The organism is Halomonas sp. DP1Y21-3 (assembly GCF_019801245.1).
Lineage (GTDB): Bacteria > Pseudomonadota > Gammaproteobacteria > Pseudomonadales > Halomonadaceae > Halomonas > Halomonas litopenaei.
Window position 1 is genome coordinate 282439 of the sequence record NZ_JAHVJM010000004.1, and the last position, 57671, is coordinate 340109.

48 protein-coding genes (2 of these 48 only partly in view) are annotated in these 57671 nt (G+C 64.7%); 9 read left to right on the forward strand and 39 right to left on the reverse strand.

Going from position 1 to position 57671, the window contains the following annotated elements; all coding sequences use genetic code 11:
• From KUV74_RS13450 to KUV74_RS13485, 8 genes are all read right to left on the reverse strand, one after another.
• Window positions 1–901, reverse strand: partial view of a septal ring lytic transglycosylase RlpA family protein gene (locus tag KUV74_RS13450; protein ID WP_222516717.1) — the 5' portion only. It extends 140 nt beyond the left edge of the window; the window shows 901 of its 1041 coding nt (coding positions 1–901); its start codon is at window positions 899–901; its stop codon lies off the left edge, out of view.
• Window positions 898–1950, reverse strand: coding sequence for a lytic murein transglycosylase B (mltB, locus tag KUV74_RS13455; RefSeq protein WP_045992678.1), 1053 nt, complete (start codon window positions 1948–1950; stop codon window positions 898–900). The genes KUV74_RS13450 and mltB overlap by 4 nt, the downstream gene beginning before the upstream one ends.
• Window positions 1951–2080: 130 nt before the next feature.
• The gene (gene rodA / locus KUV74_RS13460) at window positions 2081–3238 is read right to left on the reverse strand and encodes a rod shape-determining protein RodA (protein ID WP_108132837.1); all 1158 of its coding nucleotides are present in this window, start codon (window positions 3236–3238) and stop codon (window positions 2081–2083) included.
• Window positions 3238–5124 carry a penicillin-binding protein 2 gene (mrdA, locus tag KUV74_RS13465; protein ID WP_108448861.1) on the reverse strand — a complete coding sequence of 629 codons (1887 nt, stop codon included), beginning with the start codon at window positions 5122–5124 and terminating at the stop codon, window positions 3238–3240. Before mrdA ends, rodA begins: the two co-directional genes overlap by 1 nt.
• A 33-nt stretch (window positions 5125–5157) precedes the next feature.
• Window positions 5158–5625, reverse strand: coding sequence for a 23S rRNA (pseudouridine(1915)-N(3))-methyltransferase RlmH (gene rlmH, locus KUV74_RS13470; RefSeq protein WP_108132839.1), 468 nt, complete (start codon window positions 5623–5625; stop codon window positions 5158–5160).
• Window positions 5622–5984 (reverse strand): ribosome silencing factor, encoded by a 363-nt coding sequence (gene rsfS / locus KUV74_RS13475; RefSeq protein ID WP_108132840.1) that lies wholly within the window; start codon window positions 5982–5984, stop codon window positions 5622–5624. Before rsfS ends, rlmH begins: the two co-directional genes overlap by 4 nt.
• A 117-nt stretch (window positions 5985–6101) precedes the next feature.
• Window positions 6102–6731, reverse strand: a complete 630-nt coding sequence (nadD, locus tag KUV74_RS13480; protein WP_108448871.1) for a nicotinate-nucleotide adenylyltransferase — start codon at window positions 6729–6731, stop codon at window positions 6102–6104.
• A gap of 47 nt (window positions 6732–6778) precedes the next feature.
• On the reverse strand, window positions 6779–8017 hold the full coding sequence (locus tag KUV74_RS13485; RefSeq protein WP_083970559.1) for a glutamate-5-semialdehyde dehydrogenase: 1239 nt from the start codon (window positions 8015–8017) through the stop codon (window positions 6779–6781).
• A gap of 176 nt (window positions 8018–8193) precedes the next feature.
• Between KUV74_RS13485 and KUV74_RS13490 the strand changes: the two genes are divergently transcribed.
• The 3 genes from KUV74_RS13490 to KUV74_RS13500 are packed head-to-tail and all read left to right on the forward strand — an operon-like array spanning window position 8194 to window position 11471.
• Complete coding sequence (locus KUV74_RS13490; protein ID WP_045994178.1) at window positions 8194–9057, forward strand: hypothetical protein; 864 nt, start codon at window positions 8194–8196, stop codon at window positions 9055–9057.
• Complete coding sequence (locus KUV74_RS13495; RefSeq protein WP_045994177.1) at window positions 9054–10004, forward strand: diguanylate cyclase domain-containing protein; 951 nt, start codon at window positions 9054–9056, stop codon at window positions 10002–10004. Before KUV74_RS13490 ends, KUV74_RS13495 begins: the two co-directional genes overlap by 4 nt.
• A gap of 60 nt (window positions 10005–10064) precedes the next feature.
• The gene (locus KUV74_RS13500) at window positions 10065–11471 is read left to right on the forward strand and encodes a bifunctional DedA family/phosphatase PAP2 family protein (RefSeq protein WP_124803700.1); all 1407 of its coding nucleotides are present in this window, start codon (window positions 10065–10067) and stop codon (window positions 11469–11471) included.
• Between the two features lie 93 nt (window positions 11472–11564).
• Here the strand turns inward: KUV74_RS13500 and KUV74_RS13505 are convergent, their stop codons facing one another.
• From KUV74_RS13505 to mpl, 3 genes are all read right to left on the reverse strand, one after another.
• Entirely contained in the window at window positions 11565–12188 is a 624-nt protein-coding gene (locus KUV74_RS13505; RefSeq protein WP_045994175.1) for a LysE family translocator, read from the reverse strand.
• A 120-nt stretch (window positions 12189–12308) separates the two neighbouring features.
• Window positions 12309–12950, reverse strand: coding sequence for a flavin prenyltransferase UbiX (locus tag KUV74_RS13510; protein ID WP_222516574.1), 642 nt, complete (start codon window positions 12948–12950; stop codon window positions 12309–12311).
• Window positions 12943–14325, reverse strand: coding sequence for a UDP-N-acetylmuramate:L-alanyl-gamma-D-glutamyl-meso-diaminopimelate ligase (gene mpl, locus KUV74_RS13515; RefSeq protein WP_222516575.1), 1383 nt, complete (start codon window positions 14323–14325; stop codon window positions 12943–12945). Before mpl ends, KUV74_RS13510 begins: the two co-directional genes overlap by 8 nt.
• Window positions 14326–14776: 451 nt before the next feature.
• Here mpl and KUV74_RS13520 point away from each other — a divergent pair, with 451 nt between their 5' ends.
• The gene (locus KUV74_RS13520; protein WP_124803704.1) at window positions 14777–16036 is read left to right on the forward strand and encodes a 6-phosphofructokinase; all 1260 of its coding nucleotides are present in this window, start codon (window positions 14777–14779) and stop codon (window positions 16034–16036) included.
• A 401-nt stretch (window positions 16037–16437) separates the two neighbouring features.
• Here the strand turns inward: KUV74_RS13520 and KUV74_RS13525 are convergent, their stop codons facing one another.
• Window positions 16438–18159 (reverse strand): bifunctional protein-serine/threonine kinase/phosphatase, encoded by a 1722-nt coding sequence (locus tag KUV74_RS13525; RefSeq protein ID WP_124803706.1) that lies wholly within the window; start codon window positions 18157–18159, stop codon window positions 16438–16440.
• Window positions 18160–18461: 302 nt separating this feature from the next.
• Here KUV74_RS13525 and ppa point away from each other — a divergent pair, with 302 nt between their 5' ends.
• Entirely contained in the window at window positions 18462–18992 is a 531-nt protein-coding gene (gene ppa / locus KUV74_RS13530) for an inorganic diphosphatase (protein ID WP_045993354.1), read from the forward strand.
• Between the two features lie 195 nt (window positions 18993–19187).
• Here ppa and KUV74_RS13535 read toward each other — a convergent pair whose 3' ends face one another.
• Together KUV74_RS13535 and KUV74_RS13540 are read right to left on the reverse strand one after the other, a co-directional pair.
• Window positions 19188–20462 carry an O-antigen ligase family protein gene (locus tag KUV74_RS13535; RefSeq protein WP_124803708.1) on the reverse strand — a complete coding sequence of 425 codons (1275 nt, stop codon included), beginning with the start codon at window positions 20460–20462 and terminating at the stop codon, window positions 19188–19190.
• Window positions 20463–20465: 3 nt separating this feature from the next.
• The gene (locus KUV74_RS13540; RefSeq protein WP_222516576.1) at window positions 20466–21479 is read right to left on the reverse strand and encodes an NAD-dependent epimerase; all 1014 of its coding nucleotides are present in this window, start codon (window positions 21477–21479) and stop codon (window positions 20466–20468) included.
• A gap of 852 nt (window positions 21480–22331) precedes the next feature.
• On the opposite strand from KUV74_RS13540, the gene KUV74_RS13545 reads away from it, so the two are divergent.
• Window positions 22332–24059 carry a nucleoside-diphosphate sugar epimerase/dehydratase gene (locus tag KUV74_RS13545; protein WP_315900805.1) on the forward strand — a complete coding sequence of 576 codons (1728 nt, stop codon included), beginning with the start codon at window positions 22332–22334 and terminating at the stop codon, window positions 24057–24059.
• Window positions 24060–24095: 36 nt separating this feature from the next.
• Window positions 24096–25382, forward strand: coding sequence for a Vi polysaccharide biosynthesis UDP-N-acetylglucosamine C-6 dehydrogenase TviB (gene tviB / locus KUV74_RS13550; RefSeq protein WP_108132849.1), 1287 nt, complete (start codon window positions 24096–24098; stop codon window positions 25380–25382).
• 261 nt (window positions 25383–25643) lie between these two features.
• On the opposite strand, the gene KUV74_RS13555 is transcribed toward tviB, so the two are convergent.
• The 25 genes from KUV74_RS13555 to KUV74_RS13675 all read right to left on the reverse strand — a co-directional run bounded on the left by KUV74_RS13555 (window position 25644) and on the right by KUV74_RS13675 (window position 55091).
• A complete protein-coding gene (locus tag KUV74_RS13555; protein WP_124803714.1) occupies window positions 25644–26837 on the reverse strand; it encodes a DegT/DnrJ/EryC1/StrS family aminotransferase in 1194 nt (397 codons plus the stop codon).
• A gap of 240 nt (window positions 26838–27077) precedes the next feature.
• Window positions 27078–28325 carry a glycosyltransferase gene (locus KUV74_RS13560; protein WP_222516578.1) on the reverse strand — a complete coding sequence of 416 codons (1248 nt, stop codon included), beginning with the start codon at window positions 28323–28325 and terminating at the stop codon, window positions 27078–27080.
• Window positions 28326–28467: 142 nt separating this feature from the next.
• Complete coding sequence (locus KUV74_RS13565) at window positions 28468–29604, reverse strand: glycosyltransferase (RefSeq protein WP_222516579.1); 1137 nt, start codon at window positions 29602–29604, stop codon at window positions 28468–28470.
• An 84-nt stretch (window positions 29605–29688) separates the two neighbouring features.
• On the reverse strand, window positions 29689–30612 hold the full coding sequence (locus tag KUV74_RS13570) for a glycosyltransferase family 2 protein (RefSeq protein WP_222516580.1): 924 nt from the start codon (window positions 30610–30612) through the stop codon (window positions 29689–29691).
• A gap of 30 nt (window positions 30613–30642) precedes the next feature.
• A complete protein-coding gene (locus KUV74_RS13575; protein ID WP_222516581.1) occupies window positions 30643–31590 on the reverse strand; it encodes an ATP-grasp fold amidoligase family protein in 948 nt (315 codons plus the stop codon).
• A complete protein-coding gene (locus tag KUV74_RS13580; RefSeq protein WP_222516582.1) occupies window positions 31574–32560 on the reverse strand; it encodes an ATP-grasp fold amidoligase family protein in 987 nt (328 codons plus the stop codon). Before KUV74_RS13580 ends, KUV74_RS13575 begins: the two co-directional genes overlap by 17 nt.
• A gap of 27 nt (window positions 32561–32587) precedes the next feature.
• On the reverse strand, window positions 32588–33922 hold the full coding sequence (locus KUV74_RS13585; RefSeq protein WP_222516583.1) for a lipopolysaccharide biosynthesis protein: 1335 nt from the start codon (window positions 33920–33922) through the stop codon (window positions 32588–32590).
• The gene (locus KUV74_RS13590; RefSeq protein ID WP_045994001.1) at window positions 33919–34512 is read right to left on the reverse strand and encodes a sugar transferase; all 594 of its coding nucleotides are present in this window, start codon (window positions 34510–34512) and stop codon (window positions 33919–33921) included. The genes KUV74_RS13585 and KUV74_RS13590 overlap by 4 nt, the downstream gene beginning before the upstream one ends.
• Window positions 34513–34514: 2 nt before the next feature.
• The gene (locus KUV74_RS13595) at window positions 34515–35756 is read right to left on the reverse strand and encodes a glycosyltransferase family 4 protein (protein ID WP_222516584.1); all 1242 of its coding nucleotides are present in this window, start codon (window positions 35754–35756) and stop codon (window positions 34515–34517) included.
• Window positions 35753–36961: a hypothetical protein gene (locus KUV74_RS13600; protein ID WP_222516585.1), complete on the reverse strand. Its 1209-nt coding sequence runs from the start codon at window positions 36959–36961 to the stop codon at window positions 35753–35755. The genes KUV74_RS13595 and KUV74_RS13600 overlap by 4 nt, the downstream gene beginning before the upstream one ends.
• A gap of 82 nt (window positions 36962–37043) precedes the next feature.
• Window positions 37044–38042: a hypothetical protein gene (locus KUV74_RS13605; RefSeq protein WP_045993990.1), complete on the reverse strand. Its 999-nt coding sequence runs from the start codon at window positions 38040–38042 to the stop codon at window positions 37044–37046.
• 92 nt (window positions 38043–38134) lie between these two features.
• The gene (locus tag KUV74_RS13610) at window positions 38135–39466 is read right to left on the reverse strand and encodes a DUF4910 domain-containing protein (RefSeq protein WP_222516586.1); all 1332 of its coding nucleotides are present in this window, start codon (window positions 39464–39466) and stop codon (window positions 38135–38137) included.
• 105 nt (window positions 39467–39571) lie between these two features.
• Window positions 39572–40555 carry a polysaccharide deacetylase family protein gene (locus tag KUV74_RS13615; protein ID WP_222516587.1) on the reverse strand — a complete coding sequence of 328 codons (984 nt, stop codon included), beginning with the start codon at window positions 40553–40555 and terminating at the stop codon, window positions 39572–39574.
• 94 nt (window positions 40556–40649) lie between these two features.
• On the reverse strand, window positions 40650–41513 hold the full coding sequence (locus tag KUV74_RS13620; protein WP_222516588.1) for an SDR family oxidoreductase: 864 nt from the start codon (window positions 41511–41513) through the stop codon (window positions 40650–40652).
• Window positions 41503–42402, reverse strand: a complete 900-nt coding sequence (locus KUV74_RS13625; RefSeq protein WP_222516589.1) for a Gfo/Idh/MocA family oxidoreductase — start codon at window positions 42400–42402, stop codon at window positions 41503–41505. Before KUV74_RS13625 ends, KUV74_RS13620 begins: the two co-directional genes overlap by 11 nt.
• A gap of 11 nt (window positions 42403–42413) precedes the next feature.
• Window positions 42414–43238 carry an SDR family NAD(P)-dependent oxidoreductase gene (locus tag KUV74_RS13630; RefSeq protein ID WP_222516590.1) on the reverse strand — a complete coding sequence of 275 codons (825 nt, stop codon included), beginning with the start codon at window positions 43236–43238 and terminating at the stop codon, window positions 42414–42416.
• Between the two features lie 58 nt (window positions 43239–43296).
• Window positions 43297–44010 (reverse strand): cytidylyltransferase domain-containing protein, encoded by a 714-nt coding sequence (locus KUV74_RS13635; protein WP_222516591.1) that lies wholly within the window; start codon window positions 44008–44010, stop codon window positions 43297–43299.
• 46 nt (window positions 44011–44056) lie between these two features.
• On the reverse strand, window positions 44057–45274 hold the full coding sequence (gene neuC, locus KUV74_RS13640) for a UDP-N-acetylglucosamine 2-epimerase (RefSeq protein WP_222516592.1): 1218 nt from the start codon (window positions 45272–45274) through the stop codon (window positions 44057–44059).
• Window positions 45275–45299: 25 nt separating this feature from the next.
• Window positions 45300–46364: an N-acetylneuraminate synthase gene (gene neuB, locus KUV74_RS13645; protein WP_108132863.1), complete on the reverse strand. Its 1065-nt coding sequence runs from the start codon at window positions 46362–46364 to the stop codon at window positions 45300–45302.
• Window positions 46365–46511: 147 nt separating this feature from the next.
• Window positions 46512–47135, reverse strand: coding sequence for a NeuD/PglB/VioB family sugar acetyltransferase (locus tag KUV74_RS13650; RefSeq protein ID WP_222516593.1), 624 nt, complete (start codon window positions 47133–47135; stop codon window positions 46512–46514).
• Between the two features lie 122 nt (window positions 47136–47257).
• Entirely contained in the window at window positions 47258–49066 is a 1809-nt protein-coding gene (locus KUV74_RS13655; RefSeq protein WP_222516594.1) for an ABC transporter ATP-binding protein, read from the reverse strand.
• A gap of 32 nt (window positions 49067–49098) precedes the next feature.
• Entirely contained in the window at window positions 49099–51363 is a 2265-nt protein-coding gene (locus KUV74_RS13660) for a polysaccharide biosynthesis tyrosine autokinase (protein ID WP_108448999.1), read from the reverse strand.
• Window positions 51364–51406: 43 nt separating this feature from the next.
• Window positions 51407–51847, reverse strand: a complete 441-nt coding sequence (locus tag KUV74_RS13665) for a low molecular weight protein-tyrosine-phosphatase (protein ID WP_045993980.1) — start codon at window positions 51845–51847, stop codon at window positions 51407–51409.
• Window positions 51848–51850: 3 nt separating this feature from the next.
• On the reverse strand, window positions 51851–53023 hold the full coding sequence (locus KUV74_RS13670) for a polysaccharide export protein (protein ID WP_052704453.1): 1173 nt from the start codon (window positions 53021–53023) through the stop codon (window positions 51851–51853).
• Between the two features lie 808 nt (window positions 53024–53831).
• The gene (locus KUV74_RS13675; RefSeq protein ID WP_222516595.1) at window positions 53832–55091 is read right to left on the reverse strand and encodes a DUF2333 family protein; all 1260 of its coding nucleotides are present in this window, start codon (window positions 55089–55091) and stop codon (window positions 53832–53834) included.
• Window positions 55092–55308: 217 nt separating this feature from the next.
• Here KUV74_RS13675 and dsbD point away from each other — a divergent pair, with 217 nt between their 5' ends.
• Together dsbD and accB are read left to right on the forward strand one after the other, a co-directional pair.
• Window positions 55309–57228: a protein-disulfide reductase DsbD gene (gene dsbD, locus KUV74_RS13680; RefSeq protein ID WP_315900807.1), complete on the forward strand. Its 1920-nt coding sequence runs from the start codon at window positions 55309–55311 to the stop codon at window positions 57226–57228.
• A gap of 180 nt (window positions 57229–57408) precedes the next feature.
• A protein-coding gene (accB, locus tag KUV74_RS13685; protein ID WP_045993976.1) for an acetyl-CoA carboxylase biotin carboxyl carrier protein crosses the window boundary here: on the forward strand, window positions 57409–57671 show its 5' portion. It continues 208 nt past the right edge of the window; only the first 263 of its 471 coding nucleotides appear in the window; it begins with the start codon at window positions 57409–57411; the stop codon falls past the right edge of the window.

Sequence of the window (57671 nt, forward strand, 5' to 3'; positions counted from 1 at the left end):
GATTCAACCGCGTCTCCAGATCCGCCTTGAGGTCTCGGGCGCTGTCCGCCGATCCCAGGGCTGCCACTTGAATATAGATGCCGGGAGTCCCGGCCGCGGGCGCCTGCGGGGCGCTCTGGCCTGCTGCCGGCGACGCGGCGGACGGCGCGCTGGGCGCCGCATTGGGTGCAGCACGGGCTGTAGTACTGGCTGTGGTACTGGCCGTAGTTCTGGTCCCAGTACTGGCCGCAGCGCTGACTGGCGCGGCGCGCACACCCCCGCTGACCGAGTCGCTCGACGCACCTGCGCCGCGACTGGCCTGCCACTGATCGGGATCGATCACGCTGACCCGCACCCGGCCCGTGCCATGGTCGAGAATATCGAGCCGCGCGGCCGCTGCGTAGGACAGATCGATCTCGCGGTCGTCGTGGAAGGGGCCGCGATCGTTGACTCGCACGATCACCGACCGCCCGTTGTCCAGGTTGGTCACCCGGGCGAAGGTCGGTAACGGCAGCGACTTGTGCGCCGCCGTCATCTTGTACATGTCATAGATCTCGCCGTTGGAGGTCGCGTAGCCGTGGAACTTCTGACCGTACCAGGAAGCGGTACCCTCGCGCTGATAGCCACTCGGGTCATCCAGCACATGGTAGGTCTTGCCCCACACCTCATAGGTCGAGCGGTTGCCGGCGCGTGAGCGTGGCTCGTCGCGCGGCACCGCGTCCGGCACCTGACTGACGTCCGGCGGCGTCTCGGGATAGGCGTCGCCGCTCATGGCATAGCGCCCACCCGCCGTCGCCCGCGAATCCTGAGGCGTCGCGGCCGCCTGCTGAGTGGTCTCCGGGGCGGTCCCGCCACCGCCGGCACAACCGGTCAGGGCCACCAGCAGCGACAGGGTCGGCAACAAGGGCGCGCGCAGGGTCATGAACTCACCTCCGTGTCCAGGGCATGCCACCACTGGGGCTTTCCCAGCGAGCGCACCTCGGCGATGGCCTCCGACAGTTCCGTGACCGCCATGGCGTAGAGGTGGCTGTGGTTATAGCGGGTGATCACGTAGAAGTTGGCCCCACCCAGGCGGTAGTGGGTGCTGCCGTCTTCCATGTCCAAAGCCAGCGGCACCACCTTGGCATCCCCCGGCAGCGGCTCCACCGGCTGGATGCCCTGGGCTTCCAGTTCGGCAACACGGGCGTAGGGCGGATCGGTGCGGTTGAAGCGAATCGAGGACGGCACCGAGCTGGGGCCTTCGGCCTCCCAGTACAGGGTGCCACCCGCCTGCCAGCGGTGCTCGGCGAAATAGTTGGCCACACTGCCGATGGCATCCACCGGATCGGTCCACAGGTTGCGCTGGCCGTCGTCGTTGAAGTCGACCGCGTAGGCCTGGTAGCTGGTGGGAATGAACTGGGGATAGCCCATGGCACCGGCGTAGGAGCCCTTCAAGGCTCCGGGATCGACGTTCTGCTGGTAGGCAATGTCGAGAAAGGCCTCGAGCTCCCCCTCGAAGAACTCACCGCGCCGGGGATGATGAAAGGCCAGCGTGGACAGCGAATCGAGCACCCGATGATCACCGGTGATACGCCCGTAGCGGGTCTCGACGCCGATAATCGCGGCGATTACCTCTGGCGGCACACCATAACGCGCTTCAGCGCGATCGAAGGCGTCACGATGGGCCTCGATAAAGGCCGCGCCCTCGTTGATGCGCTCTTCACCGAGGAAGATGCCACGATAGCGCTCCCAGGTCAGGTGATGCTCGGCGGCACCGCTCATGGCCTCCAGCACCGACGGCTGGAACTCTGCCCTGGCCATGGCGCGCTCCAGCCACTGGCGCGAGACGCCCTGGCGCTCGAGCCGATCCATCATCGCGTCGACCTCCGGCGAGGCGAAATCCTGCGCCTGGGCCGCCAGCGACAGCGAGGCCAGAAGCCCACACAACGCCGCGCCGAGGCCTTTCCTTCCCTGGACCAGGGGTACTGTCATCGATCTTCTCCCTTGGGGAACCCGCAGGCGCCGCCGCCCCTGCAAAGCCGGCAAGCGCTTCGCTCGCCGGCCCCACCGTGGCCACTGTCGCCGCCTCTCTCCGGGCTCCCGTTAGCCTGGTCGCCAACCCCTAGCGTGGCAGCAACCGGCGATGTGCATTGACCGCCATGAGAATACCGAAACCGGCCATCAAGGTCACGCTGGACGTCCCCCCGTAGCTCACCAGGGGCAGCGGTACGCCGACCACCGGCAGGATGCCGCTGACCATACCGATATTGACGAAGACGTAGATAAAGAAGGTCAGCATGATGCCGCCTCCCAGCAATCTGCCGAAGGTGTCCTGGGCGGCGCCCGCCAGCCACAGTCCACGTGCGACGATCAGCAGGTACAGCAGCAGGAAGGCCAGCATGCCGACCAGCCCGAATTCCTCGCCCAGCACGGCCACGATAAAGTCGGTGTGCCGCTCCGGCAGGAACTCGAGCTGCGACTGGGTGCCCTCGAGCCACCCCTTGCCCCAGACGCCCCCGCTGCCGATGGCGGTGGTCGACTGGATAATGTTCCAGCCGGCGCCCAGCGGGTCGCTTTCGGGATCGAGAAAGGTCAGCACGCGCTGGCGCTGATAGTTGTGCATGTTCATCCACAACAGCGGCAACGCTGCCCCCGCCAGCGCCACCATGACACCGATAAAGCGCCAGGACAGCCCCGCCAGCAGGATCACGAAGACCGCCGCTGCCGCCACCAGCAGCGAGGTGCCAAGGTCCGGCTGGCGCGCGATCAGGCCCACCGGCAGAGCGATCAGCAGCGCGCAACCGGCCAGCGCGCGCCAGTTGGGTGGCAGCTCGTGGCGACTGAGCCAGGCCGCCACCATCATCGGCATGGCGATCTTCATCATCTCGGAAGGCTGAAAGCGCACCACGCCGGGAATCACCAGCCAGCGCTGAGCGCCCATGCCGACGTCACCGAGGATCTCCACCGCCACCAGCATCACCAGGCCGGCCAGGTAGGCCGGCAACGCCCAGCGCATCAGCGTCGCCGGTGAAAACTGCGCCAGCACCAGCATGACCGCCCAGGCCACGCCGAAGCGAATCGCCTGGGCGGTGACCACGTGAACGTTCTCGCCACTGGCGCTGTAGAGCACCGCCAGGCCACTGCACATCAGCACCAGCAGCATGCCGAGCAACCAGGGATCGACGTGCATCCTTTGCCAAAACGAGGTGCGTCGGGCGATACCGCTGGCCGGGGGACGCACCGGGTGGCCGCGCAACGAGCGCACAAAATCGATGGCCATCAGTCTTCCTCCTCGGCGGCGGTCTCGTCGGTGCGCGGACGACCGGCGTTGTGGTCGAGAATCCAGGCATCGGCCATGGCCCGAGCCAGCCCCGCGGCGTGGGTCGACCCGCCACCGGCGTTCTCGACGATGACCGAAATGGCGATTTGAGGGTCCTCCACCGGCGCAAAGGCCATGAACAGCGCATGGTCGCGCAGACGCTCCCGCAGTTCAGCGGCGTTGTACTTCTGGTTCTGCCCCAGCGAGAACACCTGGGCGGTACCCGACTTGCCGGCCATGCGATACTGAAGGCCTGCCCCGGTGCGCCGTGCCGTGCCCTCGCGCCCGGACAACACCTTTTCCATGCCGTTGAAGACCCGGGTCCAGTAGTTCTCGGGGGCCTCGATATCCGGCGGCGTGTCGGGCAGATCCACCGGCACCGGCTGGTCGCCGATGCGCTTGGCCAGCCGCGGGCGCACCCAGTGGCCGCGATTGGCGAGCACGGCGGTCGCGGCCGCCAACTGCAGCGGAGTGATCTGCAGATACCCCTGGCCGATACCCACCGACAGCGTCTCGCCGGGATACCAGGGCTGATTGAAGCGTGCCTTCTTCCAGTCTCTGGATGGCAGCAGACCATCCCCCTGCCCGGCCACGTCGGCGGCGACCCGGGTGCCGAAGCCGAAGGCCCCCAGGTTCTCGTCGATACGATCGATGCCGAGCTCGTGGGCCAATGAATAGAAATAGGTGTTGTTGGACACCGCCAGGGCGCGTTCGAGATTCACCCGCCCATGACCCCAGCGCAGCCAGTTGCGGTAGCGCCGGTCGTCATTGGGCAGCTGATAGTAGCCCGGGTCGTAGATGACCTCGTCCGGGGTAACGGCCCCTTCGATCAGCCCGGCCATGGCCATGAACGGCTTGATCGTCGACCCCGCCGGATAGCTGCCCCGGGTCGCCCGATCGAACAGCGGCAGATCGATATCGCTCTGCAGCCCGCGGTAGGACTTGACGTCGATGCCGGTGACAAACTGGTTGGTGTCGAATCCAGGCACCGAGGCCATCGCCAGAATTTCGCCGGTCTGGGGCGCAATGGCGACGATGGCGCCGCGCCGACCATCGAGCAAATCCACAGCGAGCTGCTGCATGTCCATGTCCAGGGTCAGGGTCAGGTCCTGCCCCGGCTCGGGGTCGGTGTGCCCCAGCTCACGCAGCACCCTCCCCCGGGCGTTGGTCTCGACCTTTCTCAATCCCGCACGACCGTGCAGCTGATCCTCGTAGAAGCGCTCCACCCCGGTCTTGCCGATAAAGTGGGTACCGGCGTAGTTGCCCGGATCCAGGCTCTCGAGTTCTTCGGCGTTGATCCTGCCCACGTAGCCAAGCGCATGGGACATGATCTCGGCGTCGGGATAGAAGCGCAGCAGCTGGGCCTGCACCTCCACTCCCGGCAAGCGGTGGCGATTGACCGCGAGCCTGGCGATCTGCGACTCGGTCAGATCACTCATCAACAGCGCCGGCTGGTAGGGACGCTGACGCTGGCGTGAACGCACCTTGAAGGCGTCCACCTCTTCGTCCGGCAGATCCAGCAGCTCGACCAGCAGCTCCAGGGTGGCATCGAGATCATCGACCCGCTCACGCACCAGGGTCAGGTTGTAGGTGGGACGATTTTCGGCCAGCAATTGGCCGTTGCGGTCGTAGATCAGCCCGCGGGTCGGGGGCAGCGGCTCCACCCTCACCCGATTCTTCTCGGATCGAGTGCTGTAGACCTCGTGCTGGACGATCTGCAGATAGCACAACCGTCCCACCAGCAGGCCGGACAGCAGTACCACGACCACCCCGGCAAGCGTCGCACGCACACGAAAGATGCGCAGCGCGTTCTCGGGGTTCTTGAGGGTTTCGCGACGCTTACGCATGCGAGAGGCAATCCTTGTCTGACGCAGGAGCCATCATCGGTGGTAGGGGTGTCCCACCATCAGGGTCCAGGCACGGTAGAGCTGCTCGGCCAGCACCAGCCGCACCAGTGGATGGGGAAGGGTCAAGGGTGACAGCGACCAGCGCTGGTGGGCGCGGGCCGACAGCGTCGGGGCCAGGCCATCCGGGCCACCCACCAGCAGCACCACATCACGCCCGGCATGACGCCACTGATCGGCCTCATCGGCCAGCCGCTCGGTGGTCCAGGGCTTGCCGAGCACCTCCAGCGCCACCAGATGCTCATCACCCTTGAGGCGTGCCTCGATGCGCTCGGCTTCCTGGGCCACGGCACGCGCGGTATCCGCGTTCTTGCCGCGATGGCCCGGGGCGATCTCTTCGACCTCCAGGCGAAAATCCCGCGGCAGACGCTTGCGGTACTCTTCGACACCGTCGGTCACCCAGCCTGGCATGCGTGTTCCCACCGCCAACAGGCGGACCTTCATGCCTTGGCCTCTTCCTCTGATGCCGGTGCATCGCTGGGAAGGTCCGACCACAGTCGCTCCAGGTCGTACAGCGCACGGGTGTCCGGCATCATCACGTGGACCACCACGCCGCCGAGATCGACCAGCACCCAGTCCGACCCGTTTTCACCCTCGACGCCCAACGGCTGAACGCCATTGTCCTTGGCGTTGGTAATGACGCTGTTGGCCAGCGCCGACACATGTCGTGTCGAGGTCCCGCTCGCCACCACCATCCAATCGGTCACGCTGGTCAGCCGAGACACGTCGAGCACCTCGACGTCCTTGGCCTTGATATCGTCAAGCGACTCGATCACGAGCGCCTTCAATGCTTCAATCTGCATAGCCCCTCATCACTGGGTAGTCATCGACCTCCCATTGTACCTGTTGGGAAGCCGAGTGGCAGCGCCAATCCAGCGCCTGATCGAATTTCTCGGACCGTGTTGCCTTGGCTGCCGCGCTCAGACCGCGCGGTACAGGCGTTGCGCCTGGATGCGCTCTTCCACTGCCGGCGGCAGCAGGTAGCGCACGCTCTTTCCCTGCATCAGGCTATGCCTGACGAAGGTGGCCGAGATCGCCATCCGCGACGGCAGCGACAGGCGCAGCAGTCGGCCCTGGGGCTTGGCCATCAGGGCATCGCCATGCTCGACCTCACGCCCCTCGATCAGCGCCTGAAGCGCTTCGGGCAAGGGCGCTTCGTGATCGGGGCGTTCGACCACCACCAGATGGGCAAGCGCGAAGATCCTTTCCGGGTTGTGCCAGTTCGCCAGCTTGAGAAAGGCGTCGTGACCAAGGGCCATGACGATGCGCGCCTCGTGGCCGTAGCGCTCACGCAGGGACTCGAGCGTCTGCACGCTGAACGACGGGCCCTCCCGTTCCAGCTCGCAGGGGTCCGCCGCCAGCCCCGGGGTATCGCCGATTCCCAGGCGCAACAGCTCGAGCCGTTTTTCGGCGGTGACCTGGGGCCGATCGCGCAACGGAGGCTGAGCCGCAGGGATCATGTGCACGCCATCGAGCGACAGCGCAGCGCGAAGCTCAAGCGCGGTGCGCAGGTGGCCTAGATGGACGGGATCGAAGGTGCCGCCAAGCATGCCGATGTGCGCAGGACGGCCCTCGACGTCAAAGCGAACGGCGCCACTCACTGTCGAATCTGGCCATCGCCGAAGACCACATACTTGCGCGTGGTCAGCCCCTCGAGCCCCACCGGCCCCCGGGCATGCAGTCGGTCGGTGGAGATGCCGATCTCCGCACCGAGCCCGTATTCGAAGCCATCGGCAAACCGGGTCGAGGCGTTGACCATGACCGAACTCGAGTCGACCTCTGCCAGAAAGCGGCGTGCCAGGCTGTAGTTCTCGGTGACGATGGACTCGGTGTGACGCGAGCTGTAGCGCTCGATATGCGCCATGGCCTCGTCGATGTCATCGACTACCCTGACCGACAGCACCGGCGCAAGGTACTCGGTGGCCCAGTCCTCGTCACTCGCCGTGAGCCAGTGATCGACGATCGCCCGGGCGCGGGCACACCCCCTCACCTCGACGCCCTTTTCCGCGTAGTCAGCGGCCAGGGTCGGCAGCAGGGCCTGCGCCACCTGTGCGTTCACCAACAGCGTTTCCATGGCGTTGCACACGCCGTAGCGATGGGTCTTGGCGTTGACCGCGATGGCACGGGCCTTGTCCAGGTCGGCGGCGGCGTCCACGTAGACGTGACAGATGCCGTCCAGATGCTTGATCACTGGCACCCTGGCCTCACGCGAAATACGCTCGATCAACGATTTGCCACCACGGGGAATGATCACATCGACAAATTCGTCCATGCTGATCAAGCGACCCACGGCGGCACGGTCGGTGGTCGCCACCAGTTGCACGGCGCCCTGGGGCAGTCCGGCTTCGGCCAGCCCAGAGGCAATGCAGCGGGCCAGCGCCTGGTTGGACGCGCTGGCCTCGGAGCCCCCGCGCAGAATGCAGGCATTGCCCGATTTCAGGCACAGGCTGGCGGCTTCCATGGTGACGTTGGGGCGAGATTCGTAGATGATACCGATGACACCCAGGGGCACGCGCATCATGCCGACCTGGATGCCGCTGGGCCGAGTGCTCAGGCCATCGATCTCACCGACAGGGTCGGGCAAGGCAGCGACCTGGGTCAGGCCCTCGATCATGGCGTCGATGCGGCCGTCATCCAGGGCAAGGCGATCAAGCAGAGCCTCGTCGAGCCCCTTGTCGCGACCGCGCGCCAGATCCTGCCGATTGGCCGACAGGATCTCTTGACGAGACGCGTCCAGCGCCTGAGCCATCGCCTTGAGCGCCTGGTTTTTGCGCGCGGGTGGCAGGCGACGCATATCGGTGGCAGCAACACGGGCCGCCTGGCCCATGGCGGTCATGTAGGCGTCGATATCGGCGACGCACTCGGCGGTGGCATTGGCGGATGAGTCGGACACGGTGAAACGAGTCTCCTGGTAGAACGAGGTCTCCGGGCAAAGAAAGAAGGCTTGCACCGGGATGACAACGCGGACGTGATGCGGATCGTGAACCACAGAAAGGATCATATTAAGACAGCATGCGGAACAAGTACAAAGTCGGCCTGTTCAAGCTGAACCTGTTCGCCGCGGCCGCACTGCTGGCCCTTTGCGCGGCGACCTCGGCGCGGGCGCTGGACACCACGCTGCTTGGTCTGGCCGCGCTATGGCTCGGGATCACCGGCATCGTCATCGAGTTCAGCCACCGCCGCCATGCCTACCGCGCCTGGCTGGTGGTGGCCAGCGTGCTGCTTGCCGCCCTGGTGATACTCTCGCCCGACGCCAACGGTGCCTGGCTGTGGGCCTGGCCTTTCCTGTTGATCCTGCCCCAACCCCAGTGGATGCTGATACTCAACGCCAGCCTTGCCGGGATAAGCTGGTGGAGCCTGATCACCCAGATGAGCCTTCACCATTGGGGCCTGGCTGGCGCGCTCTTGCTGTGCCTGTGCTTTCTTGCGATCGGACGTGCGCTGCCGGGCGGACATTCGCAACGCCTGATGCGCAGGAGAGCCCGTCTGGCGCCCGGACTGCCGCTGTGGTCGGCCAGCCAGCTGGAACGCGACCTGGCTCGGGAAAACAGCCGCGCCACCCGTGACGGCGTCCACGCCGAACTGGTGGTGATCCAGATCCATGGACGTTCTCTGTGGCGGGTCGCCCAGGACATCTGCACACGCATCAAGCGGTTCGAGAACGCCTATCGGCTAAACGGACGTACCGTCGCCGTCATGCTGACCAGTCGAGACGCCGTGCAGGCCAGGCAACGACGCCAGGAACTGCTGGAAGACATCGCCGTGCCGATCACGGTACGCACCGTATCGATTGCCAATCTGGACAACCTGCCCATGGTGCTGGCGGCCCTGGACAAGCAGTGCCCTGTCACCCAGGTGGTGGAGGACGACGCATGATCGAGCCACCCCAGTGGGTCCGTTCCTGGCGTGTCTGTGCCGATGTCATGGGGACCTTGCTGTTGGCGTCACTGGCCCTGTGGCACTATCTGCTGGGGCAATACGAGAGCATCCTGCTGCCGGCGTCCCTGAGTTGCCTGATGGCCGTGATCACGGTCTTCGATACCAGAAGAGCCTCGCGCGTCTCGAACTATCTGCTGCTGCTGTGCGGCTGCCTCGCCCTTTATGACCAGACGGTGCTGCAGGCATCGTTCGACGCCTTCTGGATCAGCGTACCGATCACCCTGATCCTGCTGGTACTGCCCTTCGGCCCTGCTCTGGTGCTGGCGCTGGCCGTCATGCCAATCTGGCTCATGGTGGTCGGCCAGTCTTCGCCAAGCCTCGATCAAATCAAGTTTCTGCTGACCTTCCTTGCGGTGACCTCCCTGGCCGGCTGGGAATATCTGCGCCAGCGCGACCTGAACCGGGCCACCGACCCCAGCGACGTCGACTGCGATGCGATCAATCGCGCCACCCTGCACGAGCGCCTGAACGGGGAGTTCGAGCGCGCCCAGCACCTGGACCAGCGGCTGGCGGTGGTGATCCTGCACCTGCCACAACTGGAAATCGCCAGTGAGCAGTACGGCTCTCGCACTCAGCTAACGCAACTCGACCAACTGTGCCAGGCGGTACGCCTTCACTGCCGTGACCACGATATTCTGGGACGGGAATCCCATGACACCTTCTGGCTGGTACTGCCCAACACCACCGAAAGTGGTGCAATGCTGGTGATCAAGCGACTGGAACAGGCGCTGTCCGAGGTTCGCCTGTCGGACATCGGCCCCTTGACCCTACGCTCACGGCTCTGCGCCCTGAACGCCAAGGAACCCTGGCAGCATTTCGAGCAGCGACTGGCTCGCCGCAGCGAGGCACTGGCCGTCACTCCCCTCCCTCCCGGTCGCTCCTGACCACCCTGACTGTGGCAGAATGCCGAAACATCACGACGGCCCAACGCAAAGGAGAACAGGGTGGGAAATGCCGGGGACTGGTTGATTCAGTGGGCGCCTTCGCCCGGACTGTTGCTGCTGCTGATCTTTACCATCGCGCTGGTGGAGTCGCTTGCCCTGATCGGCGTGGTGGTGCCTGGCGTCGTTCTGATCACCGCCGCCGCCTCCCTGGCCGGCCACTACGACATCGCGGTTGGCTGGGTCATCGCCTGTGCCTTTGCCGGTGCCGTGGTGGGAGACGGCGCCAGCTACGCCATCGGCTATCGCTACCGTGAACAGGTCACCGCCATGTGGCCGCTGTCACACCACCCGGAGTGGCTGGCCCGGGGTGCACGATTCTTCCAGCGTCATGGTCCTCTTTCGGTGCTGCTGGGGCGATTCGTCGGACCGGTCCGCCCCATCGTGCCGCTGGTGGCGGGCATTCTGCGCATGCCGCCGACGACCTTCACCTGGGCCAATCTTGGCTCCGCCCTGCTGTGGGCACCGGCCTACATCCTGCCCGGTTATCTGCTGGGTCGAACCTGGCAACAGTGGCTGGCATTGCCGGACGACCTGCACCCCTGGCTGACAGCGCTCGGCGTCACCGTGGCGGTGCTGGCGCTGCTGTTCTCGCTGGTCCGCCACCACGCCTCGCCTCAGGGCCTGCTGTACCGTAGCTTCGCCTGGGTCAGCCATCACCTGCCCGGCGGGAGGCGCCTGTGGCAGGCCCTGGCCCCCCACCACGAGGAAGAGCCTCCCCTGGCCAGTTGGCTGTTGCTCCTGGGTGCACTGACCGCGCTGAGCGCCTGGACGCTGGTCGTGCTCCAGGCAGACGGACCGCTGATGATGGATACGCGGCTTCACGCCTTGATCGGCGGGCTCGAGCTACCCGGACTTCTGGCGCTGTCAGAGACACTGGCCGAGGCGGGAGATACCCTCGGCGTGGCGGCATTGGCACTGCCCTGGCTGGTGTGGCTGGCCAGCCGCCGTCACTGGGCGGCACTGGGCCTCGTGAGCGCTGGACTGATGGCCATCGCCACGCTCAACACCCTGGGCAAGGAGGTGATCGGCCGCCTTCGTCCGGATGCCCCTGACTATCTCGCCCACTCTCTGTCCTATCCCAGCGCCCACACCTCGACGGCGGTGGTCCTGTACGGCATGGCGGCCGCCTTTATCGCCCAGACGCTGCCACGCCGCCAACGCTTCTGGCCCTACTGGGTGGCGATCGCCATCGTCGTGCCCATGGCATTGTCACGCATCGTGCTGGGCGTGCACTGGCTGAGCGATCTCGTCGGGGGAGCCCTGCTTGGCCTGGTGGTCTGCGCCATGGTTCAACTGGCCTGGCTCAGGCGGGACCGGACGGCCCTGACGCCGTGTCCATTACCGGCGCTGCTGCTTGCCTCGCTGGCCCTGGTCAGCGCACGCATCCTGTGGCTGCCGCCGGTATAGGACAGTGACACGCCCCCGAACCGACACCTCTGGCAAGGCGGGCACGGGGCCTTGTCCAGACATCGATGAGTGCCGGCACTTTTCAGACAAGCCCTAGCCCAGCGCCAGCCACAGGCCCACACCAATCATCAAGGTCCCGGCGATTCGGTTGAGCAACCGTACACTGCCCCCACGTGCGAGCAGGTGACGCAGACTCTTGCCGCCGCTGGCGTACAGCAGAAGGCAGGTGAACTCGAGACTCAGGATCACCAGAATCAACCCCGCCAACTGGGTCAGCACCGGCCGCGCCGGATCGATAAAGGGCGGCAGCAATGCCACGAAAAAGGCCCAGCCCTTGGGGTTGGCGACCGCAGTGACAAAGCCCTGCATGGCCAGCTCCCGTCGCTTCGGCGGCGCGGTATCCTCAAGATTGTCAGGGATCGCCATGCGCCCCCGTGAGCGCCACATCAGCCACCCCAGATAGACCAGGTAGGCCCCGCCCAGCCACTTGAACAAGGCAAACAGCGCCGGCAGCTTGAGCATCAGTGCCGCCACCCCCGCACCGGCGGAGAAGGCCACCAGCCCCACGCCAACCAGCTCCCCCAGCATCATCCACAGCGCCCGCTTCACCCCCTGGGTCATGCCCAGCACCATGGCCAGGGTCATGCACATGCCTGGCGTCAGCGAGACCAGAAAGAAGGTCGGAACGAACACAGAGAGAACGGACAGACTGGGCATGGATTTCCTTATCCCGAGCAGCGCTGGAGAGGTGTCTGACGGCGCGAGGTGATGATGGTATTAGGTGATGATGGTGCCAGGTGATGATGGTGTCTTGTGATAACGATGCCAGCTACGCACTCAGTCGCCGACGGTGGACCCGGAGGACCCCTCGCCCCACCTTGGCATAAGCTGATGATCGATACCCAGCTGATTGAGGATGCGCGCCACGATGAAGTCGATCAGATCATCGATGCTCTGCGGCTGGTGATAGAAGCCGGGTGCTGCGGGCAACACCACTGCCCCCATACGGGTCAGACTGAGCATGTGCTCCAGATGAATCGCCGAGAACGGCGTCTCCCGGGGTACCAGCACCAGGCGGCGGCGCTCCTTGAGCGCCACATCGGCGGCACGCTCGATCAGATTGTTGCTGGCGCCACAGGCCACCGCCGACAGCGTTCCCGTCGAGCACGGGCAGATCACCATGGCACTGCTGGCGCCGGAGCCCGACGCCACCGGTGCCATCCAGTCCTCACGGCCAAAGCAGCGGATCTGGCCCTCGGCCGCCGAGAACCGCTCGCTGAGCGCCTCGGCCAGCAGCGCCGGGCGTGGCGGCAACGACACCTCGGTCTCGGTGGCGATGACCAGATGCGCGGCCTTGGAGATCATCACCCACACCTCGTGCCCCGCCGACACCAGCGCCTCGATCAGCCTCAGTCCGTACTGGGCGCCGGAGGCGCCGGTCAGGGCCACGGTCACAGGGGGCTTGAAGCCTTCAGCCATGGGCGGCCTCCAGCGCCTTGAGCAGGCGCTCGTGGATGCCGCCGAAGCCGCCGTTGGACATCACCACGATACGATCATAGGGACGCGCCTGTGCCACCAGATCGTCGACCAGCGCATCGATCTCGCCACGACGGTGCGCCGGTATCGGCGAGGCCTCGACCAGTGCCTCCACCGACCAGTCTAGCCCCTCGGGCTGGTACCACCAGACCTGATCGGCCTGGGCCACGCTGTCCGCCAGGCGATCGCGCAGGGTGCCCAGACGCATGGTGTTGGACCGCGGCTCGATCACCGCCAGCAGGCGACCGCGCTGGGTCGAAGCGCGCAGCCCGGACAGCGTCGCCGCGATGGCGGTGGGATGATGGGCAAAGTCGTCGATCACCTGGACGCCGCCGACCTCGCCGCGCACCTCCTGGCGACGCTTGGGCGTCTCGAAACGCGACAGCGCAGCGGCGCCGCGCGCCAGATCCACGCCGAACACGCTGGCGGCGGCCAGGGCGGCCAGGGCATTGCGGGCGTTGTAGTCACCGGTCAACCCCCAGTCGACCACGGCGTCCTCGTCGACCCCGTCCGGCCGCCGCTGGATCACCCTGAAACGACTGGCATCGTCACGCTCTAGCTCGATGCGCCAGGCCGAGTCCTGCTGCTGCCCCATGCGCGACACCGGTGTCCATGCGCCTTGGGCCAGCACCCGGTCCAGCGCCGGCGCGTCGTCCGCCACCAGCAACTGGCCACGCCCGGGCACCGTACGCACCAGGTGATGAAACTGGCGTTCGATGGCAGCCAGGTCGGGAAAGATGTCCGCGTGGTCATACTCGAGGTTGTTGAGGATGGCGACCAGCGGGCGGTAGTGAACGAACTTGGAGCGCTTGTCGAAGTAGGCGGTGTCGTACTCGTCGGCCTCCACCACAAAGGGCGCCTGCTCGCCGCCCAGTCGCGCCGAAACGCCAAAGTTCCTCGGCACCCCGCCGATCAGAAAGCCAGGCGCCAGCCCAGCGCTTTCGAGCAGCCAGGCGGTCAGGCTGGCCGTGGTGGTCTTGCCGTGGGTGCCCGCCACCGCGATCACCGGGCGCCCCGGCAGCACGTGCTCGGCCAGCCACTGGGCACCGGACACGTAGGACAGGCCACGATCGAGCACCGCCTCGACTTCAGGGTTGCCCCGCGACAGGGCGTTGCCGATCACCACCAGGTCCGGTGTCGTCGTCAGATTGTCGGCGGCGTAACCGCGCATCAGGGCGATGCCGGCCGTTTCCAGCTGGGTGCTCATGGGGGGATAGACGCTGGCATCCGAGCCGCTGACCTGGTGGCCAAGCTCCCGCGCCAACAGCGCCAGGCTGCCCATGAAGGTGCCGCAGATACCGACGATATGAAGATGCATGGCGCCTCCGGTGCGCTGCTGCTGCCCCGTCCCCGAGTCGACGCGCACGGCGCCCCCGGCAGACAACGGCACTCAAGGTTGGCGGCAGCCTAGCATGCCCCGACAAAGGCCTCCAGAGGCGGCGTCACGCCCTCGTCGCTGTTGCCGATCGCCCACTGTTTTACTTCGACGTCGGCGTTCGGCTGCGCCGGGGCATGCCGGTCGGATGCAGGCACCAGGCCGATGGGCTAGAATCGCCGACCATGTTCCGGCGCTGTCCCGGCGATGGTTGCCACGCGATGGCTTGCCACACGATGGCTTTAGTCCGCGAAGGCTTTAGTCCGCGAAGCCCTTCCCGACGAAGGCCTGGCCGACCGCGACGCGCCCACCGATCCTTTCCCTTCGCCACGCCGCGTGGGGACGTTGTTCGTTTCACCGTATTCACGATCCAGAACCAGGAGCCCCACGCCCCATGGCCCAGCACAACGCCTTCTACGCCCAGTCCGGCGGCGTCACCGCCGTGATCAACGCCAGCGCCTGCGGCGTCATCGAGACCTGCCGCCAGAACAGTGATCGCATCGGCAAGGTCTACGCCGGCCACAACGGCATCATCGGCGCCCTGACCGAGGACCTGATCGACGTAAGCCAGGAGTCCGATGACACCATCGCCGCCCTGCGCCACACGCCCGGCGGTGCCTTCGGTTCCTGTCGCTACAAGCTCAAGGACATCGAGAGCCATCGCACCCAGTACGAGCGCCTGATCGAGGTGTTCAAGGCTCACGATATCCGCTACTTCTTCTACAACGGCGGTGGCGACAGCGCCGACACCTGCCTCAAGGTCTCGCAGCTGTCCGAGAAGATGGGCTACCCGCTGACCGCCATCCACGTGCCCAAGACCGTGGACAACGACCTGCCGATCACCGACAACAGCCCGGGTTTCGGCAGCGTGGCCAAGTACATCGCCACCTCGACCCTCGAGGCCTCCATGGACATCGCCTCCATGTGCGCCACCTCCACCAAGGTGTTCGTGCTCGAGGTCATGGGTCGCCACGCCGGCTGGATCGCCGGTGCCGGTGGCCTGGCCGGCCAGGGCGAGGGTGAGCCACCCCACCTGGTGATCTTCCCCGAGATTCCCTTCGACCGTCGCCAGGTGATGGAGCGTGTGGAGTACGCGGTCAAGAACTACGGCTACTGCGTGATCGTGGTTTCCGAGGGCGCACGCTACGAGGACGGCACCTTCCTCGCCGACTCGGGCAACACCGACGCCTTCGGACACCGCCAGCTCGGCGGCGTGGCCCCGACCCTGGCCGGCATGGTCAAGCAGGACCTGGGCTACAAGTACCACTGGGCGGTTGCCGACTACCTGCAGCGCGCCGCGCGCCACCTTGGCGCCAAGACCGACGTCGAGCAGGCCTACGCGGTCGGCGTCAAGGCGGTGGAACTGGCGCTCGAGGGGCACAACGCCCAGATGCCGGCGATCAAGCGCGTCAGCGACAACCCCTACCGCTGGGAGATCGAGGCGGCACCGCTGGCCGATGTTGCCAACCGCGAGAAGTTCATGCCGCGCGAGTACATCCGCGAGGATGGCTTCGGCATCAGCGACGCCGGCCGTGCCTACCTGGCACCGCTGATCCAGGGCGAGGACTTCCCTCCCTTCGAGAACGGCCTGCCGAAGATGGCGCGCCTCAAGCTCGCGCGGGTGGAAAAGCGTCTGCCGGAATTCAGCCTGTAACTCAGTCTGTAACATAGACGCGCCACAGCTCGCTGCGGCCCGGCGCTGCATCACGCACGCACCGCGACCGAGACGCAGCCGACGCGACGCCGGCATGAAAAAAGCCCCGAGGCCTGGCCTCGGGGCTTTTCGTTTGACGCCGCAGGGTGTGTCAGGAAGACCAACGGGCCCGTCTCGCGGATCACCAAAGCCCCAGGCTTTCTCCGATAAGTCGACGAGCGCAGGCACTTTTCAGGCAAGCCCTAGGCGCTGTCCGAAAAGTCGACGAGCGAAGGTTAGACAAGGCAAAAATCGGTGAGACAGCGCAGTTTACGGGGTGTAAATGAGCATTTTGACCGGGCTGGCGCACCAGCCGATTTTTAACGCCGTATTACCGAGCGCAGGCACTTTTCAGACAAGCCCTAGCGTAGCCACCAGGACAGGATCAACAGCACCAGCAACAACCCGGCGATGGCCTGCCACAGGTTGGCGGGTTCCTTCCAGGCACGGATCGAACGACTGGGGGCTTCAGACACCTGCTGGCGACCGGGCCGCACGCTATAGAGAAATTCCGACAGGCGCCGAAAACGCAGCGATCGCTGCGGGTCCAGGGCACGCTTCAAGGCCTCGTCGAGCTCCGCGCTGACGTCTGGCCGGTAATGACGCACGCTACGGTAGCTCAACTGCTCGAGATCGGTATGACTGCGCAGCTGATGGGTCGGCACCGCGTAGGGCAGACGTCCGCTGATCAACCAGTACACCGTGGACGCCAGGGCGTACTGGTCACTGCGCCGGCCGACCTCGTCATCGAGCGCATACTCGGGCGCACTGTGTTCGTTGAGCCCCACCTGGGCCACCAGCCGTCGGGAGCGCCGGTGCCCGTCGACATCGCGCAGATGGCAGGCACTGAAGTCGGTCAGTACCACGCGCCCCTGATCATCGATCAAGACGTTGTCTGGATGAACCTGCTGGTGAATCAGGTCACGGTGGTGCAACGCCTGCAGCGCCTTGCCCAGCTGCAGCGCGATGTCGAGTCGTTGACCGAGACTGGCACGCGGATAGCGCGCGACCCACTCGCTCAAGGTCATGCCATCGACGTAACGCATCAGGTAGTAGAGATGGCGGCGGGACCGGGAAGGCTCGACCACGCTGACCACAAAGGGCGAGTGAACCCTCTCCACCACCCACTGCTGAAGCAGGAAGTGCTCCAGGTAGGCGTTTCGATTGGACAGTTCAGGACTTGGCGCCTTGAGCACACAGACCCGCTCGGTATCCACATCGCGCACCCGGTAGACCCGTGAGTGGGCGGTGCGTGACATCACCGCTTCCACCACCAGTCCGTCGATCTGGTCACCCACCGCAAGCTCGGGGGGAATCGGCAGATCCCCGTACAGCCGACTGGGAGCGTCGCTGGCCGCATCAGGCAGTTCATCCACCCGGACCAGTTGAAAGCAGAAGGGATCACTACCGTAGCCCCGCTCACGAGCCCTGGAGCTTGCCGCCTCGGCCAGGCGCTCACAGGCCGCGTCCAGGTCACTGGCATCTTCGCGAATCAGCCGCACATAGTCGGAGGGCATCAGGGTCCCACGCACCCCCTGGGTGGTGAACAGAAAGATGTCCCCCTGCTTCAGCGGCCACTCCGAATAGTCGATGTCGATGCCGACATCCATGCCCAGCGCCCTGGCCGGGTAGCGATAGCCCCCCAGGTCGGTGACGTGGTCGCGGCTCAACTGCTCGAACTCGGCTCCCCGAAGCCGAAACACCAGGGTGTCACCTACATGAAAGAGGTGCGCGCCACGGTCCTTGAACACCACCGTCGACAACGACGACACATAGCTGCCGTCCTCCATCTGGCGGGTCATGCCATGACACCAGGCGTTGAGCGCACGCATCACTCGCTGGGCCGACGCCTTGATGGTCCAGTGCGCCGGAGTCGCGTAGTAGTCGTTGAGAAATCCGCGCACGCTGAGATCTCCCGCCTGCTTGGCCAGGGCATGGCCTGAGGCTGAATCGCTGATCAGCGCGCAGGCGCCCTTGGGCTCGCCCTCTTCCGGCAGGCGCACCGACATCGAACTGCGCTGCCGATGGCGTTCGGGCGCCACAAAGGCTTGCCCATAACTCAGAGCGAGACGTGCGGTGGCCAAGATCACCTCCTGTGACTCCAGCGTTGATGACGCGACAAGACGTGGGCCAGGGGGCCGACGCCTTCACCGGCGGTATGATACACACCGAATCCCTGATATGCCTGACAAGTCGCCTTTGGCTTTGTTTACTGTGCTTTGGTGGCACCTCACCCCGCCGTCTCGTCCCATGGTTGTCTTGCGCGCCTTGTTGCAGCGCGTCAAGATACGCCCACCATATTGGTAATCCCGTCACGGGGTTCGTATAATCCGACGGATTTTTTTCCGCCGCCCAGGCGGACATCCGCCCAACGAAGGACGCGAGCATGAACTTCGACAACATCCCCGCCGGCAAGGAACTCCCCAACGACCTCTTCGTCGCCATCGAGATTCCCGCCAATCACGCCCCGGTGAAGTACGAAATTGACAAGGACATGGGTGCCCTGCTCGTCGACCGCTTCATGGCGACGCCGATGTTCTACCCGGCCAACTACGGCTTCATTCCGCACACCCTGGCAGACGACGGCGACCCCCTGGATGCCCTGGTGGTCACCCCCTACCCCGTCGCACCCGGCAGTGTCATCCGCGCCCGTCCGGTGGGCATCCTCAACATGACCGACGAAGCCGGCGAAGACGCCAAGCTGGTGTGCGTCCCGCACCCCAAGCTGTCCAGCCTCTACGACGATGTTCAGGAGGTCACCGATCTGCCCGAGCTGCTGCGTCAGCAGATCGCCCACTTCTTCGAGAACTACAAGGATCTCGAGAAGGGCAAGTGGGTCAAGGTGGAATCCTGGGAAGGTGTCGAGGCCGCCCGCAAGGCCATCGAAAAGTCCGCCGCCGCCTACACCAAGGCCTGAGCATCGGCGCAGACGCGCCAGCGACGGTTGCTTCCCCAGGCCACGCCTGGTCCTGGGGAAGCGTCAAAAAAAGCCGCCCGGATTCGGGCGGCTTTTTTGCTGTGCCTGTTACTGTGCCTGTCTGGCGGGCTGGACGCTGCGCTCTTCCGCCTGCGCATCAACGGCTGCTGCTGCGGTCCTCGAGCGCCCGGTAGTTCAGCCTCGCGTTCTCAGCAGGGCAAAGCAGGCGGTGCACATCACCAGATAGGCGCTGAAGGTATGGGGGTCACGAAACATCGTCTGGGTCAGGCCGAACCCCGCATACATCACCACGATCAGCGCGCCGGACAGGGCGAGCACACGACACTGGCCATCGCCATGATCGAGGCGACGCACAAAGCTCGCCAACGGAATCCCATAGAACAGCAGCAGCAGCGCCACCCCCGCAAGGCCACGTCGAGCGGCGGTGTCCAGCACGTCACTGTGAAGCTGGAACCCGATTCCGGCCATGCCCTCGGGCAGCCGGCCCGCCGCGACCAGTGTCTCGAGCCAGGCGACCAGACCATCCTCTCCCCAGCCCCAGAGGGGCCTGGCTGCGAACGCCTCGCCAGCGATGCCCCACAGATGCCAGCGCAAGCCCGCGTTGGTGTCGACGGCCCCCTGGCGCCATAGCAGGACGATATCCTCGGCCAGTGCCCACAGCCGAGGCAGTGCCACCAGGGTCGCCACGCCGATCGCCAGGGTGGCGGTCATCCGGATGGCGAAGCGCCGGCGGGGTGTAAGCGTCGACCAATAGAGGCGCGCCCGCCGGCCGTGACGCAGGACCAGCACCAGCATCACCAGCGGCAGGGTCAGCCAGCCGCCCCGGGTGCCGGACAGCAGCGAGCCAAGCAGCCCCATCACCGCTCCCAGCGCCGCCCACCAGAGGAACAGGCCGCGCCGCCCTTCACTGACGTTGTCGAGCCACCACACCAGGCTGAGCACCCCGAGCACCAGGCTGAGATTACCAAAGGGAATGGCGTTGATCAGATCTCCAGCCCGACGCTCATCCTCGATCAGTCGGTCATACAGCGCCTTCAGCCCGGATAGCACCGCCCCCAGGGTAATCCCACGCCACCACCAGTAAAGCGAGGGAGGCCTGGCACGCCATGCCAATAACAAAAGCAGCCCAAGCCAGGGCCACCAGGGCAGTGACGGCACGCTATAACGCGCCAGGGGCGGCCCGCTACGCCCCGCGTCCAACACCAGCTGAAAACCGAAAAGCGCCAGCATTGCCACCCATGCAAGGGACTCGGCGTCCCGGGGAAGGCTGCGCCGCACCAGCACCGCCATCGCCGCCAGTGACACCAGCAGCATTCCGGTGAACCGATACGCCCAGGGTAGCGTCAGCAGACTGGACAGGAAGACGAACAGTGCCAGCCCCTGGATCGCCGACGAGGACTGCGCCGGCCATCCTCGATAGTGCCTTGCCACACCCGGCGGCGTGCGCATGGCTCAGGCGACGATGCCATGATAGGAGCGATACCAGTCCACGAATCGAGCCGCGCCCTCCTCGACCCCGATGCGCGGCTGATAGCCGGTAGCGCGATACAGTGCAGTGGTGTCGGCCCAGGTCCGAGGAACATCGCCCGGTTGCATCGGCAGGAAGTTGTACTCGGCCTTGCGCCCCAGTGCCGCCTCGATGGCGTGGATAAAGTCCATCAGCCCCACCGGGCTACCGTGTCCGATGTTGTAAAGCGCGTAGGGTGCACTGCTGCGATCCGGTGAGTCGTCGACCACGCCGGCGTCGGGGTCCGCGCTGGGGACCACTTCCAGCAAGCGCACGATGCCCTCGACGATGTCGTCCACATAGGTAAAGTCCCGCGACATCTCCCCGTGGTTGTAGACGTCGATCGGACGACCTTCGAGGATCGCCTTGGTGAACAGGAACATCGCCATGTCCGGTCGCCCCCAGGGGCCATAGACGGTGAAGAACCTGAGTCCGGTGGTCGGCAGTCCATAAAGGTGGGAGTAGGTGTGCGCCATCAGCTCGTTGGCCTTCTTGGTCGCGGCGTAGAGGCTGACAGGATGGTCGACATTGTCGCGTGTGGCGAAGGGCACCACCTGATTCATGCCGTAGACAGAGCTGGACGAGGCATAGAGCAGGTGCTCTACCTGCTGGTGCCGGCATCCTTCGAGCACATTGAGATGCCCCACCAGATTGGCATCCACGTAGGCGTGGGGATGGGTCAAGGAGTACCTTACCCCCGCCTGTGCCGCCAGGTGCACGACACGATCGAAGCGCTCGTCGGCAAACAGCCGGTCGACACCCTCGCGATTGGCCAGATCCAGCCGCACGAAACGTACGTTCTGCAGCTTTTCGAGACGTGCCAGCCGCGCTTTCTTCAAGGACACATCGTAGTAGTCATTGAGGTTGTCCACACCGACCACCTCAAGCCCGTCACGAGCCAGACGTGCGGCTAGCGTCGAGCCGATGAACCCTGCCATCCCGGTAACAAGCACCTTCATCTGTTCCCTACTCCCATGGTGCTGGCAAGATCCGTCCACGGCACTCTCGCCACGTTTGACCGCCGTACTGTAGACGCCCTGAACCGAACACCAACAGGGCACCACTAGTCCGACGACTGGTCAATATCTAATGCTCTACGGCAAAGTCTCTAATAATATTTGCCGTATCAATCAACCGCGTTTCCCCTCCCTTCACCAGACTACAACTGCACACTTTTTAACTTCCTGCACAGTAAATCTTACGAAACCCCTGCATACCCGCCATTATCAACACCTTTGCATTGACTTCAATGGAGGAGGAACACATTTCCCTTGGGCATCTAAAAATTTCGCCGCCATGACGTGACTCGTTTCATACCCTCACATCATAGGTACACCACTAATTTCACGCATGGAAATGACTTCTCTAAATCTCTCTGACCAATTATCAAAACCATCAACCAATGGGAGTTTTTTGACGCTGGTGAAATATTTCAATGCAGATATGATGCAGGAAAGGAATAGCACGTCGTAAAGCCAATCCAGACAACGAGGAAACAGCACAGTCGTCCAAACAAAATCCTAAAATATGGACGATTTTCCAAGCAGGGGATCCCTACCATGGGCAACTTTATCGAAGCCGCCTTGCGACTCCCTCGTCGCAAGAAAAGGATATTTCAGCTCGTCGCCGATATCATGCTTATCGAGACCAGCCTCGTCGTATCCATGGCCATCAACGGGCTTTTTGGCGCCTTTGTGCGCGCCCCTTCCGCCTACGCCTTGAATGTACTTGTCACGGCGATTTCCCTGGTCGTCTTTATCAAGCTAGGCCTCTATCGCGCTGTACTCAGATACGTCGGAAGCCGCGCTATCGTGACCCTGTTCATTGGCGTCGCTACCTCGACGCTGGTGCTTGACCTGCTTGGCCGCGCGATATTCACCCCGCTTCCTGCAGGCGTCCTTTTCGACTATTTCCTGCTCAGTCTGCTGCTGACCGGCGGCACCCGTTTTGCGCTGAGAAGCCTCTACCAGCATCGTCTGATGAAGGACAAGCCCAGGGTGCTTATCTATGGTGCGGGCTCTGCAGGCTGCAAGCTGGTGGCCTCTCTTCGTCAGGGAAGTGACTACCTTCCGGTGGCCTTCGTCGATGACTGGCGCGGCATGGAGGGCACCCATGTCGAAGGTCTCGAGGTCCACTCTCCTCGTCATATTGCGGAGCTGGTCGAGCGCCTCAACATCGAAAAGATCCTGCTCGCCATTCCCAGTGCCAGACGCAGACGTCGCCAGGAGATAGTGGCATCGCTGGAACCCCTCAATATCACGATCCAGACCATTCCACGCCTGGATGATGTGGTGCAGGGCAGAGCGAAGATCGAAGATATTCGTGACGTCAGTGTCGAAGAACTGCTGGGCCGTGACCCGGTCCCCCCGCGACAGGATCTGATGGACGCCAATATCCGCGACCAGGTGGTCATGGTGACCGGTGCCGGCGGCTCGATCGGGTCGGAATTGTGCCGACAGATACTGGCTCAACGTCCACGCCAACTGCTGCTCTTCGATAGCTGCGAGTACTCGCTGTACCAGATCGAACAGGAGCTTCTGGGGTTCCTGGACAGCCTGAGCCTTGCTGTAGAGCTGAAGCCATTTCTCGGCACGATCCAGGACCAGAAGCGTCTTCGCATCATCCTTCAGGGCTTCAAGGTGGACACCATCTACCATGCCGCCGCCTACAAGCATGTGCCCATGGTCGAGCACAACATGGTCGAAAGCCTCAAGAACAATACCTTTGGCACCCTGGCCGCTGCGCGAGCGGCCATCGACAGTGGGGTATCGACCTTTGTGCTGATTTCCAGCGACAAGGCGGTGCGCCCCACCAACGTCATGGGCACCAGCAAGCGCCTCGCCGAGCTGGTCTGTCAGGCGCTGGCAGAGCAATCGTCGACTACCCGCTTCTGCATGGTGCGCTTCGGCAACGTGCTGGGTTCTTCCGGCTCGGTGATTCCCCTGTTCCGGCGCCAGATTCAACAAGGTGGCCCGGTCACCGTGACCCATCCCGAGATCACCCGCTACTTCATGACCATCCCGGAAGCGGCGCAACTGGTCATACAGGCAGGCGCCATGGGCCAGGGGGGAGACGTGTTCGTGCTGGACATGGGGCAACCGGTGAAGATTCTCGATCTCGCCAGGCAGATGATTCGGCTGTCGGGACTGGAGCCTCGCACGGCCGACAACCCCCATGGCGAGATCGACATCGTCTTCACCCAACTACGTCCCGGCGAAAAGCTCTACGAGGAGTTGCTGATCGGACAGAACGACCAGCCCTCGGAGCACCCTCGGATCATGACCGCCAACGAAGGCTACTGGTCCTGGTCGCAACTGGCCCCCTACCTAGAGCAACTGCGCTCGGCACTGGACAGCGCTGAACTCGAGCGCGTGAGGGAACTGCTGCGTCTGCCGCCCACCGGTTACAGCCCTACCGGGGGTATCGCCGATCTTGTCTGGCGCCAGCACATGGCCCAGCCAGCCTCACCGACACGACGACTCGCTGGCGCCGCAGACCCCAATCCTGCCCCCCTTGCGCTTGCGGCAAAGCCACTCTAGCGCCGATCCCCCAGGTTCTGCTGACACGAGGCCCCCATGGAACATTCACTGACGCTGGACAAGGCACGCATCGCGGTCATCGGGCTTGGCTATGTCGGCCTGCCGCTGGCGGTCGAATTCGGCAAGCGCTACCCCACTCTGGGCTTCGATATCAGTGCCGAGCGTATCGCTCAGTTGCACGACGGTATCGATACCACGCGAGAAGTGTCACCAGGCGAGCTGAACCTGGCGCCGCTGCTGAGTTTCACCTATCAGCCGGCCAGGCTGGCCGACGCCAATGTCTACATCGTCACGGTCCCCACCCCGATCGACGCCCAGCACAATCCCGACCTGACACCGTTGCTGGGGGCCAGTGCCACGGTGGGCAGGGTGATTGCCAAGGGTGATATCGTGATCTTCGAGTCGACGGTCTACCCCGGCGCCACCGAAGACGAGTGCATCCCGGTCATCGAGAAGCTGTCCGGGTTGCGCTACAACCGCGACTTCTTCGCCGGCTACAGCCCGGAGCGCATCAACCCCGGTGATCGCGAGCATCGGGTCACCAACATCCGCAAGGTGACCTCCGGCTCGACGCCGGCCAGCGCCAACTTCGTCGATGAGCTATACGCCTCGGTCATCACCGCCGGCACCTTCCGAGCCAGCTCGATTACCGTGGCCGAGGCCGCCAAGGTCATCGAGAACACCCAACGCGACGTCAACATCGCCTTGATCAACGAGCTGTCCATCATCTTCGAGCGTCTGGGCATCGACACCGAAGAGGTGCTGGAAGCCGCCGGCACCAAATGGAACTTCTTGCCCTTCCGTCCTGGCCTGGTGGGCGGGCACTGCATCGGCGTGGACCCCTACTATCTGACCCACAAGGCGCAGCAGGTTGGCTACCATCCCGAGGTCATCCTGTCCGGCCGCCGTATCAATGACGGCATGGGCGCCTACGTGGCCAATCAGTTGATCAAGTGCCTGGCCAAGCGACGCATCCATGTGCAGGATGCCCGGGTACTGATCATGGGCCTGACGTTCAAGGAGAACTGCCCGGACCTGCGCAATACCCGTGTCATCGATATCATCGACGAGCTGCGCGAGTTCAACGTGGCGGTGGACGTGCTCGACCCCCACGTGGACCGTGACGAGGCGGTGGCCGCCTTTGGCCTTCGCCCTGTCGACGAACCGGAACCCGGCGCCTACGACGCCGTCATCATCGCCGTCGCTCACCACGAATTCCGTGATATCGGGGTCGAGCGAATCCGCGGCTGGGGCAAGCCGGAACACGTGCTGTATGACCTCAAGTATCTGCTGCCCAAGGGCGCGGCGGATCTGCGCCTCTAGCCTTTGTCACTACGCCTAGGGGCATCCACAGCGGCCATCGCCTTGCCTCCCTTCCTTCCTTCCGCTGCCGCCTGGCCAATCGCTGCGGCGGTGCAGGCGCAATAGGTGCCCGGCAGACAGCGAAATTGGTGCCCCAGAAACGCAATGGGCAGGACCCGAAGGCCCTGCCCATTGCGGTTTTTCCAGAGGCGTAGCTGCGGCCACGCTCAACAGGTTCCACGGGCTCAACAGACTGACGTCGACAGCCCCACAGCGACAACGTCACTCGGGACAGAGTGCAGGCTGCGTTGCCCGCGCCATGACCTCCTCGAGCACCCGACAGGTCTTGTCCATCTGTTCCTCGGTCAGGGTCGGATGGATCAGCAGCATCAGGCTGGTCTCTCCCAGTTCCCTGGCCACCGGCAACGGCCGCGACGGGCGCCAGGGAGTGTTGTCGAAGGCGCGTTCCCGGTAGACCTCGGAGCAGCTGCCACTGAAACAGGGCACCCCCTGGGCATTGAGACACTGCATGATGGCGTCGCGGCTCCAGCCCTCGGCCAGGCGTTCGGGACGGACAAACACATAGGCCTTGTAGCCGGCATGGACGATGTGTTCGGGCGGACGCGGAGCCCGCAGTCCCGGACAGCGATCTGCGGCGTCGAGAATGGCGTAAAGATTGGCGCGGCGGCGCTGACTCCACTGAGCCATGCGCGCGAGCTGGCGTCTTCCCAGCACCGCCTGCATCTCGGTCATCCGCCAATTGGTACCGAAACTGTCGTGCAGCCAGCGGAACCCCGGCGGGTGGGCCCGCTCATGGACCGCTTCCCAGCTCTTGCCGTGGTCCTTGTAGGCCCACATACGCCGGTGCAGCCCAGGGTCGTCGGTGGTGACCATGCCCCCTTCCCCGCCGGTGGTCATGATCTTGTCCTGACAGAATGACCAGGCCGCCACATCACCGAAGGTGCCGACGCTGCGGCCACGATAGCGCGCACCGTGTGCCTGGGCGCAGTCCTCGATGATCGAAAGACCAAAGGTCTGCGCCAGTTCACCGAGGGCATCCATGTCACAGGGCCAGCCCGCCAGATGGACGGCGACGATGGCGCGGGTGCGTGGGCTCAGGCACTCCTCGACGCTGGCGACCGACAGGTTCTGAGAGTCACGCTCGATGTCGGCAAACACCGGGGTAGCGCCCGCATTGACGATGGCCGACACCGACGCCAGGAAGGTCCTGGGGGTCACGATCACCTCGTGCCCTGGTCCGATATCCAGGGCATGAAGCGCCAGATCCAGCGCCAGGGTGCCGTTGGCTACGGCGACAGCGTGGTGGGCGCCTGTCCAGGCGGCGAATTCGCGCTCGAACTCGCGGCCCTCGTCGCCGGTCCAGTAATTGACGCGTTGACTCAGCAGCACACGCGATACCGCCTCGGCGTCGCCTTCATCGAAGCAGGGCCAGGGTGCGAAGGGGCCATTGAGCATAGGGGCTTCTCTCTACGGAGGTCTTGTCGGGGTACCACCGGCTAGGGCTTGTCTGAAAAGTGCCTACGCTCGGTAATACGGCGTTAAAAATCGGATCAACATGCTCATTTACACCCTGTAAACTGCGCTGTCTCACCGATTTTTGCCTTGTCTAACCTTCGCTCGCCGACTTTTCGGACAGAGCCTAAGGAGATGGGACGCTATCGTAAACTCGCTCCCACTCAGCGCACGTGGCGTGACTCATGGTCGAGTCGATGCTTCAGAAGCTGGTTCGGAAGCTGTTTCGGAAGCTGTTTCGGAAGCTGGTTCGGTCGATGCTTCAGAGGACGGTGCAGACGGCAGGCTACCGATCTGCGCCGGAAGGCCGATCCGCTGGTACAACTGCCGATACTGCTCAACCACCTGATCAAGTCCGAACTCGCTCACGATGCGCTCTCTTGCCTCTCGTCCCCGTTCCCGGCGCCTGTCGGCAGGTTCGTTCAAGGCTTCCAGCAAGGCCCGGGCGAGGGCCTGGCTATCTCGTGGTGGCACGATGCGTCCGCTGGTACCGAGGATGTAGTCGCTGTCACCGACATCGGTCGCCACACAGCTCAGTTCGCAGGCCATGGCCTCCGCCAGGGCATTGGGGAAGGCCTCGAGCCATGAACTCTGACAGAACACATCCATCGCCTGCATCAGCTCACCCACGTCGTCTCGCTCACCCGTCAGCAAGAAGCGCGAGCGGTACTCGTCCGGCACGATGCCGGCCAGCTCCGGCGCATCGAAATCGACGCCACGACCGACCACCAGAAAGCGTGCCAGAGGCATTCGTTCGGCGACGGTGACGCAGGCCCGCAACAGATTGGGATGATCCTTGATCGGGTGGCATCGGGCCACATGCCCCACCACCCGTTGTTCATCGGTGAACCCCAGACGCTTCCGCACCTGTTGCCGGCTGGCCGAATCCGGCGCCACGGCGGCGGTATCGAAGCCGTTGGGAATGACCAGTGCTGCGTCATCGCGGAAGCCGAAGTCGCGATGTTGCCGCCGAGACAGGCGACTGTTGAAGACGATCGCCCCAGGCCCGCCCGAGAGCCGTCGGTTGGCGCGAATGGCCCACCGGGTCAATGGTTTGTGGCGCTCGATCTGGTAGAGGCACTGGCGCACGTTCCAGCTCACCGCCGGCCGCTGGCGGCACAGGCGAGCCGCCATGCTGGCCATGAGGTTGCCGTGGTACATCCAGCCCTGAATGACGTCAGGGGCGAAACGTCGCACCAGAGCACCCAGACGAGGCAGGGTCCAGGGCGCGGGAATTCCCTGGCGCATGCCAAGGGCATGGACCTCGATGCCCAGCTCGCGAATACGTGGCCCGTAGCTACCCTCGTCCATCAGGGCGATCACTGCGACCTCGTCCGGGGCACTGACGCCTGCGGCCAGCAGATTGTAGAGATTTCGCTCCGCGCCACCGGTACCGAGTCCGGTGATGACATGAAGTACGCGCACAGACATGGGCAGACACATCCTGTGATGGGCAAGAAAGCGACAACAACGCAGTCGCTCAGGGAAAACGCAGAGGTGCCACGGAAATGGCGGTGGCCGAGATTTGCCGCGGATGGCCCGAGCACAGAGCCTTGCGCAGGCGCACCAGAACTCAGCCCTGCGACGCCATCGACGATACGCCGCTGTTCAGGCGAACAAGGTAGCGCTCGACGGCCAGTTCGGCGCCAAAATCGGCGGCGCGCTGGTGAACCGGTGGATGCTCGTCACGCGCCAGTACTTCGTCGAGCGCGTCTGCAAGCGCTTCGCTGTCGCCCATGGGAATCAGCCGCCCCCAGCGCCCGCCCTCGAGAATTTCCTGAGGGCCCGAGGGGCAGTCAGTCGCTACCACCGGAGTGCCGCAGGCCATCGCCTGGATCAGCACGCTAGGCAACCCCTCTGCGTAGGACGACAACGCGAAGACCCGGGCCTTGCGCATATACACAAAAGGATTGTCGACGAACCCGGGCAGCGATACGGCGTCGGCCACCCCGAGACGATGCGCCTGGTCAAGCAGCGTGTCTCGCAGCGGTCCTTCGCCGAGAATCGTCAGTCGCACCTCTCGGTGCTCATGGCGCTGACGCAGGCGTGCCAGAGCGTCGAGCAGCACGTCGAAACCCTTCTGTTCGATCAAGCGTCCCACCGCGACGATGCCGACTTCGCCGATATCCTCCACCGACGACTCGGCGAGCTGCACCAGCCGCTTGTCGACGATGGGATTGAAGATGACCTCGATCCGAGAGGGGTCCAGCGCCAGGCCTCTGGCCAGGTCATCGGCGACACCTTGGGAGACCGCCACCACGGCGTCGGCTCGCAGATAGGCATGGCGCATCAGCCGCCGCATCACCCGGGCATTGAAGCCGGTGTTTCTGGCGGTCACTGCAAAATAGTTGGTGTGCTCGGTCACCACCAGTCGACAGTCGAGGCGGGCCATCACCCGCGCCGCTACCGCCACCACGTTGGCGTGGCCCATCGCCGACAACAGGGCGGCGGGCCGTTCGCGCTTCAGATAGCGCACCAGCGCAGGCAGACTGCTGGCGACCCTGGAGGCGCCCAAGCTGAAATGGCGAATGCCGGGGGCGATTTCCGCCTGGTAGACGTTCTCGTCGCTGGCGGTCACCAGGTCGACCTCATGACCGGCCGCGACGAAGCCATTGGCGAGCAGCACCATGACCCGCTCCGCGCCGCCGCCCCGCAGCGACGGCAGAAACAAGGCAATCTTTTGCACAGGGCTTCGAACAGGGCTTTGCATGGCGTCCTTTTCCTTTGCTCTTCGTTCGAGCATGACCAATGGTCGGGCGGGCTTGAACGAGCGGGATGGCGTCTCAAGGGAGACTTAACGCTGCATCGCGCTCGATCTGGAGCCCAGGCGTCTCAACTTCAGCGCCAACGTCAACAGCGCGGAGGCAGCTCCGATCAGCACTGGGTGACTGGCCAATCGAAATAGCGCGAGATCCCGCCGCTCGCGCCAGTTTCCAGGGGTGAAAATCTCCACCTGAAAGCGGCAGGCGGTAAGGTCTCGTCTGCTCAGGCTGGACAACCACTGGCGTCGGGAAAAGGCGTTGCGATGATGGTCCTGACACAGGTAGCGCTTGACCACGTAACGACTGGCATCCAGATTGGCGCTGGAGCTCATGCGGCCCTGGCGCGTCACGTCCATGACTGCGGTCGGCTGCGGGTCGAACAGTAGACGCTCGCCCTGGTGAAAGGCACGAATGGCGAAGACCCAGTCCTGGTGCTTGCGCGTCGCGTCATCGAAGCGCGTCCCCTGCCAAAAGGCCTTGCACAGCGACAGGGTGGAGGAACGCACGTCTCCACGCTCCACGAACAGGTAGTGACGCATGTCGCCGCCGCGGTAGGCCGGAAGTCGCGACGCGCTCAGGCGGGAGGCGTCGGCGAGGCGCGCGAGATAGTTACCAAAGATGACGCCGGCGCCGCTATCGCGGTGCATGTCCATGCGGCGCTTGAGTGCCCCTGGCGCCAGGGCATCATCGGAGTCCAGAAAGAAGACGAAAGCCCCACGGCTCTCCTCGAGTCCCCGGTTGCGGGACACGGCGGCGTTGGACCTGGCAGGCTTCTCGATCAGCCTGACGGCTTCGTATCGCTGTACCAGCCGCGAGAGCGCCTCACGGTCATCCGAACAGTCGTCCACCAGCAGGATCTCGTGGCTCAACCCTTCGGTCTGGCTTACCACGGACAGCAGGGCTCGCTCGACGAAAGCGGCGCTATTGTAGGTCGGTATCACCACCGAGACCTGCATAGGTTTCCCTCCTGACGGTTCGGCCCTGACTTACCTGGGAGCCGCGACCTTGCCACCGTCGGATCGCCTTGATGAGCGCTCCTGCGGAAGCCGAAGCAGCGAGCCAAGATAATCGAGCCCTTCATCGCTGTAGCCATTGTCCATGTTGGCCGAGGGCGTAAAGGTCATCTCACCGAGAACGGGACGGCCGTGCTCGATGTAGAAGTCCACACGCACGAACGCAAAAGGCTCGGCCAAGGCGCGGGCGGACTCGAGCAGTGGTTCAAGACAAGCTGGACGGGCCAGATCGGCGGTGTCGGTGATGATCGGCACCTTGGCAGCCATCAGCTCAAGCGGCCCCCAGTCTCGATCGAAATAGGCGTAGCGAGTCTGCTTCTTGTCCGAGGCGCACAGCAGCACCACCAACGGCTCGCCGTTGAAGCAGTAGACCTTGTAGTCCAGGGGCGCGTCCCTCCCCCCGCTGTCCAGCATGCGCTCGGCAAAGATCCGCGGCACGATCTGATCGTAGTGATACTCGAGCTTGCGACGCCCATAGCGTTCCGTCATCCAGCGCGACAGATCCTGGCTGGCCTTGCGCCTTTCCAGGGTCGACTTGTCGTGCACCAGGATGTTGTAGCCGCAGCCGTGATTGCACTTCAGCACGAAGGCGTCTGGCAGGGCTTCCCAGTCGATCTCGTCGACACTGCGATAGACGCCCAGCAGATCATTGAGAATCGCACCCTGGCCTCTTGAGCTCGCGTAATCGTGCAGCCCGAGCTTGTCGGCGCACCTGGCCATCAGCGGGTCACGATGAAACAGCTTGAGCCACTGAAGCTTCTCGTCGAAGCGCCTGGGGGTTCGAAGGTCAAGGCGGCGCCGGGTCTTGCGTTGGTGCATCAGTCGCGTCGCCTGCTCGTTGGAGAAGGCGTCCAGCCCCAACATCCCCAACGTCCACAGCCGGGACTTGGCCGCGCCCATCCACTCATTCATGACCGCCATTGTCCGCTCCTTGCACGGTTCCATTGAAGCTCAATGACCGCCCTGCCGTTACTTCGCGGTCGTGTCGGCAACGCCGGCCTACCTGCGTTAGATCGATCAGGTCGCCCAGGTAGCGTTGTCCGTAGGCGTTGTAGCGCCGTGATACGTTCGCCCCGGGTGTAAACGTCATCTCACCGAGCACCGCCCGCCCTTGCCGCTCATAGAAGTCGACCCGGACGAAGACAAAACCCCGCGACAGCCGCTCGGCCAATTCGAGCATCTCGTCGAGCGCTCGAGGACGGGCCACGCCAGCGGGGCTCTGATGCTGCCGGTCATTCAGCTCGAGCCGTTGCCAAGCCGGATCATGGAAGTCGAAACGCATGTCGCCTCCCCTGTCGGTGCATACCAGCACCACGCGAGGGCGGCCATGAAAGCAGTAGACCTTGTAGTCCACGGGCACTCCCCCGGTAGCGGTCTCGATGTACTCCTCGGCCAGCACTCTCGGGGGAATGGCGTCGTAGTGATACTCCAGATAGCGTCGGGCGTAGCGCTCCTTCAGCCAACGCTGCAGCCGTCGCTTGACCGCTCGCTCGTCCGCCTTGCGCTTGTCGTCGATGATCACGTTGTAGCCGCAACCGTGGGTGCACTTCAGCGCGAAGCGCGCCGGCAGTTCGTCCCAGACGATCGCATCGACGCTCTCGTAGAGGCCGATCAGTCGACTGAGGGCAACGGCGCAGCCTCGCTCGGCGGCGAACTCTCGGACGGCGTACTTGTCGGCGCAGCGCGAAAGCCCTCGACGATCACCGTACAGCTTGAGCCACTGCAGCTTGTCATTGAAATCCCTGGGATCGTCGAGTTCGAGCCGCTGCCCGTACTCTCGCCGGTGCACCAGCCTTGTCGCCAGACGCGGCGACAGGCGGTCGACCACCCCCAGAGCGCATCGCCACCCCAGCTTCTCCGTCCTGTCGAAGGCTCGCTGAAATCCTGTCATACGATAATCCCTTGTACAGAAGCGCTCTCACGTCTTGATCAACCCCTGGTCACGCCGTCTTGCCCGAAACAGGGTCACACCGACCAGCGCCAGATTGAGCATGGCGCCGACCAGAGAGAAGGCCACCACCGCAACGAGATCGCTGTGATACACACGAAACCCCACATACAGCGCGGCCACACGGCCGAGCACGCTGAGTACCTCGTAAATCAGAAAACCACGCTGCAGGCCCAGACTGGCGATGGAGGCCACACTGGGCTTGTTGAGAAAGGCAAAGTACAGCCAGACCGCCATCCAACGTGCGTACTCGCCCGCCTGCCACCAGGGGTCACCGAACAGCAGAGCAAACAGCCAGGGCCCCAGCACCACCATGACGCCAAAGGGGGCGAGTCCAACCGCCGCCATCACCAGGGTGGTCTTCCCCAGTGACGCGGTAATCGGCTCGCCGCGGTTGACTGCCGAGGCTACATGGGGATAGAAGACGTCGTTGACCGACTTCGCCAGCAGCACCATGGGCGCGGCCAGTACCGAGGCCGCCAGGCTGTAGTGCCCGGCGGCTGCGGTACCGAAGAATGCCGCCAGCAACAACACCGGCAACGACTGCGACAAGGCGTTGAGCGTCACCTGGGGTGCGCGATACAAGGGAAAGTCACGGTGGCGACGCGCCAGTTCCCGCCATGGGGCGCCCCGGCCCCCGCCGACCAGACCATCACCGAGTCGCCGGTCTGCCCACCACAGCAGCAAGGCGTTAAGCCCACTGGCGGCGGCGGTGACAAGCACCAGCGTCACCCCGACCGGATGCAGCACTCCACCGGTCGCCTTGGCCAGGTTGAGGACCAGGGCATGGATCAACGCCACCTTGGCCGTCACCCCGAATCGCTGACGCCGAATCAGCCACTGCTGCATGACCTGTTGCATGGCCGCCAGCAGCATGGCCACAGGCAGCAGCCAGATCAGCATGGCGGCAAGCCTCGGATCGAGATGCCGATCCAGTAGTGGTTGCAGCACAGTGAGCGCCGCCACGGCGGCCAGCGCCAGCAGCACCGCCAACCCCATGCTGAGTCGGGCCAGCCCCCGGGCGTCTTCGTCGCGCGGCGGCAACACCATGGCGACCGGGTAGGTCAGGGCCGCCAGCGGCGCGACGACACTGACCAGGGCGCTGAAGGAACCGGCCAGGCCGAAGGCGTCAGGGCTGAACAGACGGGTGATGAGTGGCGCAAAGGCCAGACTCAGCGCCTGTGCCCCCGCCGTGCCACCGGCTACCAGCAACACCTGGGACAGCAAGCGATGACGTCTGAGCGCTGTCAGCCAGCCCCGTTGCGGCAAGACCGCGGCCACCGAGTCGGTATCCCGGGGCGTCATTCATTGCCTCGAAAGGGCTTCATGGTGACGCTTCCTTGGCCACTGATACCCTCGCGGCGCAGCACCTTGACGACCGTCATGGCCAGTATCCGGATATCGAGCGCCAGGCTGTGGTGGTCCACGTACCAGACGTCAAGCTGGAAGCGCTCGCGCCAGGAAAGCGCATTCCTGCCGTTGACCTGAGCCCATCCCGTAATCCCCGGTCGCACCTCGTGGCGACGGGCCTGGTCCCGGTCATACAGCGGCAGGTACTCCATCAGCAGCGGGCGTGGCCCGACCAGACTCATCTCGCCTTTCAGCACGTTCCAGAGCTCGGGCAGCTCGTCCAGGCTGGACGCCCGCAGCCAACCCCCGAGCGTCGTCATGCGCTGCTCGTCGGGCAGCGTGCGTCCCTGCTCGTCACAGCGCTGGGCGAGGGTCCTGAACTTGATCAAGCGGTAGGGACGGCCATGCAGCCCAGGGCGCCACTGAAAGAAGAAGGCCGGCTTGCCAAGCCTCAGCCGGACGAGTCCCCAGATGCCGAGCATCAAGGGGAATAGCAGGACCAGCAACGAGGCGGCCACCAGCACATCCAGACAACGCTTGGCCATCATCATCTCACCACGCTGGGGTCGAGCCCTGCCGGGCAGGACGACGCCGTATCGACCCCCATGGCCTCGAGGATGCTGTGATTGACGCGGTGCACGTCGTAGCGCTCCTCGGCGCGAGCGCGGGAGGCCTGGCCGTGCTGGACGATCAGCGCCGGCGTTTCCAGATAGCGTTGCAACGCCAGGCACAGGGCGTCGACGTCTTTCACCTCCACCAGATAACCGTTGACCCCCGGCGCGACGGTCTCGCGGCATCCCGGCGCGTCGGTGGTCACCACCGCACGCCCCAGGGCCATGGCCTCGAGCACCGTTCTCGGGGTCCCCTCGCGATAGGACGGCAGCACATAGACGCTGCATTCGGCGATGGCCGGACGGACATCATCGAGTCGACCGAGGTACTCGATGGCGCCGTCATCGATCCACGTCTGAAGCTCGTGCGCCGCGATGCTGTCGGGGTTGTCGTCCAGCCAACCCGCCAGGCGAAAGCGCACCTGGGGATGGCGCTGGCGGATACGCGTCGCTGCCTCGGCGTACTCGCGCACCCCCTTGTCACCCAGCAAGCGAGCGATCAGCAGGAAGCTGACCGGCTCTGTCGATGGAGCTACCGGCGAAAAATGCGCCAGATCCACTCCGGAACCGTTGATCACCCGGGACGCCGTGGTATCAAGGAGAATCCCCTCCTCGATGAACAGGCGACGATCATCCGGGTTCTGGAACAGCACCATATGAGCCCGCCCCAGAGCGACGCGACACAACCGCCGCACCAGCGCCTTGATCAAGCGGCGCTTGTTGCCACCCTGGGCGCCATCCTGGGTGCCGGTAAAGGCGTACCCCAGCCCGGTGACCAGCAGGGTGCGCTGGCGCACCCCCAACACCCAGGCGGCCAGTGCCCCGTAGACCACCGGCTTGATCGTGTAGGCAAAAAGCCCATCGGGGCGTACCCGCAGCATCAATCTCATCAGAGCCGCCAGGGTCTTCAGATCGGCCAGCGGATTCATGCCGGTGCGCGAAAGCGGGATATCGTGCAGCGTCGCGCCGAGGGCCTCGAGACTGGCTTTAAGACGCGACGAAGCAGCCGAACGCTCGGCGTCACCCTCACCGCCAGCGTCACCGGTAGCGCCCCTCCCCCCCACGGGCGCGGCGACATGGACCTCGATTCCGCGAGCGACCATCTCCCTGATCAGCTCACCGCGAAACCCGACGATGGACTCGGGGTAGCTCGCTACCATCAATAGTCGCTTGATCATCTCGCCACTCCATTTGGCGTGCTTCCGACAGACGGCGAAGCGCCCCCGGTCGATTCGGCGTCGGTGGTTGTCTGGCGCGGGCGCCCCATGACGGACATCAACAGATAGATAAGCACCGGGGTGAACATCCACTTCTGACGCGCAGCGATGCCCAGATTGGCAGTGGTCATCGCCAGGATGGTCCAGGCCAGCAGCAGGTAAAACCACAGAAACAGTCGATTGGCGGGAGGCGCATTGCGCCCGGTGATGGCGGCGATGCCACCGACCACCATCAGATACAGCAAGATGACGTTATCCACCGAGGAAGCCAGCTGGAACACACTGCTGGCTTCCATGGGCAGCGGCCTGAACATATAGGTGAAAAGCTGCATCGGCAGACTCATGGAGGCGATGTCCACCGCACCGCCGCCGGTCTGGTTGTAGCTCTGCCGCAATTCGATGTAACTCATCACCTGATCGGCATCGGAGCCGCTGCCGACCCCGGCGTAATCCAGCGCCAGGGGTACGATGATCGCCGCCCCGGCAAGCGCCGCAGTCCCCAGCAAAAGCCGCTGCCACAGCACGACGCCGGGCTGCAGACAGAAGGCAGCCGCCAAGGCGATCAGCTGTATACCGGCCATGTGCGGTCGCACCACCAGCATGATCATGACCGCCACCACCATCAGCAGGTGACGGCGTCTGAGATCAAGCGCCGCCCACAGCGAAAGCCCCATGGACAGAAACGACAGCGCATCCTTGCCGATGGCGGAGCCCCAGTAGTGCATCGAGGGCAGAAAGAGTACGGCCAGCGCCAGCAGACGAATACCCAGGGCACGCTCGGCAATGGCCTGATGGAGACTGCCGGCGAAGGCCAGCAGCCCGACATAGCCGGCCAGATTGAACACCAGAAAGGTCCCCAGAAACGACAGCCCCAGCCCCTGGGTGAACAGCGAGGTGAACACGATCACCCCGGCGGTGCCAAAGGAGAACTCGACGCCGTCGTTCAACGACGCCCGGTAGTACATCAAGGAATCTCCGCCGTCGCCGTTGACGAACCAGGCGTAGAGCACGCAGAAGGCCGTGTGCCAGAGATAGAGCGGCAGACACAGCATGTAAGACAGCCCGAAGGCTCGCCCCACCGCTCTGGCAAGCCACAGACCGAGCACGAACACCGCCAGGGCGGAGTACACGTCCCAGGCGGAGGTGACATAAGGGATGGGAACCATCGGCGGTAAGCTCACTCATTTGACGTGCAGGCATGCCGTTCGAATACCACGGGGGCCAGGCGCTGGACGGACAGCGTCCTTCTCAGGCAATCGCCACATGGTCGATGTCGTCGTGACCGGGATCGCCCACGGCCAGATCGCAGACTCGTCGGATATGAACGTCGCCCTTGAGGTCGACGAAGGTCACCCTGTCGAGCAGATCCAGGCAGTAGAGCTCAGAAGACGAGGAATAGTGATACACCACCAGTTCGTCGACCCGGCTAGCCAGTAGACGAATCCACACCTCGGCGGGAATCCACGGCTGCTCCAGCACCTGGATATCAGCATCGAGCCAGGCGCAGCCGTCGTGGGGATGGGGCTTGAACAGCAACAGAGGATGACGTCGCTTGAGCTCGGCAAGCCTCTCGGCGGAGATATCGCCGCCCCCCCAGGTACCCAGTACCAGCGCCGGCGTTGCCGACGTCAGCCGGTCGAGCCAGGGCGACAGCAGTGCCTGCCAGTCCTCCCAGCCTTGCTCCAGCTCGCCGACGAGCCCCGGGCAATAGCGCGCCTTGTGCGCCAGGCGTGGATTCAATCGGGCGTAGGTCCGCGGCCGCGAAACGAACACCAGGTCGGTCCTGCGGCCGCCTCCGAAACGCAGTCCGCAACCGCGCACCAGGGCCACCAGGCTCCACTTCAACCGCCTGGACAGAGGCATCTCGTAGAGATAGGAGCTGAAGTAGGTGCTGACCCCCTCCTCGTAAAGGCACAGACAGCCTGTCTTCAGCGGCGCCAGCAGCAGGTACTTGCTGGTGCGATCGTTGTCGATGAACAGACTGTCGTAGTGCAAGGCGCCCAGCGCCTCGCGTGCCGCGGCCTGGGTCGGCACGCGGCGTATCTCGTCAAAGAGAGATCGATGGTGGCTTGCTTCGACAAAGGCGTAGAAGGCGTCATACTCGGCGATGCTTTCGGCCACCAGCAGCACCAGCGCCTGCTCGATTCGATAGTGACGAACGATCGAGGCACAGGTCAGAAACTGCAGCGGCTTGCAGCAGATAAAGACGCTTCGGCCAAACGACGCCTGCGTGCTCGTCGCCGGCACTGCCCCCCCTGTGTCGATCCCTTCCTGAAGCGGTATTCCTGCCCCACCCGACGGATGCGCGCGCTCGCCACTCACCTCCTCCCTCGCCCGGTTCATACCAGCTCCACCAGGCCACAGTCGCGCCAGCGCTTGAGATAGTCGTGGACCACGCTCTCCTCGAGGCCGACCTCCCTGGCCAGCTGGCGCACGGTGGTCGGACGCGTCAAGGTCGGGATGGAGTCCATCAACAGGCGCATCCGCCGGCGTGACTCGTCCGGCACGTCACCGAAGGCGACCTGGCCAGGATCCACATAGAGGTCATGGCGGGGATGCGACAGGCAGACGTTGCCCTCGAAGCGCTTCTTGATCAGCGGCGAGGACTCGATATCGTCGATGGCGGCGAGCACCACGTCACGCGCCTCGAGCAGGCGCTGCGGCGACATCAAGCCAAGGTTATCGGCGTCGGTGTGATACTCGGGATAGGGATAGCGCGATAGCGAGGCCATGGGGATGCCGTAGGCTTCCCACAGGTACTCGTCATTGAGCAGCAGGCTCTCGAAGGCGCCCTCGCGGTAGTCGTGCCCACCCTCGCTGAGCACGCGCGACAACGCCTGCTCGATGTTCGATCCGGCACCTCGTGAGCGCTGCAGATTGAGTATGGTGGGCGAGCCCAGCATCTCGAGCATCACACCTTCGAACAGTCGAGCGCGCTCGGCGGCGGGAAGCCGCCCAAGATAATACTCGGTGCCCATGATGCCGGGGGCCAGCACCAGTCGATAGCTGAAGCGCCTGGGTCGCGCGGCAAGCGCCTCGAACACGGCGAGCCCCACCGCCACACCGGACAGACCATCGTTGGCGACACCAGGATGATCCAGGTTGGCCCCCAGCACGATGGTCTGCTCGAGCTGACCCGGCAGGTGATAGTCCAGGCAGCGCAGATACCCCGGCGCCTCACGGGTCTCGATCACCACCTCGTAGTCACCAGGCGCAAGACTCTCGACAAGACGACGTGGCACGCAGAACCCCCAGTCACGCTGCCAGCTGGTAAATAGCTGGCGAAAATGGAACGGGATGCGCTCGTCGTAGCGGTGATCAAAATGCAGGTGGGACTTGAGTTCTTCTCGCGAGACCGTGCCTCGGAACGGCAGTGACAGCGCCATCACCGCCATGGGATGCCAGCGACCATCATAGATACACTCGCCATCCTTGTAGATGGCCGCCTCCAGTACGTCCCACCTGGGCGGAATCACCCAGCCATTGTGGACGTCAGAGGCCTCGAAACGATGCTCCCTGAGCGGCCAGCGCTCGGCCAGGTAGGCCACCGTGGCGTCGTAGTCGCTCGAACAGATCACCCGATTCAGCGGAGTGAGGTCGGCCAACATGGCCATCATGGCGTCGCCGGCGGCGACAGACGCTGTCGTCGCGCTCTGCGTGCACGCTGTCATGACAAGATCCCTGTGCATGGTGGGTAGGCTGGCGGCAAACCGCCGGGGCCGCGCCAGGCTCGGCGCAAATGGGGAAGACGTGGAGGTGGACGAGGATGTGGTCAGCTATCCAACCTGGACGGTCGCCGGGTCGCCAGGGCAGGCAGCGGCCTGGCTGGGCAGATCATTGGTGTCCAGGCGCGGCAATAGCAAGGGGTCGTCCCGGGCCGGGTCGGCCTGTCGCGACGCCACGGTCAGCCCGGCGGCGCAGCCAAGCTGGCGTAGACGACCCAGCAGCGCTTCGTCGACGCCACCGTAGGGATAGCACATCACCCAGTCGTCGCCGAGCACCCCCAGGTTTCGAAGATGAGCGAGACTGACCTCGAGGTCCCTGCCCTGTTGTTCGGGCGTCAGGCTGTCGAACCAGAAGTGCTGATCTCCGTGGCAGCCGATATGCATGCCGGCGTCGTGCAGCAGGCGGACCTCGGCATCGCTCAGATAGAGCATTTCGGCGAAGGCTCGCTGGTCCGTGCTGACGAAGCGCGCAAACAGCTCATCGATGACGTCATGGCGAACCGCGAAGGGCAGCTCCCGCTGCAGCAGGCGCTTGAAGAACAGGGTATCGGGGTCATCGAAGCGTCCCTGGCGCGACAGCCGATGATAGACCCTGCGATGGATATCCTCGTAGGTCCCCAGGCCATGACGCTCGCGACGCTTGTCCAGTGCCCTTCCCAGAGCCGGCAGCAACTCTGCGGTGGAAGCGACGCTGGCCAGCACGAACTGGATCTTGTTGACGTCGAGGATCAGGCCGTCGCGCAGGGTACCGGTGCAGGGAAAGAAGCTACCCTGAAGGCCGCGTCGCTCGAGCTCCGGCAGCACATGTTCGAGGTGATCACGATAGCCGTCGTCGAAGCTCAACAGCACCGCCTGCTCGGGCAATGTCTGCTGGCCGCGCCAGGCGGCGATCACCTGTTCCATCGTCACCGGCCGATAGTGCCGCTCGAGATGGTCGAGCTGAGCGCGAAAGGCAGCAAGCTCCAGCGCCTTGAGGCGAGGATAGCGCGACCCGGCCAGCGGTCGGACATAGTGGTACATCACGATGGTCAACATCGAGCGAAACTCCTTCCCTGCCGTTCAACTGGTGCCGTTGATCGGGTGCCGTTCATCGGATGCCGTTTATCGGGCAGCGTGCATCGACGCCGTGCTACCAGGCGCTCAAGCCACCATCCACGTGAAGCGTCTGCCCCGTCACGTAGCCGGAGGCATCCGAGGCCAGAAAGATCAGCGCGCCGACCAGATCGGTCGGCGTTCCCATGCGCCCCAGCGGCACCCTGGCCGAATAGCGCTCGACAAAGGCTGAGTTCTGGCCACTCTCGATGCCGCCCGGTACCAGGGTATTGACGCGGATACCGTGGCCTGCCCAGAGCGTGGCGAGATAACGCGCCAGTCCAGACACCCCGGCCTTGGAGGCGGCGTAGACCGGAGGCGTGTTGATGGCCACCCCCAGGTACTGCGAGCCCTCGTAGATACGCGGATCGCAGCCCATCTCGCCGTAGATGGAACCGGTATGGATGATGCTGCCGCCTCGACCCTGCTCGATCATCTGCCGGCCTACCGCTCGCGACACCAGAAAGACACCGTCGAGATTGACCGCCATGACGTCACGCCACTGGGCCAGGGTGTAGTCTTCGGCCGGAGCAAAGAAGGCCTCCAGGTCTCGCGCCTTGGTCGCCGCATTGTTGTGCAGGATGTCGATGCCTCCCAGCGTCTTGACCGCATGCGCCACCATGGCCTCGACCGAGGCCTCGTCGCTGACGTCACAGCCAAGTCCGAGGCAAGGCTGACCGTGGTCGGTCTGAAGCTCGGCGGCGAAGCGCTCGGCCTCGGCAGCGTCGAGATCCACGACCACCAGCGAGGCGCCGCATTCGGCGAGTGCTCGACAGAAGTGCCGCCCCAGGATGCCCAGGGCCCCGGTGACCAGTGCTACCCGACCGCTCAGATCGAACAGCGCCGACACGGCGCGCGCCTGCGCGGGTACGAGGCCTGCACCCTCGTTGTCAGAGCGCATCGAGACGTACCTCCTCTCCCCGTTCGGCCGCGAGGCGCCCGGCGATCAACGTCTTGATCACCGCGAGTGTGGTCTGGCATTGATGACGATCCGGCCCCTGCTCGAGCATCCGCCAGAACTCCCACAGGGTGCGACGAAACATGCCGAAGTTGTCGCGGATGTCGGCACTGGTCTGGCCGGCATCACCAAACACCTCGATACGAAATACCGGCGGCACCTCGCCGAGCGCATCGATGCTCAAAAGGCTGCCGTCACTCATGGTGATGGCGAAGGACTGGTGGCCTGCCCCAAGCGCTCTGACGGACACCGGCGTCGCCGCCGTCAACGGCAGGATGGCGTCGAGCAGGTGAACCCCGTAGCGCTCCCAGTCCTTGACGATGGCGCCCCTGGCCAGGCGCCAGTTGCCCAGCGCCCCCGGCGCCGCACGCAGGGCGTCGAGTTCGCTGGCGAAGCGCATGCCGGAACATGACATCAGGCGCCCTGCTGCCAGGTAGGGGGAAAAATAGGCCAGATCCTGCGGATCCAGGGTCAGCGGCTTGTCGATGAATACCGCCAGGCCCGCCTCGAGAAAGGGTGCCGCCAGTTCGCGGTGGCTCGCCGGATCGTCACGGGCGATGATGACCGCATCCACCTGCCCCAGCATGTCACCAGGCTCGGCCACGGCCTCGTCGATATGGCAGGCGCGACATAGCCGCTCGGTGACGTCTCGATCCTGGGTCCAGGCGTGGGTGACACGCAGATCACCGACGCCGAATTCCGAGCGATGTCGCCGTGCCAGATAGTCATGGATCACCGGCCAGCCCGCCTCGGCCATGGCCGCATCGTGGTAGCCATTGAGGATGGCGGAAAACGAAAACGGGTGACCGTTGCCGGGACTCATGCCCAGCATGCCAATACGCCTCATCGGCACGCCCTGTCACTGCTGCTTACGTCCGCGCCACTGCTGTCGAGACCGCTGCTCTCGTCTGCCTCTGGCCAAAGCCGGGCAAAACCTGCCGGCGCGGTCCCCGCCAGCCAGTCGATGCCATCGAGGGACGGCGTCAGCGGTATCTCGTGACCCAGCCAGAAGAAGCGCCCGCTGGCGCCATCCGCGGGCAGTTCCAGTAGATGGTCCAGGGTCGGTAGACAGACCTCTGGCGCCATCGGTGCCTCGGGGGCCATCTTGCTGCGCACCGGGCCGGGGCTCATCAGGTTGATCTTGATATCCACGTCCTGATGCTCTCTGGCGGCGGTCACCGTCAGCGCATTCAGCGCCGCCTTGGAGGCGCTGTAGGCGGCATGCCCGGCAAAACAGTTGAGCGGTGCGCCGGAGGTGATATTGACGATGCGGCCAAAGCCACGACGGCGCATGCCGGGCAGCACCGCCGCCATGAGCATGGCCGGCGCGATGGCGTTGACCTCGAGCGAGCGCCGAAGCACGGCTTCGATGTCGGCGTCCACTGGCGCAGGCCGATTGAAGCCGGCATTGTTGATCAGATAGCCGACGTCGCCGCATTGCTCCATCAGTGACGCGATATCACTTGCGATCTCACCGCCGGCGAGATCCAGGCAGTGGACCTCGACACCGGGAAGGCTTGCGGCCAGTTCTGCCAGGGCGTTGGCGTCACGCCCCAGCGCGATCACCCGAAAGCGGCGGTTCAGGTGGCGGCACAGGGCCATGCCGACCCCACCGGTAGCCCCGGTGATCAAGATCGCCGGGCGCACATCGGCAGATGCGGGAGTCACTAAGGCTTCGACAGGGTGGCTCAACGGGCTCTCCAACGGGCTGTACAACGGGCTATCCTCAACGTGCTCTCCTCAACAGGCTTTCGACGATGACGAAGTCGTGCTCGCGGTCGATGTCGACCGAGCGTTCCGCCGGCATGATCACCGCGCCACTGCGCCCGAACAGCAACGCCTTGCCATCCTCGGGAAGACGATCGGGACGGAAGGCATAGACGGCACCATTGAGCTGATAGGCCATGGGTAACGCCTGTCGCGGCAGCCAGGGATCGCTGCCGTCGATAAAGGCGGTGGGCCGGCCCCGCGCATCCAGCCGCCAGGTACGGTGAGGATTGACCTCGGCAGCCTTGAAGGTGGCCACCGAATCCAGCCCCTGCACCACCAGACGCGACAGGCACTCGGCCACATCCTGGGCACTGCGCAAGGGGCAGGTGGGCTCCAGCAGCACCATCACCTCGGGAGCCTCGCCGCCCTGGTTCAGCTCATCGAACAGTTCGCGGATGGCGTCGATCACCAGCGCCTCGTCGGTGGCCAGATGCGCCGACCGACGATGCACCTCGGCGCCATGCCGGCGGGCCACCTGGGCAATCTCGTCATCATCGGTACTCACGATCACCCGATCGATCGCCATCACCTGCCGTGCCACCTCGATCGACCAGACCAGCAGCGGGCGTCCGCCGAGCGGCCTCAGGTTCTTTCTCGGCACCGACTTGCTGCCGCCCCGCGCCGGTATCACCGCCGTCACCGACATTGCCGCCTCGGACACTGGTGTCATCTTCATTTCCTGAAGGTTGTTAGGGTCGTTATCGAAGCGACGAAGGTCAGCCCATCAGGCCTTTGGTCGGAGAAGAGGTGCCGCCCAGAGGGGACACCTCGTCGATGTCGAAGAACCACTTCTCACGGATGCCGGCATCCAGCTTGACCCGTTTCAAGGTGTTCTTGATTCGCCGCGAGGCGGCTCCATCCTCGAAGGGGTCATAGGGATTGCTCAGGGCGCCCAGCGAACGCTTGAAGGTCTCGCTCAGGGCGGTCTCGATGCCCTTGGCGATGGCCTCCTCCGAGGCCTCGACATTGATCACGTTTGCCGCCTTGAGGCGGCCGTCCTGACGCTTGCCGACATTGACCACCGGCCGACGGAAGGATGGCGCCTCGATCAGACCGCTGGAGGAATTGCCCACCAGCACATCCATGTGCTCGAGACAGCCGTGATAGAGACGCTGTCCCAGACTGTCGACCAGACGCCTGGCCTCGGGGCGCTCGGCACACCAGCGCGCCAGCCGGGCATTGATGCTGCGTCCATGACAGTCGGCGTTGGCCTTGCACACCAGCACGTCCAGATCCTCGAAACGCGACAAGGCCGCGATCAGCGCTTCCACGTCCTCGCCCGTACCCGCGGTCACCGGGTGATAGGTGACCAGCGCGGTGGGTCGGTCCAGTGGCATGTCCAGGGCCCTTGCAAGCACTGCCCTGGTCGGCGTGCGGCTGCGGTACAGGTGATCGATGCCCGGCGCGCCGTGGACAAACACTCGGCCGGGGTCTTCCCCCATCTGCAGAATCCGCCGACGGTAGACCTCGGTGGCGGGAAAGTGCAGGTTGGCCAGCTTGGTCACCGCATGACGATAGTACTCGTCCAGGGCGCCACGACTGGTCTCGCCCCCGTGGAGGTGGGCCAGGGTGATACCGTGGGTGACCGCCGCCAACGCCACCGGCACGATTTCGAAACGGTCGCCCAGCAGGACCACCAGGTCGGGCCGGTCCTCGACCAGGGCATCGCCGACGCTCAACAGCGCCAGCCCCATGGCCTTGGTCATGGCGTTGCGCGAGTCCGACGCCAGCAGGATCTCGAGGCGTCGATGCAGACGAAAGCCGTCGCGCTCGATCTCGCTGACCGTGGAGCCGAACTCGGTGGACAGGTGCGATCCGCTGGCCACCAGCATCAGTTCTAGCGCAGGGTCTTCGTTGATTTCCCGAAGCAACCAGTAGAGCAGCCCATAGTCCGCTCGAGAGCTGGTCAGGACCCAGATCTTTCTCGGAGTCATGCCAGTCCCCCTCATGCCCAGGCCATCATGTCAGATCCGCCCAGTCCAGCAGGGCGTCACGACCGATACGGCGTCTGGCCACCCGACCGATCAACTGAGGCAGTGCGGCGGCCGGCAGACCGCTGCCAGGCCGCTTGAGCAGCAAATCGCCTTGCGCCAGCACTTCGCCGGCGTCGATATCGCGCCCGGCTACCACGCTGCGACGCACCAGCTCCCGCTGGGGCTGCTCACAGGGCGCCGGGCGCTTGCGCCCATCGCCGAGGGCCTGCTCGATACGACGAATGGCGGTCACCATCGCCAGGAAGGCCTGAGGATCCAGCGAGGCAGCATGGTCCGGCCCCGCCATGGTGGTATCCAGGGTCAGGTGTTTCTCGATGACCACGGCCCCACGCGCCACCGCCGCCAGCGCGATATCGATGCCATCGCTATGATCGGAGTAGCCGACCGGGCATCCGAAGGCCTGGGCCAGGGTATCCATGGCGGCGAGGTTGATCTGATCCACCGGCGCCGGGTATTCACTGACGCAGTGCAGTACCGTAACGTCGCCGGCCCCCGCCGCCGAAAGGGTCGCCAAGGCGGCTTCGATTTCCCCCAGGAAACTCATGCCCGTGGACAACAGCACCGGTTTGCCCTGGGCGCCGATACGTGTAAGCAGCGGCAGATTGGTCAACTCCCCGGAGGCCACCTTGAAGCAACCGACGTCCAGCGCAGCCAGCCACTCGACGCTGTCCTCGTCGAAGGGGCTGGCCAGGAATTCGATGCCACTGTCACGGCTGTACTGGGCCAATCGCCGAAAATCGTCAAGGCCAAGCTCCAGGCGCTTGAGCATGGCGTACTGGGAGCCGTCCTCCGGGCAGGCCTTTCGCTGGTAGCTTGCCTGGGCGGCGTCGGCGGTCACCAGTTGCTCCGCCTTGAACCACTGAAACTTGACGGCATCGGCGCCGCACTCACGTGCCGCGTCCACCAGCGCCATGGCGGTATCCAGGCACCCATTGTGATTGACGCCGGCTTCGGCGATCACCTGTACGCCTGGTGACTCGGCGCGGCTCGATGCCACCCTCCTGGTCTCGACAACCTCAGAATGACTCATTCGTGTCCCCTGCTTGCGCCTCTTGGCAGAAGCGCCTTCCCTGTTTGCGTAGACCTGCTTTTTGCGTAGACCTGCTTTAATTATTTTTTCGCCTTCTGGCGCTTTTCGCTGTGACGTCTTGTGGTGATGCGTGTCGGCCAGGCGCATTCATTGCCGTCGTCGCGCGGGCGTCCCGAGATACACTCCAGGGCGCGTTACGTCCCCTACCACGGTGGCGCCGGCGCCGATCACCGCCCCCGCACACACTTCGACCCCCTGGATCAGGTTAGCTCCGGTGCCGATCATCACGTCCGCCCCTAGCCTGACGCCCCCACTGAGCGTGGCACCGCAGGCGACGTGGACGTTGTCGCCCAGCACGCAGTCGTGGTCGACCACCGCCCGGGTGTTGATCAGACAGCCTCGTCCCAGACGACTGCCGGTGACCACCACGGCACCATCCAGTATCACGCTGCCGTCTCCCAGCTTCACGTCGTCATGCACCATGGCGTTGTGCGTGATCAACGGCGGCAGGTCGAATCCCTGCGCCAGAAAGGCCTCGAGCAGAGCGCGCCGCCAGGGCGCGCTGGTGACCATGCCGACCCCCAGGAAGGCGACGCCTGGCAGGCCTTCCGGCGACGCCAGTCGACAACGGTCCTGCCCCAGCCAGGGGACCGGCATGGCCGACGAGGGCTCCTGTGCCACGTAGCCGGCCACCTGCCAGCCAAGCCCGCGCAGTCCATGCAGCAGCACCCGCGCGTGGCCACCGCCGCCGATCACGAAGCACTGCTTCATCGGTGCCCGCCTCCCTTCATCGATGCGCGTTCGCTTTACCAGCACTCCGTCCGTCACTTCGCCAGCGCTTCGTCCGTCGCTTCACCCGTGCCCTCATTTGCGCGCTTTACCGGAGTCCCGTCTCAGGCGCTCTGCGCCATTCGCTTGAACACCTCGTTGCGCGACATCAGCTCCCGGTAGCTGCCCTGATCCACCAGGCGTCCACGCTCCATCATGTAGATGCACTCGCAGGCCATGACGGTGGTCAGTCGATGGGCGACCAGCACGATGGTCTTGCGACCGGCGAAGTCGTGGATCGCATCCATGATCAGCCGCTCGGTGATGCCGTCCAGGGCACTGGTCGCCTCATCCAGCACCAGCACCTCGGCCTCGTGATAGAGCGCCCGAGCGATCCCGATGCGCTGGCGCTGTCCCCCGGAGAGCTGGACACCGCGCTCGCCGACCAAGGTCTCGATGCCCTGAGGCAGCTCGGCCACGAACTCGGCCAGGTGGGCGAGCCGAAGCGCCCTTTCGACGCGGTCGTCGTCGATGCACTCGGGGGCCAGACCGAAGGCCACGTTGTCGCGAATGCTGCCATCGCATAGATAGAGCTGTTGGGAGACGAAACCCAGCGCGTCCTGCCACTGGCGACGATTGGCCTCATCGATGACCTTTCCGTCCACGCTGATGCGCCCTTGCTGTGGCTGCATCAGTCCCAGCAATAGATCGATCAGGGTGGACTTGCCGGAACCGGAGGCGCCGACCAGGCCAATCACGCTATTGGCCGGTATCACCAGGCTGACGTCGTCCACCGCGGGAGAGCGTGCGCCGGGATAGCGAAAGCTGACCCCCTCGAGGCGAATCTCGCGCCGGGCCTTGAGGGCTGAGCCGCCCTGGGCCGAGTCACCGCCATGCTCAAGGTGGTCATGGGCATGGCTGGCCCGCAGGTCATTGCGAATTTCCTCGAGCGCATGCAGGTTCCCGCGGATGCTCGAGACGCTGGCGTAGATATGCTGAAAAGCCGGCAGCAGCTTGAAACCCGCCAGGGCATACACCGCCAGTACCGGCAGCATCGACGCCATCTCGCCCTGGTGGGTCTTGAGCAGGTAGAACAACAGCAGGATCACCGAGGCGAAGGCCACCACCTCCATCGCATAGCGCGGCGCCTGCTTGAGCGCCTGATTGGTGCCCTGGGCCCGGGCAAAGCGTCGACTGGCCCGGTCGAAACGCTCGGTCAGCTGGGTCTGACGCCCCAGCAGCAACAGATCCTTGATCCCTCCGAATCCCTCGGCCATCAGCCGAAAGCGCTGGCCCTGGGCCGCCGACAGCGCCTCGCCGTTACTCATCAGGCGACGCCGGGCGGTGTGATAGAGCAGCAGGTAGGCCAGCGAGAACAACGCCATGGCGCACAGCGCCACCGCGGGGTTGTAGATCAGGATGGCCAGCGACATGAACAGCGCCAGCACCACCTTGGCATTCATCTGCATCAACGGATCGATGACGCCCAGCATGACTCGCTGGCACTCCTGAGCGATCTGCTTGGTCAGATAGCTGCTGCTGCCTCCGGCGTGGAACAGCCAGTCCTTGTGCATGTAGTGGGCGAACAGTCGGGAACCCAGCTCCGCCCCGACGGTGGCGCCGTAGACCGCCAGCCGCCACACCGTCACCATCGACACCACCGCGGCGACCGACAACGCGCCCAGCACCCCCAGCCCAAGCCATAGAAGAAAGCGCTCCGGCGAGTCGGCACCGCTGGCCCGATAGAGCTCGCCCATCACGCCGTCCCCGCCAAGACGCTCCAGATCGCCCACTACCGCCATGAAGGGCGCGATGGAGGCGACGCTGAGCAGCTCGCACAGCGCCATCGCCACCACCAGCACCTGCAGCCGCAGCAGTTGCCGGCGCTGGTGGTGAGTCAGCAGGCCGTAGAGTTCGCGCAGATCAGTCAGCATCTCACCGTCCCTGGTTGTCGCCGCTGCCGTACTTACTGGTAGGCATAGACATAGTGACCATAGCCGTAACCATGCCTGGCGCTGGGGTCCATGGCGTTGAGGATGCAGCCCTTGACCCTGACGTTGGAGGTCTCCAGGCGCCTGAGCGCCACCCTGACCTCCTTGACCGGGTTGAGCTTGAAGCGCGTCACCAGCAGGCTGGTGCCCACCCGGTTACCGACGATGGCGGCGTCGGTCACCGCCAGCACAGGCGGGGTATCGACGATCACCAGATCGTAGTCGCGACTGAACTGCTCCATCAGCGTGGTGAAACGCTCGCGCATCAGCAGTTCCGAAGGATTGGGCGGGCATGCGCCTCGCGACAGATAGTCGAGGCCTTCCACCTCGGTCTGGCGGATGACCTCGGCCACCTCGCTCTTGTCCGACAACAGGTCCGACAGGCCACTTTCGGCCTTGGCGCCGAAGGCGCTGTGCAGGTGTCCCTTGCGCATGTCGGCGTCGATGACCAGGACCCGTTGACCGGCCTGGGCACAGATCACGCCCAGATTCAGCGAGATGAAGCTCTTGCCGATCTCGGGGCTGGGGCCGGTGATCATCAGGCAGTTGTTGGGCGCTTCCATCATCGCGAAGTGCAGACTGGTGCGCAGGCCACGCAACGCCTCGATGGCCATGTCGGTCGGTTGAGTCAGGGCCAGCAGGCCCTTGATCACCGGCTGACTGCGCCGGTCGCTGCGATACTTGACCCGCTTGACCAGGCGCTGCTGAAACTCGGAAAGCGGCACCGTGGCGTACACCGGCAGCCCCAGGTCCTCGAGCTGGTCCGGGCTCTCGATGCCGCGATTGAGCATGCCACGCACCAGTACCACCGCCACCGCCAGAAAGGCACCGATAACGGTGGCCAGGGCCATCATCAGGCCGGCGTTGGGTGCCACCGGATCGTCATCCACATACGCATCGTCGATGACCCGCACATTGCCGATGGTGCCGGCCTTGGCGACCGCCACCTCTTGCGCACGATTAAGCACATTGACATAGATCGCCTGGGTCACCTCCACGTCCCGGGTCAGGCGCACGATTTCCTGCTGGGACTCGGGCATCTCGCTGACACGCTCCTCCAGTCGGGCCTTCTCCTGGTTGAGGATGCCGCGCTGGCGCATCAACGCCTGATAGGTGGGGTGATTGCGGGTGAACCTCTGGACCAGTTCGGCTTCCTGGAAATCCAGGGTGTTGAGCTGTTCCTCCACCGAGATCAACTGCTCGACCACCGAGGCCGCCTCGGAGTCCAGGTCGATACTGTCCACCTCGACGCGATAGGCATTGAGCCGATCTTCCGCCGACGACAGCGAGGCCTTCAATGCCACCGCCTGCTCATCGAGAAAGGCCAGGCTCTGGTCGGCCTGGGCCGACTGCCGCTCGACATTCTGCATCAGGAAGGTTTCCGCCAGGACATCCAGCGACTCGCGCACCCGATCGATGTCGGTGCCGGTCAGGGTCAGGCGCAACATGCCGGTGCTGGCGCTCGAGCCGCTGCCCTGCTCGGTGACCGTCAAGCGAGCCAGCAGCGAATCGATGGCCGACACCTGGGGGCGCTTGGACAGGCTGAACTCGGCACCTGGCGCTGCGGTCATCTCGCGAACGCTCAACACCACATCGCCTCCGGCGAATCTTGCGGTATCGCCGACACGACCGACACCCAACAGATCACCGTCAGGACCAAACAGCTGATAGCCGGCATCGCGGCCTGCCACCAGGCGGAAGGCCGCGCCGCGATAGGAGTCAGCGACCTCGAGGCGCGCCAGTTGCAGCGACTCTCCTGCCCACACCAGATGGCTCAGATCCCATGCCTCGGGCATCAACCGCTCGAGCCATCCAAGCGGAGCAGTCATCCAGCCCAGCTCAGCCAGGTCCTCTCGGGTCACCCCTTCACGCACCAGGTAGTCACCGACCAGCGGCAGACGCCGTGGCGACACCTGGGTGTCGAGGGCGAGGCGGTCAACCACCCGCCCCAGCACCATGCGAGACCGCAGTATCTGCACCTCTGCCGAGGTGTTCTCCTCTTCTCCCATCACCGTGGCCAGGTCCCCCAGCGGACTGACCGAGGCCCGACGCTCCACGTGCACCAGGGCGTCGCCCTCGTAGATGGGTGGCTTGAGCAGGGCGGACACATAACCTGCCGCTCCGAACAGCAGGGTGACGGCGAGGATCCACCACTTGTGCCGGAGCAATAGCCCCAGGATGCGCCCGAGGTCGATATCCTCGCGGCCGGGAGCGGAAGGCAAGCGTGACATTTGGGTCATGACGGCAGGTCCTGTCGGTGGCCTCGAGCGCGGCGACACGAGGTCATGGCGCGAGCCTTCGGTGCCAGGCGTCGGCGGCATCGGAAAGCATCACGAATACCTGACGGTGTGCGTCCAGGCTCTTGCGGTAAGGGTCGGGGATATCGATCCCGTCGAGCCAGTGGGCAAACAGCAGGGTCTTGCCGGTGGCAAAGGGCGCAAGTTCACTGACCGCCTGGCGCTGGGACGCACTCATCACCAGCACCAGATCGTGATTGGCGATCATCTCGGGCGTTGCCACCCGAGCGCGGTGAGCGCTCAACTCGAGCCCGGCTTCCCTGGCCAGCGCTTGCACCTCTGCGGGCGCGGCTTCACCTTCGCGCACCGCAGAAAGCCCGGCAGACTGAATCTCCATGGCGGGCAGCCGCCTCTGCAGCAGCGCCGCACCGAGCGGACTACGACACAGGTTCGCTCGACACAGCACCAGCGCACTGGCAAAACGCACCGATCAGATCTCGCCGATGCGGGTGGTGGTGTCGGCGATGGTGCCGGGCAGCAGTGCCGACGGCAGCAGCAGGCTGATCACGTTGTTCCAGCGTGCCAGCGGGGCCGCCGTCACGTAGACCACGTCCTGGGGCTGCAGCGGGAAGTGGGTGCCCATGGTCAGCGAGGTGGCGTTGCTGATATCAAGCTGATAGACGGTGGCAAGCTTGGCATCGCCCGGCGGCTTGGGACGAATCACGAAGATCCCCGACGGTTCGGCGGTGGTCTCGATGACGCCGCCGGCTCGCGCCAGGGCGGTGGTCAGGGTGATACGTTCGTTGCCCAGCACCAGATTGCCGGGATTCCTGACCTGCCCCAGCACCGCGACGTTCTCGGACTCCAGGGTCGGGATATGCACCACGTCGCCATCGCGCAGCAGGCGGTTCTGGGTCTGGTCACCATGGCGCATCAGCGCGTACAGCGACAGCACCTCCCTGGTGCCATCACGATTGAGTACCACCTCGTGCCAGTTGGCCGTCTCCGATGGACCCCCGGCCTGGCTGACCGCATCGACCAGGGTCAGCGGGACCGTGGTGATCGGCTGGGCGCCGGGGGTGGCAACCGCTCCACTGACGTAGATCTTCTTGGAATGGTAGGCGGCGACGTTGACGTCCACCTGGGGCTCGGTGATGTAGTTCGACAGCATGCCGGTGAGGGTTCGGCGTATCTGATCCACCGTCCGCCCGGCCACTCGGAAACGTCCGACATAGGGGAAATAGATGCGACCATCTGGCTGTACCGTCTTGCCGGTCTCTTCGGGGCTGCGCTCGGCGCCCCCCGGGATGGTCAGCTCGGGGTGGTCATAGACGGTGATGTTGAGCACATCACCCGGCCCGACACGGTACTCGTAGTCCGTCAACTGGGCCTTGAGGTAGGAAGGCATGGTGCTGGCGATATCGCCGGTGACGTTCTGGCGGAAGTTCGCCACCAATGCCGGGGTGATGGCCTGGATGTCGACCAGATGATCGATGTCCGGCGCCTCGGTCTCGTAGTCGATATGCCCGCCAGGGGCATAGGCACAACCGCTCACGGTCAGCGCAAGCAGCACTGCGAAGACGGCACCCGCCAGCCAGCCGGGCGATCGTTGCGACTCGTCCACGACCCTTGTCCACTGGTGTGCCTGATTCACCTTATCCATATCGTCCCCCTGAGCGTGTGACACGCTACCGCCCCAGGGTGATATCGATGGCATATCCCTGAAGCCCTGCGCGTAGACAGATGGTTATTGTCACCGTCGAGGCTGCGTCTTCTGCGAGACGATCGACCACCGACAGCCCGCAGCACCCGTCGACGCTCGAAGACTCGATGGCCGCCAGGTACTGCGATTTATGCCAGTACGATTGCATAGCCGCGCCGTCCTGGCAGTCCGAAATTCCTGGCGTACACAGGCTGACAAACCCCATATCGGTATCCCGGAAGCATGAGAGCGACTGTTTCCGCTTGTAATTGCGTGTTCCTTGAGGACACGTCGGGGGCGCCAGCGGACAGTTACCGTGGAGAAAGTGTTTCTTTAGCCGAATCAGAAGGTTGGAAATGTGCGAAAAAAGCACTGAGAAACCAGGATCGAGAATGTGGGCAAAGAGCGCGACCATGGGCCCTTCGCAGACGCACCATTGCAGTGCGACAGATCACTGATTCCTGATACGACGAGGTGATCGCTGCAGCAACCTCGGTTCATGCGCCGAGATGACGCATCTAGTCATTGGCGACATGGCGCGTCAGCCAGGGGGACGCCAGGCCTCCAATTACCAAAGCGCGGAGCGGCAAAAAGTATCCGGGCGAACGAAGCAAACTGAGAAAAAAATGCCCTCGGCAACGAGGGCATGGTAGCTTGCGAAAATTCAGGCAAGGACGAGGGAGAAAATCGGCAACCGGTCTCTCTCACCCCGCCATTGGGCCCCGTTCACGGCTCGGGGCTTTTGACTCGACTCTTGACTCGGCTCTTGCTACTCGGCGCTTTGCTCGGCAGGCTGCTGCTGGTTGGCGCCCTGCTCGTCGCTATTGGCTTCAGCGCTCTGCTCGTCGCTCTGCTCGTCGCCCTGCTCGTCGCTATTGGCTTCGGCGCCCTGCTCGCCGCTATTGGCTTCAGCGCCCTGCTGGCCACCCTGCTCATCACTCTTCTCATCACTCTGCTCAACGCCGGCTGACTCCGCTGCCTCCTCATCGTCGGGGCTACGGGTCACCTCGGTCACCGGCGGTGTCGCAGCCTCCGGGGCAGCGTTGGCGCCACCCAGGCCATCGATCAGGGACGCCAGGGCGCCGTCGAGTCGGCTCAGATGATGGGCCATGGTCAGCGGATAGTTGGCGAAGATGCCGAGGCCACTGCCGCGCAGCACCACCGGGCTCCAGAACTGACGTTGCATACGCTCGATCTCGGCCAGCGCCCGGGCGTAGCTGTCGCCGAGGCCCGCGCTTGCGATCAGATCCGCCTGGTCACGCTCGAGCGCCTCGAGCAGGTGTCCCAGCGCCCAGGTCTGACCGCGGGTCTCGTGGAACACGTTGTCGACGCGGTACCAGGGCACTCGACTGTCCTGTGCCACTTCGATACCCAGTTCCTTCAAGCGCTCGCTGTCGCTGACCGTGGATGACAGCCGCTCCCGCAACGAGGCCAACTGCTGGCGCACCGCGTCCAGATAGAGCGCCAGGCCCTGGCCCTGATCGACGAAGGACGCGCCGACCCCATCGTCGAAACGCGCCAGATAGGCGCGGGCCGAGTTCCCCGCCTGGGTCAGGTGATCCTCCATGGACGGGGCCAGCCAATCGTCGGCGTCCTGTTCGAGGGCAGCGATCAGAGTATTCACCGACTCACCGGCGCCGGGGTCGAAGTCCGCCAGGCTGGCGGCCATCAGCCTCGCCTGAACCAGCACACCAGTTTCCCAGGACGGCATATTGTCGAGCAGCAGTCCCGGCGGCATCAGGTCATTTCGCAGGTACCCGCCGGGCTTGTCCTGCAAGGTATCGATCAGGGTGGCCAGGGTCGCGACCGTAACGGTGCCTCTGGCCGCCGGCGCCGCGGAGATGCGCTGCTCCTGGGTGGCAGTCTCCACGTCGAAGCGCGACGGCGCCAGGCTCCACCAGATCCCCAGCCCCACCGCCACCATCACGGCAAGCACCAGCAGCACGGCGAGCGGTTTCCAGATCCATCCGTACTGCGGGTTCTCGAGCTCCTGACGACGCCTTTCGGCGCGCTGTCGACGACTGCTCATTTCGCTCTCCTTGTCGTTCATCAAAGGCCGGCCAGCCCTGCCTCCAATGAGGGAAAGCGCCGGCGCCAGTGGTAGAATACGCTTGCATCTGATCATAGCGCAGGGTCCGCGGGAACCCCGCCCCGCTTCCACGGTCACACAGCGGGGTCTGACACGTCAGGCGAATCCCGCCACGCCTTGCCCCGTCTTCCACACCCATCGTCAACAAGGATTCGACGTGTTCTTCGCCACACGCCTCTTGCTGTTCGTCTGTCTGCTGCTGTCCCCCTGGGTGGCCCAGGCCCAGTTCTTTTCCTCGTCGTCGAGCAGCGCCGAGTTTCTGCCGGTGAACGAGGCCTTTACCGCCAGCGCCTGGCACGACGGCGATCAGCTCTATATCGGCATGCAAAATGCCGACGGCTACTATCTCTATCGTCACCGCTTCTCGTTGGAACTGCCAGGCGAACCGGACGCCCTGGGTGAGCTGTCGCTACCGCCCGGGGAGGCCAAGTCCGACGAATTTCTCGGCGACGTCAACGTCTTCTACGATCAAGTGGTGTTCAGTGCCCCGCTGGCCGACACCCGTCAGGGGCCACTGGACATCGCCCTGACGTTCCAGGGCTGCGCCGACGCCGGTCTGTGCTACCCCCAGGAACGGCTTGAGCTGGCCGCCGCCCAGAGTGAGCCCCCCGCCGCCTTTGCCGACGCCCTGGAGGACGGCCAGACGGCCAACGACAACGCAGGCCAGGCTACCCCAGCGGACCTCGCCGGACAGCCGCCCACGAGCCAGCAAGCAGGCAGCCTCCCTGCCGCCTCTGTCGATGCAGCGCCGCTCAGCGAAGACGGCCGCTTCCGCGCCCTGATGCAGGACGCCAGCCTGCCGTTGATGCTCGGACTGTTCTTTGTGGCCGGCCTCGGGCTGACCTTTACCCCCTGCGTGCTGCCGATGATTCCGATCCTGTCGTCGATCATCGTCGGTCAGAACCCCAGCCGTCCCCGCGCCTTTGCGCTCTCGGCAAGCTACGTCGCCGGCATGGCCGCCACCTACGCCCTGGTCGGCGTGCTGATGGGGCTGTTCGGCGCAGGGCTCAACCTTCAGGCACGCCTGCAATCGGCCCCGGTACTGATCGTGTTCGCCGCCCTCTTCACCCTGTTCGCGCTGGCCATGTTCGGGGTCTTCAATCTACGCCTGTCCTCGGGGCTGGGCTCACGCATCGATGCCTGGCAGGCACGCGCCCAGCGCAGCGGCCCCCTGGGTCTGGCGCTGGCCGGCGCGCTGTCGGTGCTGGTGGTCTCGCCCTGCGTGTCGGCACCGCTGGCCGGCGCCCTGGTATTCATCTCTTCTACCGGTGACGCCGTCATCGGTGGCGCGGCGCTGCTGGCCCTGGCGCTGGGCATGGGCGTCCCGCTGTTGCTGGTCGGCGGCTTCGGCACCACCCTGCTGCCGCGCTCGGGCGCCTGGATGAACGGGGTCAAGATCGCCTTCGGTGTGCTGCTGCTGGGCGTCGCCGTCTGGCTGATCGAGCGTTTGATCCCGGCCCCGCTCACCCTGCTTTTGTGGGCGGGCCTGGCCATCGGCACGGCGCTGGCCCTCGGCGCCCTCGATCTGGCGAGTACGCCGGGCTGGCCGCGGGTCCGCCAGGGCGCCGGTATCGTGCTGCTGGTGTGGGGCATCGCGCTGGTCATCGGCGCCGCCCGTGGCGGTGGCGATCCCCTTCGCCCCCTGGCCGCCGGCCCCATGAGCGCGACGAGCAGCTCTATCGAGGCGGCCCATCCCGATCGCATCGTCGAGAGCCTGGGCCAGCTTCAGGCGGCCCTGGCCGAGTCCACGACCCCCGCCTTTGTCAACGTCACCGCCGAATGGTGCATTTCCTGCAAGGTGATGGAGCGCGAGGTGTTTCCCGACCCCCGGGTACGCGAGGCCCTCGCCGGCTTCCGCTGGATCGACGTCGATGTGACCGACACCAACGCCGTGAGTCGTGAGGTGCTCGACCATCTGGGTCTGTTCGGCCCACCGAGTCTTCTGTTCTTCGACGGGGACCAGGAGCTTCGTCAGGCACGTATCCAGGGCGAACTCGACGCCGCTGCCCTGGCCGGCCATATCGCCGCAGTCAGCCGCGCCCTCGGCGGCGCCCAGGCGGCTACCACCAGCGGGTGAAGGTGACAGCGAACAGCGTTCGGCCTCGCTGGACAACCTTCGCAATTTTCGGCAAACTCCGCACTACTCTGAATTCTGACACGATAGAGACGCCAAGAGCCGCCATCTTGCCGCGATCTCTAACGACTTGGACCGGGTTTACAGCGCCCGGTAGACACTTCACACGATCGAGACAACGTCATGGATATTCGTAAGGTCAAGAAGCTGATTGAACTGCTGGAAGAGTCCAACATCAGCGAAATCGAGATCCAGGAAGGTGAAGAATCGGTCCGCATCAGCCGTCATCCGCAGGGTGGCAGCTGGCAGCCGGCACCCGCCGCCCAACCCTGGGGCGCACCCGCTGCACCGGCGGCCGCACCTGCCCAGGCCCCGGCCGAAGCTCCCGCACCCAGCGCCGACAGCGGCCCGAGCTACCAGGGCCAGGCCGTGGTCTCGCCGATGGT

Coding starts and splice junctions, on each gene's coding strand:
- mltB (WP_045992678.1), bottom strand. CDS start 1,950: ATGACAGTACCCCTGGTCCAGGGAAGGAAAGGCCTCGGCGCGGCGTTG.
- rodA (WP_108132837.1), bottom strand. CDS start 3,238: ATGGCCATCGATTTTGTGCGCTCGTTGCGCGGCCACCCGGTGCGTCCC.
- mrdA (WP_108448861.1), bottom strand. CDS start 5,124: ATGCGTAAGCGTCGCGAAACCCTCAAGAACCCCGAGAACGCGCTGCGC.
- rlmH (WP_108132839.1), bottom strand. CDS start 5,625: ATGAAGGTCCGCCTGTTGGCGGTGGGAACACGCATGCCAGGCTGGGTG.
- rsfS (WP_108132840.1), bottom strand. CDS start 5,984: ATGCAGATTGAAGCATTGAAGGCGCTCGTGATCGAGTCGCTTGACGAT.
- nadD (WP_108448871.1), bottom strand. CDS start 6,731: ATGCTTGGCGGCACCTTCGATCCCGTCCATCTAGGCCACCTGCGCACC.
- KUV74_RS13485 (WP_083970559.1), bottom strand. CDS start 8,017: ATGACCGCCATGGGCCAGGCGGCCCGTGTTGCTGCCACCGATATGCGT.
- KUV74_RS13490 (WP_045994178.1), top strand. CDS start 8,194: ATGCGGAACAAGTACAAAGTCGGCCTGTTCAAGCTGAACCTGTTCGCC.
- KUV74_RS13495 (WP_045994177.1), top strand. CDS start 9,054: ATGATCGAGCCACCCCAGTGGGTCCGTTCCTGGCGTGTCTGTGCCGAT.
- KUV74_RS13505 (WP_045994175.1), bottom strand. CDS start 12,188: ATGCCCAGTCTGTCCGTTCTCTCTGTGTTCGTTCCGACCTTCTTTCTG.
- KUV74_RS13510 (WP_222516574.1), bottom strand. CDS start 12,950: ATGGCTGAAGGCTTCAAGCCCCCTGTGACCGTGGCCCTGACCGGCGCC.
- mpl (WP_222516575.1), bottom strand. CDS start 14,325: ATGCATCTTCATATCGTCGGTATCTGCGGCACCTTCATGGGCAGCCTG.
- KUV74_RS13520 (WP_124803704.1), top strand. CDS start 14,777: ATGGCCCAGCACAACGCCTTCTACGCCCAGTCCGGCGGCGTCACCGCC.
- ppa (WP_045993354.1), top strand. CDS start 18,462: ATGAACTTCGACAACATCCCCGCCGGCAAGGAACTCCCCAACGACCTC.
- KUV74_RS13535 (WP_124803708.1), bottom strand. CDS start 20,462: ATGCGCACGCCGCCGGGTGTGGCAAGGCACTATCGAGGATGGCCGGCG.
- KUV74_RS13540 (WP_222516576.1), bottom strand. CDS start 21,479: ATGAAGGTGCTTGTTACCGGGATGGCAGGGTTCATCGGCTCGACGCTA.
- tviB (WP_108132849.1), top strand. CDS start 24,096: ATGGAACATTCACTGACGCTGGACAAGGCACGCATCGCGGTCATCGGG.
- KUV74_RS13555 (WP_124803714.1), bottom strand. CDS start 26,837: ATGCTCAATGGCCCCTTCGCACCCTGGCCCTGCTTCGATGAAGGCGAC.
- KUV74_RS13560 (WP_222516578.1), bottom strand. CDS start 28,325: ATGTCTGTGCGCGTACTTCATGTCATCACCGGACTCGGTACCGGTGGC.
- KUV74_RS13565 (WP_222516579.1), bottom strand. CDS start 29,604: ATGCAAAGCCCTGTTCGAAGCCCTGTGCAAAAGATTGCCTTGTTTCTG.
- KUV74_RS13570 (WP_222516580.1), bottom strand. CDS start 30,612: ATGCAGGTCTCGGTGGTGATACCGACCTACAATAGCGCCGCTTTCGTC.
- KUV74_RS13575 (WP_222516581.1), bottom strand. CDS start 31,590: ATGGCGGTCATGAATGAGTGGATGGGCGCGGCCAAGTCCCGGCTGTGG.
- KUV74_RS13580 (WP_222516582.1), bottom strand. CDS start 32,560: ATGACAGGATTTCAGCGAGCCTTCGACAGGACGGAGAAGCTGGGGTGG.
- KUV74_RS13585 (WP_222516583.1), bottom strand. CDS start 33,922: ATGACGCCCCGGGATACCGACTCGGTGGCCGCGGTCTTGCCGCAACGG.
- KUV74_RS13590 (WP_045994001.1), bottom strand. CDS start 34,512: ATGGCCAAGCGTTGTCTGGATGTGCTGGTGGCCGCCTCGTTGCTGGTC.
- KUV74_RS13595 (WP_222516584.1), bottom strand. CDS start 35,756: ATGATCAAGCGACTATTGATGGTAGCGAGCTACCCCGAGTCCATCGTC.
- KUV74_RS13600 (WP_222516585.1), bottom strand. CDS start 36,961: ATGGTTCCCATCCCTTATGTCACCTCCGCCTGGGACGTGTACTCCGCC.
- KUV74_RS13610 (WP_222516586.1), bottom strand. CDS start 39,466: ATGACAGCGTGCACGCAGAGCGCGACGACAGCGTCTGTCGCCGCCGGC.
- KUV74_RS13615 (WP_222516587.1), bottom strand. CDS start 40,555: ATGTTGACCATCGTGATGTACCACTATGTCCGACCGCTGGCCGGGTCG.
- KUV74_RS13620 (WP_222516588.1), bottom strand. CDS start 41,513: ATGCGCTCTGACAACGAGGGTGCAGGCCTCGTACCCGCGCAGGCGCGC.
- KUV74_RS13625 (WP_222516589.1), bottom strand. CDS start 42,402: ATGCTGGGCATGAGTCCCGGCAACGGTCACCCGTTTTCGTTTTCCGCC.
- KUV74_RS13635 (WP_222516591.1), bottom strand. CDS start 44,010: ATGACACCAGTGTCCGAGGCGGCAATGTCGGTGACGGCGGTGATACCG.
- neuC (WP_222516592.1), bottom strand. CDS start 45,274: ATGACTCCGAGAAAGATCTGGGTCCTGACCAGCTCTCGAGCGGACTAT.
- neuB (WP_108132863.1), bottom strand. CDS start 46,364: ATGAGTCATTCTGAGGTTGTCGAGACCAGGAGGGTGGCATCGAGCCGC.
- KUV74_RS13650 (WP_222516593.1), bottom strand. CDS start 47,135: ATGAAGCAGTGCTTCGTGATCGGCGGCGGTGGCCACGCGCGGGTGCTG.
- KUV74_RS13655 (WP_222516594.1), bottom strand. CDS start 49,066: ATGCTGACTGATCTGCGCGAACTCTACGGCCTGCTGACTCACCACCAG.
- KUV74_RS13660 (WP_108448999.1), bottom strand. CDS start 51,363: ATGACCCAAATGTCACGCTTGCCTTCCGCTCCCGGCCGCGAGGATATC.
- KUV74_RS13670 (WP_052704453.1), bottom strand. CDS start 53,023: ATGGATAAGGTGAATCAGGCACACCAGTGGACAAGGGTCGTGGACGAG.
- KUV74_RS13675 (WP_222516595.1), bottom strand. CDS start 55,091: ATGAGCAGTCGTCGACAGCGCGCCGAAAGGCGTCGTCAGGAGCTCGAG.